Raw genomic sequence first — 57186 nt, forward strand, 5'->3', positions numbered from 1 at the left:
GAATTGCTCCACACCCGATCAGCCGAAACCGACCAGGCACGGGGTCAATAAAATTGGCATTGACAATGTGCACGCTGTTGAGTTCTCAAGGACCAGACGCACTCCCCACTCCACACCACCAGGATGCTTCGCCAGAGAGGCTGGTTCGTTGCCCGGGGAAGATCGGAGCCAGACTGCATCTCCCAGGTCGTTGACCCGGTCAGTGTCTCGGCCGTTCCGTTCTCCACCTCAGCGGCAACGAGTGATTACTCTACGCACGGGTGAACGGGAGCGCCAAGCCAGCTCGACGCCCGGGCGTGTCGCGCCTGCTCCCCTGCTGTTCCGGGCGGCGGAAGCCGTACGCGATCGCGGCCGCTGACCGTCCCTGGGAACGACAGAAGGCTCCCCACCGGGCACGGCCAGCCCGCCGCTGGCGCGTCGGTCTGGAACCGGCCGTCGTGGGCCCAGATGCGTACTCGCACCGCGCCTCCCGTCAGAGCCGTCGCTCACCTGACCGACGAGTCGGTCAGCCGTCAGTCGGCCGCTGCCAACTGCCCGCAGGCACCGTCGATCTCCTTGCCGCGGGTGTCGCGGAGGGTGGTCGGGATGCCGGCGGCGTTGAGTCGGCGGACGAACTCGTCCTGCACGTGCACCTCGGACGAGGTCCACACGGACCCGGGCGTCGGGTTGAGCGGGATCGGGTTGACGTGCACCCAGCCCTTGCCGCGCTTGTTGAGCTTCTCCGCCAACAGATCCGCACGCCAGGCGTGGTCGTTCATGTCCTTGATGAGCGCGTACTCGATCGAGACGCGGCGACCGGTCTTGACGTAGTAGTTGTGGGCGGCGTCGATCGCCTCGTCGACCTTCCACTTCGAGTTCACCGGGATGAGCTCGTCGCGGAGTTCGTCGTCCGGCGCGTGCAACGACAGCGCGAAGGTCACCGGGATGTCCTCGTCGGCGAGCTTCAGGATCGCGGGCACCAGGCCGACCGTCGAGATCGTGATGCCGCGGGCGCTCATGCCGAGGCCGTTCGGCTGGGGCGCGGTCATGATCCGCACCGCGTCCATCACGCGCTTGTAGTTCGCGAGCGGCTCCCCCATGCCCATGAAGACGATGTTCGTGACGCGCTCGGCATCGACCCGGTCCTTGCCGCCCTTGCGAGGATCGCCGCCGAGTTCCCCGGCAGCGATCGCCTCGTTCGCCCGGACGATCTGCTCGATGATCTCGGCCGTCGACATGTTGCGCGTCAGGCCTGCCTGGCCGGTCGCGCAGAACGGGCAGTTCATCCCGCAGCCGGCCTGGGACGAGACGCAGAGCGTGATGCGCCCCGGGTACCGCATGAGCACCGACTCCACGAGGGCGCCGTCGTGCAGCTTCCAGAGGAACTTGATCGTGTCGCCCTTGTCCGTCTCGAGACGACGGGTCTCGGTCAGCAGGGGCGGCAGCATCCCGGCGACGAGTTCGTCGCGCTGGGCCGCCGGCAGATCGGTCATCTTGGCCGGGTCGGACGTGTAGTGCGTGAAGTAGTGGGTGGCGAGCTGCTTGGCGCGGAACCCGGGCAGACCGAGTTCCTTGACCTTGGCTTCGCGCTCCTCGACCGTCAGGTCGGCCAGGTGCACGGGCGGCTTGCCCCGCTTCGGCGACGCGAACTGCAGCAGTGGTCGGCCGTCGGTCCCCGTGGCCTGCTGCCAGCCCTCGGTGCGCGGCCGCACCTGCGGGCGGACGGAGCGTGCTGCGCTCTGCTCCTCGAACGGGGTGCGGGTGTCGGTGGCCATCACTCCAGCTTACGGGAGGCCCGCAACCCTTCGCGAGTCAGCCCAGCGATCCTGCGTGGTCGGGCTGGTCAGACCGACTGCACGACGGTCCCGGCCTCCGTGAGCACACGCACGGGGAACACGTGGCCGGTCGGAGCCGTCGGCCTGCACGGCGACGACCCCGCTGCTCAGGAACCGGCAGGCAGGAGCCGGGCGAAGTGGTGCGGCATCGAGTACATCGGGACGATGTCCACGACCTCGCCCGGGTGCGGTGCCTGGAGCACGAGTCCCTGCCCGAGGTACAGGCCGACGTGGTCCTCGTCGTCGAAGACCACCAGGTCCCCAGGCGCCGCCTCGGACTCCGGGACGGTCTCCGCGGCGGCGTCCTGCGTGGGGACGTAGTGGGCGAGCTCGATCCCGACCGCCTGGTACGCCACCATCGTCAGGCCGGAGCAGTCGATGCCCGCGTGGTCCGCTCCGCCCTCGAGGTACGGGTCGCCGAGGTACTGCAGTGCCGTCTGCAGCACCGTGGCGCGGTCGCCGCCTGCCGAGAGCGCCGCGGACAGTGCCGACTGCGCCTGGGCCTCGGTCACGCCGAAGCGGAGGACCAGGGTCGGGTACGACACGACCGATGTCGTCGTCACGCCGTCGGACGACGTGATCGGGACCTCGACGTCGTGGGCGACGGTGTAGGTCTGCAGCTCGAGGGAGGTCGTCGTGGGCACCGCAGCCGGTGCGGCCGTGGCGGCCTCGGCCGGGATCGAGAGGGACAGGGTCGAGGTGACCGCCAGTGCCGGGGCGATCAGCAGTGCGGCGCGTCTGGCGGTGGCGGCACGTCGCACGTGCCGCGGGTCGGCCGCGCGCTCGGCGCGGAGCGCGGCGGTCCGGGAGACGAGCGTGCCGGTCACGGGGTCGGCGACCGGGCGGGCGGTCCGCGCCGGGGAGAGCGTCACGACGCGGGCCGGGCGCTCGTGCGCCACGTAGGTGCTGCGGGCGACGGATGGTCCGGCGGCGGCGCGGCGGCCGCGTGCCCGGGTCACGGGGGCGACGGGTGTGGGGACGGTGCCGGCGCCCGATCGACGGTCGTCGTCAGCGGGCAGTGCGTGGCGTCCCATGGTTCCTTCCGTGTCTGGACCGCCCGTCTCGGGCGGCGACCCGGAGAGACAACGTATTGGTCACGAACCTGACCACGGCTGGGGAACCTCGGCGAGTTCCTGCGGTCCGTCACAGACACGCGGCCTCCCGGTCGTCGGCGAGCGCGTCGAGCCGTGCGGCGAGCGCGAGCACGGACGGATCGGGTGCCGTGGCCGACGCGGCGGCGAGCGCTCCCGGCACCGGTGCGCCGGCGCGCACCGCGACCGGCAGGACACCCGCCCAGACACGGTGGTCCTCACCGTCGTCGGGTGCCTCACCGACGCCGGCGGCACGGACCTTGACGCTCGCCGTGTCGAGCGGGAGTTGCAGGACCTGGGTCTGGCGGACCTCCTTGGCGGTCATCTCGCGTACCTCGGCGCGCCGGTCGGGCATGAGGTGGTCCGCGACCTGGCGGAGGGCCTCGGCACGCTGCTCGGTCGGCACCACCGTCGCGCGGCCGACGACCATCGCGCTGCGGTAGTTCGCGGAGCTGTCGAAGGTCGAGCGGGCGAAGACGATGCCGTCCAGGTGGGTGACCGTGGCGGAGACGGGGACGCCCTCCGCGCCGGCGTCGAGGAAGAGCCCGCCGCCCGTCGACCCGTGCAACAGCAGGACCGGTCCGGCACCGAGGTCGCCGACGCCGTACAGGTACGGCAGGACGATCGGGAAGCCGTCACGGACGAGGGCGACGTGGGCGACGAAGCCCTCGGCGAGGACCTGGCGGAGCGCCTCCGGATCGGTCTGCTGGCGCTCGCGGAGACGGCGGACGGTGAGGGAGGGCAGTGCGTCGGGAGCGGACATGTCTCGACGCTAGGGTCGGGACTGGACCAGCACGTAGACCAGATCGGGGCGCTCCAGGTGGACCAGTCGAGCAAGGTGGCCGCCGTCGTCGCGCGGGTGCGGGCCCTGGTGCACGACGGGACCCTCGGCGCCGGTGACCCGCTGCCGTCGACGCGGTCCCTGGCCGCCGAGCTCGGGGTCGCGCGCGGCACGGTCGTGGCGGCCTACGAGCAGCTCGACGGCGAGGGGTACCTCCGGACGCGGCAGGGCGCGGCGGCCCGGGTCGTGGCCGGAGCGGGTGGTGCGCCCGGGGTGAGCCGCGGGCAGCGGGGGCCGGCGCCGGATGTCGCACCTGCCGAGGCGCCGGAGCGACTCGGCGTCGACTGCCGACCGGGGATCCCGGCCGTCGCCGCGATCAGCGACCGGGACTGGCGAGCGGCCTGGCGGGCCGCGGCCGACGCGCCGCTCCGCAACGCGCTGTCCGAGCCCGCGGGGCTGCCAGCCCTGCGCGAGCAGCTGGTCGTGCAGCTCGGTCTCGCGCGCGGGTTCTCCCCGTCGGTGTCGCAGGTCCTCGTCGCTGCCGGGACCTCGGAGGCGTTGTCCCTCGTCGCCGAGGCACTGGGCACCCTGCTCGGCCGCGCGCCCCGGATCGCCGTCGAGGACCCCGGGTACCGTTCCGGCCACCGCGCCCTGACGAGTGCCGGCGCGGACCTGGTGGCCGTCCCCGTCGGACCGGACGGCGTCGACCTCGCCGCCCTCGCCGCGGAGGACGTCGACGCGGTCGTCGTCTCCCCCACGCACCAGTACCCGCTCGGCTCCGTGATGCCGGTCGGGCACCGGCGAGCGCTGCTCGCGCACGCCTCGGCGGTCGGCATGGTCGTGGTCGAGGACGACTACGACTCCGAGTTCCGCCACCGGGGCAGTCCCGTCCCGGCCCTCGCCGCGCTCGACGCCGACGGCGTCGTGGTGCACCTCGGCGGCTTCTCGAAGACCCTCGACCCGCGGCTCCGGTGTGCCTACGTCGTCGTGCCCGCCGGTCCGGTCGGCGAGGCGGTCCGATCGGCCCGGACGGCCCGCGGTGCGGTCGTCGCCGAGCCGGTGCAGGTCGCGCTCGCGCACCTGCTCCGCACCGGGGCGTTCCGCCGCCACCTCGGTCGGGTGCGGCGGGACTACACGCACCGACGGGAACGGATCGCGGTCCGGCTCGCCGACACGGGCATCCCCGGCCTGGAGGCCCGTGCCCTCACCGGCGGTCTGCACGCGGTCCTGACGTGGCCGGGTACACCGACCGGCGCTGCCGTGGTCGCCCGCGCGGCGGCGGACGGTGTCCTGTTGGCCGACCTGGCCGACTACGAGCTCGAGCGGGGACGGTCGGGCAACGGGGCCGTGCTCGGGTACGGGGCCGTGACGCTGCCCGAACTCGACCGGGCGCTCGACGTCGTGCTCGCCGCGGTCCGGGCGGAGTCGTCCGCTCCGGGCTGAGGACGGTCTCGCCGGAGCCCGGCCGTGGTCGGCCGTGCTCCGGAGCTCATCGCGACGGGGTCAGCGCTGTCGGGCCCGGTCCGCCGGGGTGCGGTCGCTGCGCCAGACGTCCTCGAGCGACGGCACCGGCACGTCCGCCGGGACCGCCCACCCGCGGCGAGCGGCCTTGCGGGCGGAACGGTAGGTGGTCACGTGGAGCGGCTCCACGTCCTGGTTCGATTCGTACTTCGTCATGGCGTGCTCCCTGTTCACGGCGCCCGCGCTCCGGTGCCGTCCTCCCCGGGACGATCATGGACCGCGGGACACGAGACGAACTCTCTTCTGCTCGGACGGTACGCGGCACCGGGCCGGGGTGCGCCGCCCGGCCCGAGGGCCCGCGCCATCCGGACGAGGGCATGCAAGGGAGTGCGCGACAGCCGCCCGGTCAGGACCGGGGTCAGCTGTCGGGCAGCGCTTCCTTCGGGAGCTTCCGCAGCTTCGTGCGTCGACGACGGCGGTCCGGGATCATCGAACGCATCTCCTCGAGCTTGCCGAAGCACAGCAGCCGGTCACCGGGCTCGAGCACCACGCCACTGCGGGGGTTCGGGATGACCGACGTCCCGCGGTGCAGCGTGAGGACCGTGATGTCGCGGTCCCACAGCCCGGAGTCCTTGATCGTCTTGCCGACCAGGTCCGCGTTCGTGTGCACGAGCAGCTCGGCGACGCCGTACCCCGTCGAGACGCTGAGGCGCTGCCGCACGTCGATCTCGGGGAACGCGACCTGGTTCGCGATGAAGTCGATGATCGCACCGGCGACGTCGAGGCCGGTGGCACGCTCGATGCCCTCCAGGCCCGGGGAGGAGTTGACCTCCATCACGAGCGGTCCCTCGTTGCCCTCGAGCATGTCGACGCCGGCGACCCGGAGCCCCATGATCTGGGCGGAGCGGACGGCGGCCTCCTCGTACTCCGGTGTCAGCGTGACCTGCTCGACGGTGCCGCCGCGGTGCACGTTCGAGCGGAACTCGTCGCCGGACGCGGACCGGCGCATCGCCGCGACCACCCGGTCCCCCACCACGAGTGCGCGGATGTCCTTGCCGCGGCTCTCCGAGATGAAGCTCTGGATGAGCACGTTCTGCTTCGTCGAGTGGAGGGTCTCGACGATGGACTCGGCGACCTTCGCCTCGGGCGCCAGGATCACCCCGATCCCCTGCGTGCCCTCGAGCAGCTTGATGACGACCGGGGCGCCACCGACCCGCTCGATCGCGCCGCGGACGTCCGCCCGGCTGTTGACGAACGTCGTCGCCGGCATGCCGATGTCGTGTCGAGACAGGATCTGGTTCGCACGGAGCTTGTCGCGCGAGTTCGTGATGCCGTTCGCCGTGTTCGGCGTGTAGACGTCCATCTGCTCGAACTGTCGGACGACCGCGGTGCCGTAGTACGTGATGGAGTTGCCGATGCGCGGCAGGACGGCGTCGTAGTCGGACAGCAGCTTGCCGCGGTACTGCAGGTCCGGCTGCTCACCGGTGAGGTCGATCGCGAACCGGAGGGTGTTCAGCACCTTGACGGTGTGACCGCGTTCGGCGGCAGCGGTGCGGAGACGCTGCGTCGAGTACGCGTGCGGAGCGCGCGACAGGATGGCGAGTTTCATCACTGCCAAGATAGGGGCATGGCCGACCCCGCGAAGCGCCCCGACGGCGGGAAGTCCGCGTCCCGTGTGCCGATCGTCGCCGGGTGGCGGGAGTGGGCGGCGCTGCCGGACATCGGCATCCCCTGGATCAAGGTCAAGCTCGACACCGGTGCCCGGAGTTCGGCGCTGCACGCCTTCGACGTCGAGGAGCTCCCCGGCGGCCGTGTCCGGTTCTCGGTGCACCCGTGGCAGGACTCCGACGTCGACCCGCAGACGGTCGAGTGCGCGATCCACGACCGCCGCGTGATCCGCAGCTCGAGCGGTCACACGCAGGAGCGGATCGTGGTGCTGATGTCGATCGAGCTCGCCGGGCGCACGGTCCTGGCCGAGGTCACGCTGAGCAACCGCGACCAGATGGGCTTCCGGATGCTCGTCGGGCGCGAGGCGCTGCGGCAGGGGTTCGTCGTCGACCCGGCCCGCTCGTTCATGGCGGGGCGTGCCCCCAAGGCCGTACGTCGGCGGAACCGCGGCCGGAGCTGAACGGGCCCTGAACTCCTGGGAACCCCATCACCGCTGGGAACAGCCGTCTCCCCGGCAGGCCACACTCGGGCGTGAACCCGAGTCCGTGACCAGAACGCAGAGAGGACGACGCCATGACCGACGTCTCCAGCCAGCCACCCGCCGAGGGTGACGACCGCCGGGTGCTCACCAACCGGCAGGGCCACCCCGTCTACGACAACCAGAACCAGCGCACGGTCGGGGCCCGCGGCCCGGCGACGCTCGAGAACTACCAGTTCCTCGAGAAGATCAGCCACTTCGACCGCGAGCGGATCCCGGAGCGGGTCGTGCACGCCCGCGGCGCGGTCGCCTTCGGGTACTTCGAGGCCACCGGCACCTGGGGTGACGAGCCGATCGCGCAGTACACCCGCGCGAAGCTCTTCCAGGAGGCCGGCAAGCGTACCGACGTCGCCATCCGGTTCTCGACCGTGATCGGCGGGCGCGACTCGTCAGAAGCCGCTCGTGACCCCCGCGGCTTCGCGGTGAAGTTCTACACCGAGGACGGCAACTGGGACCTCGTCGGCAACAACCTCGGTGTCTTCTTCATCCGCGACGCCATCAAGTTCCCGGACGTCATCCACTCCCTCAAGCCGGACCCCGTCACGTTCCGTCAGGAGCCGGCGCGCATCTTCGACTTCATGTCGCAGACGCCCGAGGCGATGCACATGCTCGTCAACCTGTTCAGCCCGCGCGGCATCCCCGCGAACTACCGGACGCAGCAGGGCTTCGGCGTGAACACCTACAAGTGGGTGAACGGCGACGGCGACACCAAGCTCGTCAAGTACCACTGGATCCCGTCGGTCGGCGTCAGCTCGATGACCGAGGCCGACGCCGCGGTGGTGCAGGGCACCGACCTCGGCCACGCGTCGAAGGACCTGTACGAGGCCATCGAACGGGGCGAGTACCCGGAGTGGGAGCTCCGCGTGCAGCTCATGGACGACCACGACCACCCGGAGCTCGACTTCGACCCGCTCGACGACACCAAGGTGTGGCCCGAGAACGAGTTCCCGCCGAAGGTCGTGGGCAAGATGGTGCTCGACCGGAACGTCACGAATCACTTCGCCGAGAACGAGCAGCTCTCGTTCGGCACCGGCGTGCTGGTCGACGGCCTCGACTTCTCCGACGACAAGATGCTCGTCGGCCGCACGTTCTCGTACTCCGACACGCAGCGGTACCGCGTCGGCCCGAACTACCTGCAGCTGCCGGTGAACGCGCCGAAGAACGGGAACGTCGCCACGAACCAGCGCGACGGGCAGATGGCGTACCACCAGGACCACGGTGGCGAGAACCCGCACGTCAACTACGAGCCCTCGATCACCGGCGGGCTGCGCGAGGCCGAGTACCCGACGCACGACGACCAGGGTCCGGAGATCGTCGGCCGACTCACCCGCAAGCGCATCCCGCGGACGAACGACTACACGCAGGCCGGTCAGCGGTACCTGCTGCTCGAGGACTGGGAGCGCGACGACCTGGTCGCCAACTTCGTCGACCTCATCTCGCAGGCGGCCCGACCGGTGCAGGAGCGCATGCTCTGGCACTTCTACATGGTCGAGGACGACCTCGGCCGCCGCGTCGGCGAGGGCCTCGGCATCACGCTGGACGAGGTGAAGGACCTGCCGCCGCTGCAGTCCCAGACCCTCGACGAGGCCGAGCTCGCGCGCCTGGCGAACCTCGGGCACAACGGCTCGCGCGACGTGGAGGGCCTCATGATGACGCACTGCGTGCCCGACGAGCGCGCCGTGCGCGTCTGAGACGCGACCTGCCGCAGACGGGAGGCCCGGTGCCAGCTGGCACCGGGCCTCCCGTCTGCACGACCAGGCCGGCCCCGTCCGGCAGGATGGACGCATGCCACACGCACCATCAGAGGGCATCGACGAGTTGCTCGCAGCATCACGCGGACTGCTGGGAGTCGTCGCCCGGTCACTCGCACCCGCACTCGAGCACGTCACCGTCCCGCAGTTCCGCCTCATCGTCCTCGTGACGACCCTCGGTCCCACCCGATCGGGCGACCTCGCCGAGCGCCTCGCGGTCGGCGCGTCGACGCTCACACGGATCGTCGACCGTCTCGTCGAGGACGGGTGGGTCGAGCGGCTGCCGAGCACCGAGAGCCGCCGCGAGGTCCTCGTCGGGGCGACCGGCCAGGGGCGCGCCCTGGTCGCGGACGTGATGGAGCGGCGCCGGGTCGAGATCGTCGGGCTCCTCGACGCGATCCCGGAGGCCGAGCGGGCGAGCGTCGTCGCAGGGGCGGCCGCGCTCCGGCGGGCGATGCACGAGCCGCTGGTGGAGGAGATCTCCGCGTTCGGTGGCTGACGCCCCCTGTGGTCCCGGTTCCGGCCGGGCGCGTCGATGGTCGGCGGCGTAGCGTGCGTCCATGAGTACCGCTCAGGGACGACGGTCTTCGCAACAGCAGCAACGCGCCGAGCAGCTGGCCGAGGTGTCGCCGCGCTTCCGCGAACAACTCGACGATCGACGACATGACCGCGTGGCGGCGGACTGGGCCGGAGGGCTGCCCGCCCAGTACGGCACGGCTCCGCGACTCCGGCTCGGGCGAGACCGGTGGCTCAACCTGCTCTGGCTCGTACCGCTCGCGGCTGCGGCGCTGGTCATCGCGGTCTCGGTGGCACGCGGGATCGTCGACCTGCCCGCCGTCCGCGACTTCATGCGCACGTACCCCGGCGAATCGAGGCTGCCTGCCGGGACCCCGGAGGGGTTCCCCGCGTGGCTGCAGTGGCAGCACTGGTTGAACGCCCTGTTCATGTTCCCGATCATGCGAGCAGGGTTGAGCATCCTCGCGGACCATCCGCGCCTGTACTGGACACGGCACTCCACCCCTGGCCGCGAGTGGCTGCGCTTCCAGCGGCCCGTGCCGGACGACCCCACCTACACGGCCAAGGGTGACTCGATCACGTTGCCGGACCAGATCGGCCTCCCGGGGCGACGCCACTCGATCGGGCTCGCGCGGTGGTGGCACTTCGGCGTCGACGTGCTGTGGCTGCTCAACGGCATCGTCTTCGTCGTGCTGCTCGCGGTGACCGGCCAGTGGGCCCGGATCGTCCCGACCAGTTGGGACGTGTTCCCCAACGCGCTCACCACGGCGATCCGGTACCTCTCGCTCTCCTGGCCGGTGGAGGACGGGTGGGTCAACTACAATGCACTGCAACTGCTCTCGTACTTCGTCACCGTCTTCATCGCGGCTCCGCTCGCGCTGGTGACCGGCCTGGGGATGTCGCCGGCCCTGTCGACCCGGTTCCCGCGGATCAGCCGCGTGTTCAGCCCCCAGTTCGCCCGGTCGCTGCACTTCCTCGTGCTCTGCTGGTACGTGGCCTTCGTCATCGCCCACGTCAGCCTGGTGCTCATGACGGGGGCCCTCCGGAACCTGAACCACATGTACGCGGGCAACGACACCCAGGAGTGGACCGGGTTCTGGGTCTTCCTCGCCAGCACCGTCGTGCTGGCCGCCGTATGGGTCGGAGGCTCGCCCTTCACGTACCGGTTCCCCAGAGCTGTCCGGCGGTTCGGGCTGGTGCTGTTCGGGCCGGTCCAACGGTGGTTCGAACACGTCGACGCGAAGCCGGGCCGGTACACCGAGGACGACATCTCGCCGTTCTTCTGGCCGAACGGCCGCACGCCAGACAGCGAGCAGTACCGCGCCCTGCAGGCCGACGGCTTCCGGGACTACCGGCTCGCCGTCGGCGGTCTCGTCGACGAACCCGCATCGCTCTCCCTCGACGACCTGCACCGGTTGGGGCACCGCGAACAGATCACGCAGCACTTCTGCATCCAGGGCTGGTCGGGTGTGGCCAAGTGGGGCGGCGTCCCGATGTCGGCGATCCTCGACCTGGTCCGACCGGACCCGAAGGCGCGGTGGGTGGTGTTCTACTCCTTCGCCGAGGGCGCGGACGGCGGCCTGTACTACGACGCGCAGGACATCGACCAGATGCGCTCGGACCTCGTCATGCTCGCGTACGACATGAACGGGGAACCGTTGAACTTCGCGCACGGGGCGCCTCTCCGCCTGCGGAACGAGCTGCAGCTCGGCTTCAAGATGGTGAAGTGGTTGCAGGGCATCGAGTTCGTCGAGCGGTTCGAGGACGTCGGCAGCGGCCTCGGCGGGTACAACAACGACCACGAATTCTTCGGCTACCGGCAGCCGATCTGACCGCCGATGCGACCACCCTCCGTCCCGACCAACGCTGCGGCAGCCGTCATGGCGACCGGCATCGTCGGGACGTCGTGCGCGGTGGCGGGACTGCGTGCGGTCGGCGTGGTCGCGTTCGCCCTGGCGGTGCTGCTCCTCGTCGGCGTGGTCCTCCTCCTCGCACTGCGCAGCGTGACGGCGCCGGCGTGGTTCACCGGCACCTTCACGGATCCGGGAGCCGCCTTCGGTTGGTGGACCCTGGTGGCGGCTCTCGGTGTCTGCGGGACCCTCGGTGCCACGCTGGGGATCGGCACCGCGCCCGTCGTGGCACTCGTCCTCGGCGGACCGCTCTGGCTCCTCCTGACCTACGGCCTCCTCCCCTGGCTGCTCCTGCACACCCGGGCCCGCCCGCTCACCGACCACGCCGACGGCGCCTGGTTCCTCTGGGTGGTGGGGACCGAGTCGCTCGCCATCACGTTCGCGACGCTCGGCGCCCCGGCCGCGGCACTCGCGCTCTGGGGCGTCGGTCTCGTGCTCTACCTGCTGCTCGCGGCCGTCGTGCTCGTGCGGATGGTGGCGTCCCGCGGCGGTCCGGTGGTCGTTGCTCCGACCGCGTGGGTAGTCTCCGGGGCGACGGCGATCACCACCCTCGCGGGAGCCCGCTTGCTCGAGCACGGTCCGGCGACGGCAGCCCCCTTCATCGGCGGCGCGTCGTTCGTGCTCTGGGCGTGGGGGACGTGGTGCCTGCCGTTCCTGGTCGGGATCGGCATCCGGCAGGTCGTCGTCCTCGGCGAACCGGTCCGCTACTCCACCGCGCTGTGGAGCATCGTCTTCCCCCTGGGCATGTACTCCACGGCGTCCACCGTGTTCGGACGGGTCGCAGACGTCGACCTCCTCGTCACCGCGGGCGACTTGGTGCGCTGGGTCGCCGTCGTCGCTTGGTTCCTCGTCGCGACCATCGCTGTCGTCACCGCGGCGAGCGCTGTGCTCCGTGGTCGCGGGCCGAGCCCCGTCGGCGCGGACGCGGACTGACGGCGACACGGGCTCGGCAGGCGGCCCGCTTCGTACGGGCCGTTCGGCATGCTCCCTACCGCTCGGTGCCACCCCGGTGGGAGCGGCTCCGCCGACGGGCAGCGAAGAGCAGTGCGCCGCCGAGCAGCGACGCTGCAGCGATGAGGAGCGACGGCGCCGGGTCGTGACCGGTGAAGGCGAGCTGCCCGGGACCGGTCCCTGACGCGCCGGACTGGTCGAGCCTGCCTGGGCCGCCGGCGTCCGCTCCGGGTGCCGGCACCGGGAACAGCCCCGAGGCAGGGCCACCGCCCGCACCCGGGATCCCGTTGCCGGGCTCACCACCGCCGTTGCCCCCGCCCGGGGGCGGCGGGGTCACCGCCGTGTTGACGACGGTGCAGACGACCTGATCCCCGTCCTGCACGGACACGACGTCGTCGGTCACCTCGGCTCCGGAGCACGTCCAGTCGCCGGCGGTGTACCCGTCCGGGCCACCCGACTCTGCCAGCAGGTAGTCGCCCGTACCGACCGGCTGCCCCGTGACGGCGGCACTCCCACTCGGCCCGCTGATCGACGTCGGCCCCGTGGCGGTCAACGTCCAGTCGGCGGGTACTGCGTCACCGCCGACGACCTGCTTGACGAGCGTCAGCGTGCCGTCACCACCGCCCCCGGGCGGAGGTACCACCGCCGTGTTGACGATGGTGCAGACCACTCGGTCCCCGTCCTGCACGGACACGACGTCGTCGGACACCTCGGCTCCGGAGCACGTCCAGTCGCCGGCGGTGTAGCCGTCCGGACCGTCCGACTCCGACAGGGTGTAGTCGCCCGCCGGGACGGTCTGGTCCGTGACGGCTGCGCTCCCGCTCGGTCCGCTGATCGTCGTCGCCCCCGTCGCCGTCAACGTCCAGTCCGACGGTGCGGCGTCGCCGCCGGCGACCTGCTTGGTGAGCGTCAGGGTCCCGGTGACGGCGTCGGTGCTCGCGCAGGACACCGTGGTCGCGAACGGGAAGCCGTGGATCTCGAGCGGCACCGGCCTCGGGGCTGCCGGGACCCCGTGGACGAAGGACGCGGCGATGACGTTGCCCTCGATGTTCTGCGTGACGTCCCACCGCACGTTCGCCCGGGGAGCGTAGATCGTCCCCTCCAGGGCGTCGGCTCCGGTCACGTGCACGTCGGTGGCCTCCGGGAAGTTCCAGAGGACGTACGGGGCGTTGTTGCTGGTGAGGTTCGCGAGGTTCGGGATCGTGCCGTCGAAGGTCCCACCGGTCACGTTGACGACGAGCGGCGAGTCCGGCGACGGAAGCCCCCGGAAGGTGAGGAGGCTCAGTGCGTCGAGGTCACTGGCCGGGAGGGTGAGGACCGTCGTCGAACCGCTCCGGAGTTCGACCTCGGCCGCGGTGCCGGGGGCGACGGGGGACGTCACCGGCCTCCCGGCTGCGTCCGTCAGCGCGGTCGTGGCCGGGCACGTGCCGATGTCGGCGGACAACGAGCGGTACCGCGCGAAGGACTCGTCGAAGTCGAGCACGGACGGGTCTGCCGTGCGGGAGACGTCGGTGGCGGGTTGGCGGGTCGTGCCCTCGATGCGTGGGACCGTCTCCGCCGTCGTGTCCTCTGGTGCGATGCGGTAGTCGATCGCGGCGCCGTTCTGGTCACGGTCGAACGCGTCGTACGTGCTCGTGTCACCGATGTGCGTCAGACCCTGTCCGAGGACCCGGAGGATCGCGCCGGTCCCGGTCGGGAACGTGATCCCGCCGCCCACGTACAGGGACGTGGGCCGGGTCTCCCCGGGCAGGGTGAGGGTGTCGGGCGGGACCGGTCCGGCGGCGATGTTGTAGCTGGTGTCGAAGGCGAGGTCCCCGCCGGCAGCGAGCGTCCCCTCCGTTTCGTCGGCGGCGAGTCGGACGTCACCCTGCACGAAGACGAGGAACCCCTGGTTGGCCGGGTGCCCGCTGACCGGGACGGTCACCGGGTTGACCGGCGCCACACCGGGGGCGGCTTGTGCCGGGGTCGTCCCCGCCGCAGTCAGCCCAGCTGCGGCGAGCAGCACAGCGGCGAACAGTCGCGGGGACCTCCCGGATGCCCGGTCTGTCCGCGGGTGCTCGGTCACCCGCCCGTCGAGGCGGCCGTACGGTGCCCCGTCCTGCGTCTGTTGCCCGTCGTGGCGTGCTCGCCGCCCGTCCATCCACATGGTGTCCCGCTCCCCGTCGATGCCGTCCGGACCCCGTTCCGGGCTCCGCTCGTCGGTCGCTCACCACCGCGGTCGGACGAGGTCAGCACCGACCTCGACCGGCCGCACCCCAGGTGAGGGTCCCTCCGGTATTGCAGAAGGTAGACGGTGCAGCGGGAGATGTCCGGGCTCCGCCAGCCGGAGTCGCCCGCCGTCACGGAGGAATGACCGACGGCCGCCCGCGCTTGTGGCGTCCATGACCACCACCTCCACCCGCCGCGGCTGGCTGAGCGTCCTGTCGGTCGCCCTCGGCTCGTTCGTCCTCGTGCTCTCGGAGTTCCTGCCGATCGGCCTGCTGCCGTCCATCGCGCGCGACCTGCACGTCGACATCGGGACCGCCGGGCTGATGGTGGTGTTCACGGGTCTCACCGGCGCCGTGGCCGCTCCCGTCGTGACGGTCGCCACCTCGCGCCTCGACCGCCGGACGGTGCTGCTCGCCCTGACCGTCCTGCTGGTCGTGGCGGACGCCCTCGCAGCGATCGCGCCCACCTTCGGTGTGCTCCTCGTCGCCCGGATGCTCCTCGGTGTCGGCATCGGCGGCTTCTGGGCCATCGGCGCGGGCATCGCCGGGAGGCTCGTGGCACCGTCCGCGGTGATCCGTGCGACCTCCTTCATCACCGCGGGGGTCTCCGTCGCCACGGTGGTGAGCCTGCCGCTCGGCGCCTTCGTGTCATCGCTGGCCAGCTGGCGGCTCGCGTTCGTGATCGGTGGCGCGCTGGGGCTGGTGGCGCTGGTGCTCCAGGTGATGATGCTGCCGAGCATCCCGTCGTCGCAGCGGGTCCGGTTCTCGACACTCGCGGGCCTGCTCCGGGTCCAGCGTGCCCGCGTCGGCCTCATCGCGGCCGCGTTCCTCTTCGTCGCGCAGTTCGCTGCCTACACCTACGTCGCCCCGTACCTGGAGGAGCTCGTCCGGGTCGGTCCGGACACCGTCACCCTGGCGCTGCTCGTGTTCGGGATCGCTGGCATCGCCGGGAACTTCGTCGCCGGCTTCACGCTGAGCCGGAACGTCATCGGCACCATCGGTGTCGCGAAGATCGTGCTCGCCGCGGCCGTGGTCCTGCTGCCCTTCGCCGCACACTCGGTCGTCGGGGTGTTCGCGCTGCTCCTGGTCTGGGGATTCGTCTGGGGTGCGCTGCCACTCGGGACGCAGACGTGGATGTCGACCGCCTCGCCGGCGGGCGCGGAGAGCGGGCTGGCGTTGTTCGTCACGACGATCCAGCTCGCGATCGCCGCGGGGTCGGTGCTCGGCGGCGCGGCGGTGACCTCGTTCGGCCTCTCGGCGGACTTCTGGTTCTCCGGAGCGGTCGCCGTGGTGGGCGCGGTCGTGCTGCTGACCCTGGGCCTGCGCCGGTCGAGCGCGGTCCCGCAGGCCGAGGCGCCGACGCACCCCACGCCGGTCGTGGCACCAGCGGACTGACGGGTCAGCCGACGGGAGCGCCGCCGTCATCGGACACGGCGAGCCGTCGCAGTCCGTGCCGACGGATCATGAACACGACCGTCACCGCGAGGAGCACCAGCGGCACCACCAGGACCAACGGCACGTGGTCGTACGGCCTGCCGGACACCGCAGCCGCCAGCAGGAGCAACGGTCCGTTCGACAGGTACGCCCCGGCGAGCGCCGTCACGACCCAGCCGCCGACGACCAGGCGGGTGAGCCGCTGGTCCCGGGCCGCCAGCTCGTTCGACGCGTAGCGCGGTCCGGGGCGGCGCAACGCTCGTCGGGCGAGGACCAGTACGAACGCCAGGACCACGCCGAAGAGCACGAACGCGGCGACGAAGCCGCCAGGGCCGAAGCTCCAGCCGAGCGCGAGGGCGAGACCGCCGCCGACCGAGAGCGGGATGCACACCAGGATGATCCCGGCGTGCACGAACCGGCGTGCCGGGGCCCGCACCAGCAGCCCGAAGGCCGTCAGGACCGTCGCGATCGGCACCCCGGTGAAGACGAGCCCGAGGACCAGTTCGCCAGCGGCCTCCGGAAGCCGCAGGACGCTCGAGAACGCCATGCTGAGGAGCGCGGCGACGACCACGATGTCGGCCGCGAGGACGACGAGCGCGAACACCTGCTCACCGCGGCCGGACGACGTCGGCTGCTCCCCCGGTCCGGCCGGTGCCGCCGATGCGTCCGCGTCCCGTGCCGGTTCCGTCATGCGCTCCCCCTGGTCGATCGTTCCCCTCCGATCAGTCTGCATCCGCGCGCCCTGCTTGTCCGGGAGGCCCGCCCCAGCTCCGCCTGTCCGCCGCTTGACATGCCCGGCAACCGTGCATATGGTCGTGGAATCGATTCCATGGAATCGATTCCACGACTGACTCGCCCAACGGAGTGCTCAACGATGAACGCCGTCACCATCAAGGACGTCGCCGCTCGCGCCGGCGTCTCGGCAGCGACGGCATCGCGTGTCCTCTCGGGCAACGCCGCGACGAGCGAAGACTCGCGTCGGGCCGTCGAGCAGGCCGCGAAGGACCTCGACTTCCGCCCGAACCTGCAGGCCCGCGCGCTGCGCTCGACCCGGTCGGACACGATCGGTCTGCTCGTCTCGGACGTCCGCAACCCGTTCTTCGCCGACCTCGCCCACACGATCGAGCAGGCCGCGCTGGCCGAGGGCTACGTCACACTGCTCGGCAACGCGAACGAGCGGGCCGACCAGCAGAACCGGTACCTCGACACGCTCATCGCCCGCCGGGTCGACGGCGTGATCGTCGCACCGCAGGGCAACGACACCGGGACCGTCCAGCAGCTCGTCGACCGCGAGATCCCCACGGTGTTCGTCGACCGCGTGATCCCGGGCATCGACGTCCCGAGCGTCACCACCGACAGCAGCACCGGCATCCGGCAGACCGTCGAACACCTCGCCGCACTCGGGCACACCCGCATCGGGTACATCGCAGGCCCGCAGAGCGTCTCCACCGGCCGTGAGCGCTTCACGGCGTACCAGGACGCGATCACCGCCGCGGGCCTCAGCGAGGACCCCGACCTCGTCGTGTTCGGTGACTTCCAGGCAGCGTCCGGCTCGACCGGCGTCACGACCCTGCTCTGCCTCGACGACCCGCCCACGGCGATCTTCGCCGCCGACAGCCTGATGGCCGTCGGCGCGATCGCGATCCTCAACCGGCTCGGTCTCCGTGTCGGCGAGGACATCGCCCTGGTCGCCTTCGACGACATCGAGTGGTTCTCGCTCCTCGAGCCCGCCCTCTCCGTCGTCGCACACAGCGTCGAGGACATGGGCCGTGTGGCGGTCGACCTGCTCCGCGACGTCATCGACGGCGGCACCCCGCAGTCCGTGCGCCTGCCGAGCGAGCTCATCGTCCGCGCCTCCTCGGCCACCCCCATCCGTCCCCGTCGACCGGCCGCACCGTCGCGCCCCACCGACCAGCAGCACGCCGACCAGCAGCACCCGGAGCACTGACATGGAACAGACACCGATGCCGCAGACCCCCCTGCAGCAGCACCCACTCCTCACCCTCGACCGGGTGAGCAAGTCGTTCGGCCCCGTCCAGGTGATCACCGACGTCACCGTCGACGTCCACGCCGGGAAGGTGCAGGTCCTCCTCGGCGAGAACGGCGCCGGGAAGTCGACGCTCATCAAGATGATGTCCGGCATCCACCAGCCCGACGGCGGACGGATCCTCGTCGACGGAGCCGAGGTGAGCCTCCCGACCGTCTCGGCCGCGGAGCGGCTCGGCATCGCGACCATCCACCAGGAGCTCAACCTGGTCGGGTCGCTCAGCGTCGCCGAGAACGTGATGATGGGCCGGATCCCGACCCGCTTCGGCATGGTCGACCGGAAGACGCTCCGCCGCCAGGCGGAGGCGGCGCTCGCCACCATCGGGCTCGACGTCGACGTCGACACCCCGGTCGGCGACCTCGGCATCGCCCGGCAGCAACTCGTCGAGATCGCGAAGGCGCTCAGCGTCGACGCGCGGATCCTCATCCTCGACGAACCGACCGCGGCCCTCACCCGCCACGAGACGGAGGCGCTCTTCCGGGTCGTCGCGGACCTGCGTGCCCGGGGCGTCGGCATGCTCTTCATCAGCCACCACCTCGACGAGATCGCCGAGATCGGTGACACGGTCGCGGTGCTCCGCGACGGTCACTTCGTGGCCGAGGTTCCGGCGTCGACGCCCGAGGACGAGCTCGTCCGGCTCATGGTCGGGCGGAGCATCGAGGAGCAGTACCCGACGGGCGCCGCCGTGGTCGACCGTGCCGACCCCGTGCTGCGGGTCGAGCACCTCACCGCCGCCGGGCGCTTCACGGACGTGTCCTTCGACGTGCACGCCGGCGAGATCCTCGGCATCTCCGGCCTCGTCGGCGCCGGACGTACCGAGTTGGTCCGGGCGATCGCCGGCGCCGACGGCTACGACAGCGGCACCGTGACCGTCCGCGGCCGCGCCCTCGGCAAGGGCAGCGTCGCCGGCGCGATCAAGGCCGGCATCGGACACGTGCCGGAGGACCGCAAGGGCCAGGGCCTCGTGCTCGGCGCGTCGGTCAACGACAACCTCGGCTACGCCACGCTCGCATCCAGCGCCCGGGGCGGTCTCGTCGACTTCGCCGGGCAGAAGCAGCGCGCCGAGCAGGTCGCTGCCCGCCTGCGGATCCGGATGCACGACATCGACCAGCCGATCGGCTCCCTGTCCGGCGGCAACCAGCAGAAGGCCGTCTTCGGTCGGTGGATCCTCGCCGGCTCGAGCGTCCTGCTGCTGGACGAGCCGACCCGCGGTGTCGACGTCGGCGCGAAGGTCGAGATCTACGAGCTCGTCAACGCCATCACCGAGGCCGGTGGTGCCGTGGTCATGGTGTCGAGCGAACTCCCCGAGGTCCTCGGCATGAGCGACCGCATCCTCGTGATGCGCGACGGCCGGATCGCCGGTGAGCTCGACGGCGCCGACGCGACCGAGGACGCCGTCATGACCCTCGCCGCCCGCGACGTCAGCAATCCCCAGAACGGGCAGGCCGACGCCGCCTGACCCGGCACCCCACTCCGCACGGCGCACCCCCACCGGACCTCCCGCCGCCGTCCCCTCCCCCGCGTACAGCGCAGTACCTCCCAGAAAGCACCCGCATGTCATCGACCACTGTGAAGGCCCCGTCGCGGTCCTCCTCGTTCACGAAGTTCCTCGCGAACAACGGCGCCCTCGTCGGCCTCGTCGTGCTCTGCATCGCGCTCTTCATCGCGACGCCCGACTTCCTCACCGGCCGGAACCTCCTCAACATCGGCATCCAGGTGTCGACCGTGGCCGTGCTCGCGTTCGGCGTGACGTTCGTCATCGTCGCCGGCGGCATCGACCTGTCCGTCGGGTCGGTCGCCGCCCTGTCCGCCATGGTCTCCGGCTGGTTCTTCGCCACCGCGGGGCTGCCCGGCTGGCTCGCCCTCGTCGGCGGGCTCGTCGCGGGACTCGCCACCGGCGTCGTGAACGGCCTCGCGAGCGCCTACGGCAAGCTGCCGTCATTCATCGCGACCCTCGCCATGCTCAGCGTCGCCCGCGGCCTGACCCTCGTGCTCTCCGACGGCAAGCCGGTCCCGACCTCCCCCCAGGTGTCGTTCCTCGGCAGTGACATCGGCCCGGTGCCGGTGCCGATCATCGTCCTGGTGCTCGCCGCCCTCGTCGCCTCGTTCATCCTCAACCGCACCGTCATCGGCCGCAGCATGTACGCGGTCGGCGGCAACGCCGAGGCCGCACGCCTGTCGGGCCTGCCGGTCAAGCGCATCGTCGTCGTCGTCTTCGCCCTGTCCGGCCTGTTCGCCGCACTCGCCGGCCTCCTGCTCGCAGGCCGCCTCGACTCGGCGCAGCCGCAGGCCGCCAGCGGGTACGAACTCGACGCGATCGCCTCGGTCGTCATCGGTGGCGCCTCGCTCGCCGGTGGTGTCGGTCGCATCTCCGGCACGTTCATCGGTGCACTCGTCCTCGTCGTCATCCGCAACGGCCTGAACCTGCTCAACGTCAGCTCGTTCTGGCAGCAGGTCGTCATCGGCCTGGTGATCGCGGTCGCCGTCGGCTTCGACGTCCTGCGCCGCAAGACGCGCAGCAGCTGACCTCCCACTCCTCCCCCCTCCCCCACACCACCAGCACTAAGGAACCAACGATGAAGTTCTCCTCCTTCCAGAAGGTCGCCACCGTCGGCGTCGTCGCCGGCCTGGTCGTCCTCGGCACCGCCGGGTGCAACCGCACGAGCACCAGCGGCGCGGCCGGCGGCGGCAGCGACACCAAGGTGACGCTCGCCCTGTCCACGCTCAACAACCCGTTCTTCGTCGAGGTCCGCGACGGAGCCAAGGCCGAGGCGAAGAAGCAGGGCGTCACGCTCGACGTCGTGGACGCCCAGAACGACTCCGCGCAGCAGGCGAACCAGCTGCAGACCGCCTCGAGCGGCAGCACCGACGCCGTCATCGTCAACCCGGTCGACTCCGACGCCGCCGGCCCGAGCGTGACCGCGCTCAACAAGGCCGACATCCCCGTCATCGCCGTGGACCGCACCGTCAACGGCGCCGACGTCGACTCCTTCATCGCGAGCGACAACGTCGCCGGTGGCAAGCAGGCCGCCGATGACCTGGCGAAGGCCATCGGCGAGAAGGGCGAGATCCTCGTCCTGCAGGGCCAGGCCGGCACCTCCGCCAGCCGTGACCGCGGCAAGGGCTTCGCCGAGGGCATCAAGGCGTACCCCGGAATCACGGTCGTCGGCAAGCAGACCGCGAACTTCGACCGCGCCACCGCCCTCGACGTCACGACGAACCTGCTGCAGGCACACCCCGACGTCGTCGGTGTCTTCGCCGAGAACGACGAGATGGCCCTCGGCGCGATCAAGGCGCTCGGTGGGAAGGCGGGCAAGGACGTCAAGGTCGCCGGGTTCGACGGCGAGGCCGACGGTCTCAGCGCGATCGAGGACGGCACGCTCAGCAGCACCGTCGCCCAGCAGCCGGCGAAGCTCGGTGCCCTCGCGGTCGACCAGGCGATCAAGGCCGCCTCGGGCAAGGCCGAGAAGACCGTCCAGGTCCCGGTCGTCTCGGTGACCAAGAGCAACGTCGGAGACTTCACCAAGTGAGCCGCACCACCGGAACCGTGGTCGTCGTGGGTTCGCTCAACGTCGACCAGGTCGTGACCGTCGAGCGGCACCCGTCGCCCGGCGAGACCCTCGTCGCGACCTCCATGTCCCTGCTGCCCGGCGGCAAGGGCGCCAACCAGGCTGTCGCCGCCGCCCGTCGCGGCGCGACCACCGCGATGGTGGGGAGCGTCGGACGGGACGGCTCGGTGCAGGTCGCCACGAGCCTCCTGGCCGACAGCGGGGTCGACGTCACGCACGTCCGTGCCGTCGACGCCCCCACCGGTCTCGCGACCGTCACCGTCGACCGGAGCGGCGAGAACACGATCGTCGTCGTCCCGGGCGCCAACAGCGCCACCGACCGGGAGGCCCTCCTCGCCTCCGCCTCGGTCGTCGCGTCCGCCGCGGTGGTCGTCCTGCAGGGCGAGATCCCGGCGGACGGCATCGCCGCCGCCGCGGAACTCGCGTCCGGACGGGTGCTGCTCAACCTGGCGCCCGTCGTGCCGGTCGACCGGGAGGTCGTGCTCGCGGCCGACCCGCTCGTGGTGAACGAGCACGAGGCAGCGCTCGTCCTCGCGCAGCTCGACCCCGGTGCGGAGGTCCCGGCGGACGAGCCCGCACTGGTCGCCGCGCTGCGGGGGCTCGGTGTGCGGAGCGTCGTCGTGACGCTCGGTGCACGGGGTGCGCTCGTGGCGGACGGGACGGACGACCTCGTCGCTGTCCCGTCCCCCCGGGTGACCGCGGTCGACTCGTCGGGTGCCGGTGACGCATTCGTCGGTGCCCTCGCCGCCGGGCTCGCGGCCGGGGACTCCCTGCTCGACGCCGCACGGCAGGCCGTCCGGGTCGGGGCGTTCGCCGTCCAGGGGGCCGGGACGCAGCCGTCCTACCCGACGCTGGACGACGTGCTGCCCTCGGTCGATCTGCCGCACGAGTCGGCTGCTCAGGCTGATCCGGCTGCTCCGGCCGCTCCGGCCGGGGGTGCATCGTGAAGAAGGGCGGCATCCTCAACGCCGAGCTGAACGCCGGTCTCAGCCGGCTCGGCCACGGCGACCTGGTCGTCGTCGCGGACTGCGGCCTGCCGATCCCACCCGGCGTGCCGGTCGTCGACCTCGCGCTCGTGCACGGGGTCCCCCGGTTCGTGGACGTCCTCGACGCCCTGCTCGGGGACGCCGTCTTCCAGGAGTGCATCGCCGCGATCGAGGCTGCCGGTACGGAGGCCGACGGGTGGCTCGCCGACCGGTTCCCGGAGCGACGTGCGGTGTCGCACGAGGAGCTCAAGGCGCTGTCGGCGGACGCGCGTCTGTTCGTCCGGACCGGCGAAGCCACGGCGTTCGCGAACGCCGTGCTCGTCTGCGGCGTGCCGTTCTGACCGGGGTCCCGGCCGGGTCATCCCCTCGGCCGGGACTGCCGCCGCTTCCGCGCTGTCCCGAGGGGCTTCGCCCTGGCGGCCCGACGGCGCTCGACCAGGGCCCGGTCAGGCGCGAGGTCAGCCGTCGCCCTGCTCGGGCAACTCTCGTCGGTAGAACACGAGTGCCCCACGGCCATCGACCTCCACCAGGCCGTTCGCCTCGAGGACACGCCGCGAGGCCGTGTTCGTCGCGTCCGTGTCCGCCACCGGTGCCCGCGCGCCGCAGACGGCTGCACGGCGCAGTGCCAGTCCGACGGCATCCGTCGCCAGACCGGCGCCCGAGCCGACGGGACCAGGCCCTACCCGAACTCGACAGTCCCCCTGACATCGGGTGGTCAGGAGAAGCCGAATCCGCCGACAGCGAGACCGTCCGACGTGCGCCGGACCCGTCACGCCACGTCGTGGGCCGCCCCGCTCCACGACGCACGCCGCAGCGGCATCGCCGGCCCGTGCCCGCCGGCCGACAGGTACGACGCAGGGTAGGTGGCGTGCGGCCAACGAGCAGGGAGGACGTCGAGGTGCATCGCGGCGAGCACCGCTTCGATACGTCGACCGGCGGCCTCCATGCGCAGTGCGGTCTCGTGCATGGCACAGACGTGCAACGTGAGCAGCTCCCCCCACGTCGGGGTCGGCGCGTTCGCGGCCAGGACGAGGAGGTCCGGGGCCGGGATCTCCCAGTCATCGGCGATGCCGCAGACGAGGAGGTCCCGTTCCAGCGTGAGGAACCGGACGGCGTCGAGGAGCGGTTCGAGTTGCGGCAGGAGGGCAGCTGCCTCGGCCAGGGAGCGCTCTTCGACGACGTCGCGGAGCTGATCGAGCTGGTCGGCCACGCTGGTCAGTGCGGCGCGTTCTCGCCACAGTGCGGCGGAGAGTCTGTGGATCATGGCGGAGCCTCTGGTGGGGAGCAGTGTGAGCATGCGATCGCGCGTGCCGCCGACGGGTGTGGACGACGACCGCGGTGACTCATGACCGAGTCGAGCACGAGGTGAACGTGGACCGTCCGTGGTCTGAACGGCGAGAGTACAGCACGGTCGTCAGCACCCCCGCGCTCCACATCTGGGGCTTGACAACGGACTCCTCATGATCCTGCGCACACCACGCTCTCGGTGGAACGCTTCGTCTCCCCCCGTCCACTACCGAGCCACACCTGCTTTGGGTACATACAGGTTCCGGCAGCCCGACCTACCGTTCACTCGTCACCCGCACCGGGCATCACGGACGACGAACGGATGCGGGCGGACACCGAGCGGGAGCACTTCCAGCACACCCGGGAGTGCGTGCTCCCGCTCGTCCCTTCCGACCACCCCACACTCGAAGGCCCATCACATGCGCACCATCACCCGGATCAGCGCCGCGACCACTGCCGTCCTCCTGGCAGCCGGCGCGGCCGTCCTCACCGCCTCCTCCGCGAGTGCCGCCGAGAGCTCGACCACCGCGACCGCAGCCGTCAACGGCGGCACCCTGTCCATCTCCGCACCGGGGACCGTGGCGTTCCCGGCCGTCGACCCCGGCACGACGAGCCAGGCCGCCGTGGCCGCCGTCACCGTCAGCGACACCCGCGCGGGCGTCCTCGGCTGGACCGCCTCGGTCAGCGTCTCCGAGTTCGTCTCCACCGCGGACTCGAGCCGCAAGGTCGCTGCGGACGAGTTCACCTACACGCCCTCGGCCGCTTCGAAGACCGGCACCGCCACCGTCACGACGAGCGCCCCGGTCACCGGATCCGCGCAGGGCGCCGCTGTGCAGACCGCCACCGACGTCACCGGGAACAACAGCGCGTCCTGGTCCGCGGCCCTCGAACTCGCCGTACCGTCCGATGCCCTCGCAGCCGACGACTACCGCGCCACGGTGACGCACTCGGTCCTCTGACCCCCTGACCGGGCAGTTTCGGGACTGCCCAGGCCGGGGTGGAGGATTCGGGTTCCTCCGCCCCGGCCATCCCTTGCTCTCCTCGCGTTCCTCGCGCTCCTCGAAAGGTCCCCTCGTGCGTTCCGCCATCGTCCTCACAACAGCAGCGGTGATCGCCTGCACGCTCGGTGCCGTCACCCCGGCATCCGCCAGCACGGACCAGGACGGCGGGGTCGGTGTCCGTCTCGTCCCGGACGGGAGCAGGACGACCTCTGCGCAGGACCGCGCCTACCTGATCGCGAACCCGGACGTCGGCGGCACGGTCCGCCGTACCGTCGAGGTCAGCAACACCTCCCGGGATGTCCAGGTGGTGACGCTCTACCCCGGTGCCGCCACCATCCGTGACGGCGCCTTCGTCGGTGAGGCCGCCGAGGCGACGAACGACCTCGCTCGATGGACCTCGCTCGCGAAGACCGAGATCGTCCTGTCGCCGGACGAGACGGAGAGGGTCGACGCCGAGATCGCCGTTCCCCGTTCCGCCGCGAGCGGGGAACGCTACGGCGCCATCTGGGCTGCAGTCCAGGCGACATCACCCTCCGGCTCGGTGGACACCGTCAACCGAGCCGGCATCCGCATGTACGTCAACGTCGGCAACGGCTCAGCACGGCCCGCCTTCGAGATCGAGGACCTCGCCGCCGCCGACCACGACGGTGCGACCGGGGTGATCGCCACGGTCCGGAACACCGGCAGCGTGGCCGTCGACCTCACCGGGCAGCTCCGCCTCGTCAAGGGCGGCCTCACCGCCGGTCCGTTCAACACCTCCTCCGCCACGACCATCGCCCCGGGTGACACGAGCACGGTTGTGTTCACCGTCGACCCCGACCTGCCAGGCGGGGGATGGCATGCGACCGCGGCCCTCTCCAGCGGCACGTCATCGCGGACGGCTTCGGCGACGGTCGTCCTCCCGGTCCGCGCCGTCGCTGCCCCCGCTCCGAGTCCGATCGCCGTCGCTGCCGCCGCCGCAGGGGTCACGGCGGCCCTCGCGCTCCTGGTCACCCTCCTCGTGCGGCGCCGACGGACGGGCGGCACTCCTGGCCAGGGTGCTCGTGCGTCGGTGGTGGCGGACGCACGTCCACACACCTGATCCGCGACCCGGAGCACACCGTTGCGTCGAACGGGGCCCGCCTCCTCAGGTGAGGGTGCGGCGATCACCACCGTCGTCACCGACTCCGTCGTCCTCGTCCACCTCTTCGATCGCGTACTCGTCCTCGAACGCCGGCGACGGATCGGCGTCGAGGAGGGCGGTCGTCACCTGCTCGAGCACATGACTGAGGACGTCGTTGTCCTCCTTGGGCAGGTGGTCGATGACCTCGACGACGACCCGGTGGTAGCGGGCGTACGCGTCGTCGATCTTCTGCGCTGCCTGCACCGTCGGCTCCAGGACCTGCGCCCGACGATCCGTGGGGTGCGGCTCCCTGACGAAGTCCCCCTTCGCGACGAGCCCGTCGACGATCTTCGTGACCGAGGCGTTCGAGACGTTGAGCATGACGGCCAGGTCCTTCGGTCCCATCAGACGCCCATCACGATGCGCCTGCAGCATGTACCGGACCGCGTGGAACTCGTTCTTCGACAGACCGGATTCCTTGCGCGCCTGTTCGAGTTGCTGTTCCTCAGCGTGCTGCAGGCGCAGCAGGGCCTCGACCGCGTTCTTCGCCGCACGCGACCGCGGCTCCCGCGCGTAGAGGTGCATGTGCTCCCGGCGGACGACGGTCAGCGGCACGATGGGACCTCCATTGAGTGGGACGAGCGGCTCGAGCTAGACCGCGGGTGCCGCGAAGAAGTCGGCGTACGACGGTCCCGTGCTCGCGCTGAGCAGCGACGGGTCTTCGGCGCGGCGAGAAGCGTACGTCTCGATCGTCGTCGGATCCGTGAGTCCGAAACGCCGGTGCATACCGGCCAGGTCTGACGTTCGGGGCATCCCCTGGTACGTGCTGTGCATGTTCCTCGCCACCTTCTCCTGCTCGGTGTCCGGTCGTCGATGCCCGGACACCCATATCTTTCACAAAGAGAACGATTCGCGCAACTGAACATTTGTGGGAGTGTACGTTTCGCGTGTCGAACGATGTGTTCGCATCGTCCCGCTCGGCGGCGCCTGTCCTCCGCGGTGACACCGGTCGACGGCACAACCACGAAGACGCGACGGCGCCGCAGGGAGGAGGTGAACGCCTCGATCCTCGGGAACGAGGCTGTGATCGGAGCGCTTCATCTCTCTCGCGTCGCCCCGATCACGCGGAAAGAGCCCCGACAGAACTACGGTCCTGTCGGGGCTCTTCGGTTCGGTTCGGTCGGGCTGACAGGATTTGAACCTGCGACCCCTTGACCCCCAGTCAAGTGCGCTACCAAGCTGCGCCACAGCCCGTGAGTCCGTACGGACCCAGACCCCGCGTCCACGAAGGACGCTGCAGGCCCTGCTCCCCACCCGACCGAGCGCGGAGCAGCCCATCCAGCATAGCGGAAGCGCGAGCCCCACCGCGCCACGGACCGCAGCCCGCGCGCGTCAGCCCTGGGGGTGCAGCGCCGACGTGCCCTCGCGGCGAGCGCCGACACCCTGGGCAGCGTGACCAGGTCGGACGACCCGCCGCTCCCGGGCCAGCCACGGCAGCGCGAACCCGGCGAGCAACGCCCCGAGCCCGTCCGCCGCCAGGTCCCCGATGGTGTCGTCGTACCCGACGTAGATCGTGTCATCGACGAAGTTGTGCCCGAGCCACTCGCCGATCTCCCACACCGATCCGATCGCCATCCCCGCGGCGAGCGCCACGAGGGCGGAGAGCAACACCCCGGCGCGCGGGGCCGAGGCGATGACCCCGGCGTCCGAGGCGATGACGTACAGCAGTCCGGCGAGCAGCCCGACCAGGATGACGTGGACGACCTTGTCCCACAGGAACACGGTCGTGTACCAGTCGAGCATGCTGCTCCACGCGGCGACCAGGCTCAGCAGGACGACGGCCGCGTCGAACGTCGGGCGGAGTCCGAGCATGCGCGGGACGACGGCGCCGAGGAGTGCGAGCGCCATCACGGCGAACGCCACCGCGCCCCACCCGACGGCGGCGACGGGCACGCTGACGAGCGTCACGATCCGGAGCACGTCGGCGGCCCAGACGGCGCCGTGCGGTCGGCGGAGGAACGTCAGCCCGAGGGTGGCGATCACGCGCTCGTTCCGAACGACAGGACGGCGTGCACGGCGAGGTGGTCCGAGGGCCACACTCCCCCGGGCCGTCTGGTGGACACGGCGACGCGGGACACGACGGCGTCCTCGGTCGCGAGCACACCGTCGATGCGCGGCCGGTCGGCGCGGGGCTCCCGGTAGGCGGCGTACGTCCCGACTTCCGACGTCTCCGGACGGGAGGCCCGCCCCCAGGTGTCGGGGACGCCTGCGTCCGCCAGCGCGCGCCACGGCGCCGACCCGGCGGCGGCGTTGAAGTCGGCCATCACGACGGCCGGCAGCCCGGATTCGGCCACGATCCTGCCGAGGAGCTGCGCGGACCGGAGCCGCGCCCACGGTGACACGACGTCGAGGTGCGTCGCGAGGGCGAGGAAGCGTCCTCCGGTGGCGTGGTCGTCGAGGACCACTCCGACCACGTGGCGGGGGAAGGCGGTGGCCCAGGCACGACTACCGGGGCGGAGCGGTCGGCGGGAGAGCGCCCACGAGCGGCGTTCGACAACGGTGCAGCGCTCGGTGTCGACGAGGACCCCGACGGCCTCGCCGTCGCCGTGGCGGTCCCGCCCGAGGAGGACCGCTTCCCACCGTTCGCCGATGCCGGTGGCGAGGTCCACCGCCTGCGGGCGCAGGGCCTCCTGGACGGCGAGCACGGTCGGCTGCTCGGAGGCGACGAGCGCGACGACGGCGTCCCGACGGTGCTCCCAGGCGTCCGGGTGCCCGGCGGGCCGGGGTACCTGACGACGCAGGTTCAGGGTCATGCAGTGCAGATCGGGAGGCGACACCGGCCCGATGGTCGGTCGGTCGTCGGCCTGTCGGAGCATGCTCCCGTTCTACCGACCGTACGGACCCGGTTCCCAGGCTGGTGGTCGTCCGGCTCCTATGGTGGCTCGATGCGTTCCCGACCCGTTCGTTCCCTGCTCGCGCTCGCGGTGACCGGCCTCGTCCTTGGCGTCACCGCGTGTTCGGGTGCCGCGCCGGAGCCGCAGCCGACCTTGGCCCGCGCAGCGTCCGATGCCGTGACGGTGGTCGCGCAGGACTCAGGAGCGGAACGGTCGATCCGGACGAGTCGAGCGCTGTTCCGGTCGGCTCCCGGGGCGGTCGTGGCGCCCGCGGACGACGCCGACGCGGTGCGACGGGCCGCGAGCGCCGCGGTCCGCGCACACGTGCCCGCGCTCCTCGTGAGGACGGGACCGGAGGCCGTCGACGCCGAGCTCGAACGACTCGACGCGTCCTGGTACCAGGCGGTCGGCGACGTCTCGCTCGACACGGACGTCGCGGAGCGGGACGCGCCGGAGGCGGGCCAGCGTGCGGAGGCGGCAGGGACCTCCCGGCAGACGGTGCTCGTGGCGGACCGGTCAGCGGACGCCGCTGCGGTGGCGATCGCCCGCGCTGCCGGTGCTCAGCTGGTGGAGATGCCCTCGGGCGTGTCGGACCCTGCCGCGTCGGGTGACGTCGTGCGTGCGCTGCACGCAGCGGAGGGTCGGCCGACGCTGCTGCTCGGTGCCGCCTTCGCCGGCCTCGGTGACCCCGAGTGGGTCGTGCGGGCCGCGCAGACCGGGTACCGGATCGGTGACGGCGGCCAACGGCCCTTCGACGGGCACCGCTACACGGCCCTGTACGGCGCTCCGGGAGCGCCTGTGCTCGGAGTGCTCGGCGAACAGGACCCGGCGGCGAGCGTCGAGCGCGCGAAGACGCTCGCGCAGGAGTACCGCGGCATCTCGGACGTACCCGTCACGCCCGCGTTCGAGGTGATCGCCACCGTCGCGGCCGGTGAGGCCGGGGACGACGGGGACTACTCGCGGGAGCTGCCGGTGTCCGCGCTCGAGCCGTACGTCGACGCGGCACACGAGGCCGGCATGCCGACGATCATCGACCTGCAGCCCGGCCGGAGTGACTTCCTGTCGCAGGCGAAGCGGTACGAGTCCCTGCTGCGGCGACCCGACGTCTGGTTGGCGCTCGACCCGGAGTGGCGACTCGGGCCGGACCAGGTGCCGCTCGAGCAGATCGGCACCGTCAGCGCTGGCGAGGTGAACGAGGTGTCGGAGTGGTTGGCGGGACTCGTCCGGCGCGAGGGACTGCCGCCGAAGGCGCTCGTCCTGCACCAGTTCCGGCTGTCGATGATCTCGGACCGGGGCTCGCTGGCGTCGCACCCGGAGCTCGACCTGCTCGTGCACGTCGACGGGCAGGGGGCGCAGCCGGACAAGCAGGCGACGTGGAAGGCGCTGCACGAGGGCGGTCCGGAGGGGCTGCACTGGGGGTGGAAGAACTTCCACGACGAGGACTCGCCGATGCTGACGCCGGAGCAGACGATGTCCGAGGTGCAGCCGACCCCGTCGCTGGTCACCTACCAGTGACTGGTCGCGGGTCCTCCACAGTCTGGCGCGCCCGGCTCAGCGGCGACGCGGAGCGTTGCGCGGGCGCGCCGACCGAGCCTGCCAGGGAGGGGCCGGGTTCGTCGGTCGCTCCTGACAGCATGGGGGCATGAGTTCAGCTGCTGCTTCCTCCGTCCCGCCGGCTGCGGGGGTCGCGCCGACCGCGGGTCCGACCGCCCCCGCGGATGCGGCACCGTCGGCCGGTCCGGCACCATCGGCTGCGATCGCTGCCGAGGCACAGGAGGCCCTGCAGGCGTTGACCGGTCGGGTCGACGCCGTCTTCCACCCGGGACAACTCGAGGCGATCTCCGCGCTCGTCGAGCACCGGCAGCGTGCCCTCGTCGTGCAGCGCACCGGATGGGGCAAGTCGGCGGTCTACTTCCTCGCGACCCTGCTGCTCCGGCGCCGGGGCGGCGGGCCGACCGTGCTCGTGTCGCCGCTGCTCGCGCTCATGCGGGACCAGGTCGCCGCGGCTGCGCGGGCCGGGGTGCGAGCGGTGTCCATCAACTCGGCGAACGCGCACGAGTGGACCGAGACGCAGGGCGCCCTCGCCCGCGACGAGGTCGACGTGCTCCTCGTCTCCCCCGAGCGGCTCAACAACCCGAAGTTCCGCGACGAACAGCTGCCCGCGCTCATCGGGCGGATGGGGATGCTCGTCGTCGATGAAGCGCACTGCATCTCCGATTGGGGGCACGACTTCCGGCCGGACTACCGGCGCCTGGCCGAGCTCATCCGCTCCCTGCCGCACGGCGTCCCGGTGCTCGCGACGACGGCGACCGCGAACGAGCGCGTGGTCGAGGACGTCGCCGAGCAACTCACCGCCGGCCCGGACGCTCCGGTGTTCACCATCCGCGGGTCACTCGCCCGGGCCTCCCTGCGGCTCGGCGTGCTCACGCTCCCCGATGCCCGTGCCCGGCTCGGCTGGTTGCTCGCGCACCTCGGCGACCTGCCCGGCAGCGGCATCATCTACACGCTCACGGTCTCCGCAGCCGAGGACATCGCCCGCCTGCTGCGCGAGTCCGGGTACGCGGTCCGCGCCTACACGGGCCGCACCGACAACGAGGAACGCGAACAGCTCGAAGGGCAGCTGAAGGGCAACGAGCTGAAGGCACTGGTCGCGACGAGTGCGCTCGGCATGGGGTTCGACAAGCCCGACCTCGGCTTCGTCGTGCACATCGGCGCGCCCTCCTCCCCCGTCGCGTACTACCAGCAGATCGGTCGAGCCGGCCGCGCGACGGACAACGCCGACGTGCTGCTGCTGCCCGGACGTGAGGACCAGGAGATCTGGCAGTACTTCGCGAGCGCGTCCATGCCGACCGAGTCGCGCGCCTCGGCCGTGCTCGGCGCGCTCTCCCCCGACAGCGCCATGTCGACCGTCGCCCTCGAAGGGCTCGTCGACATCAAGCGTTCGACGCTCGAGCTCCTGCTCAAGGTGCTCGACGTCGACGGTGCCGTCCGTCGTGTCGGCGGGGGCTGGGTCACGACCGGCCGCCCGTGGGAGTACGACGCCGCCCGCTACGAGCGTGTCGCCGCTGCCCGTGCCGCCGAAGCCGCGTCGATGCTGGCGTACGAGTCGACCAGCGCGTGCCGGATGCAGCTGCTCCAGCAGGACCTCGACGACCCCACGGCCGAGCCGTGCGGCCGCTGCGACAACTGCGCCGGTGCCTGGTACCCGACGGACGTCTCCGACGCCGACCGCTCCGGCGCCGCGACCGCGCTCGACCAGGTCGGCGTCGAGATCGCCCCGCGTGCGCAGTGGCCCTCGGGCATGGCGTCGCTCGGGGTCGCGGTGAAGGGGAAGATCCCGGCCGGCGAACTGGTCGCGCCGGGCCGTGCGGTCGCCCGTCTCACCGACCTCGGGTGGGGCGGGCCGCTCCGTGCGCTGTTCTCTCCGGGAACGCCCGACGGGCCGGTCTCGCGGGAACTCGTCGACGGCTGTGTCCGCGCGCTGAAGGACTGGCCGTGGGAGGTCCGACCGACCGGCGTGGTGGCCCTGTCGTCGCGCTCCCGCCCGCAGCTCGTCGGCTCGCTCGCGCAGGCGCTGTCCTCGATCGGGCGGCTGCAGCACCTCGGGACCCTCGACCGCGACGGCGGCGTCCCGCGCGGTGACGGTGCGACGAACAGCGCCTACCGACTGTCCGGCGTCTGGGACACCTTCGTGGTCGGTCCCGAGCTGGCAGCCGCACTGCAGGCGCACGAGGGGCCGGTGCTGCTCGTCGACGACCTGGTCGACAGCCGGTGGACGATCACCGTCGCGGGGCGCGAACTCCGCCGAGCCGGTGCGTCGGCCGTGCTGCCGTTCGCGCTCGCCACGGTGGCCTGATCCACCGACGCGGGATCACGATGCGTTGGCGACGAGTGGGACGAGACGATCGCGGTCAGCGCTCCCGAGTGTCCCCCCGCGTCGGCTTCGGGAAAGTGGTCCGCATGTGATCGCTGGTCAGGACGTCCCCGACGCCGACCATGAGCACCGAGAACACGATCTGCTCGATGACCATCCAGAACGGGTAGAGGCCCGGGATCGCAGCGATCACCAACGTCACGATCGGGAAGATGCGACTGAAGAGCCGCAGCCGCTGGTACGCCCAGTAGTACCCGAGCTGCGCCCGCCACGCGAACACGGAGAGCGTCAGGGTGATGAGCAGCACGACCGTCGCGCGGAACCAGACCGCCCACGGAACGTCCTGCCCGGCGCGGGTCAGGACCACGGCGACGACGATCGCGGTCAATCCGACGACGGTCTCGGCGATGAGCAGCCACCGGATCCACCGGAACGACCGCACGGTGTCGGCATGGGCGAGCATGTCCTCGCGGATGACGTAGCTGCCCTGACGTCCGCCAGCCAACCGGTCGAGCCGGAGACGGGTCCACGCACGGTCCGCTCGGACGGAGAGGGCGGGAAGATGCTGCGTCACCGTCCCATCGTGCCGTATCCAGTCCGGCTTCCGGCCGCGGCTCTCCCGGGTTTCCCGGGTATCCCGGTGGGTAACGCTGCCCCGGTAGGCAGCACAGGTCCGGCAGGGAGCACGACTCCGGCTGAGAACACGAACGGCCACCAACGCGGTGACGTCGATGGCCGTTCATGACCGGTGCCGCGGGGAGCGCTCCGGCTCCCCGTTGCGGGGTCAGCGCTTCCGGCGCTCGCGGACGCGCATGTTGACCACGATCGGCGTGCCGTCGAAGCCCCAGACCTCGCGGAGACGACGCGTGATGAAGCGGCGGTACTGCGGGTCGAGGAACGCCGACGTGAACAGCACGAAGGTCGGCGGCTGGCTCGACGCCTGCGTGGCGAACAGGATGCGGGGCTGCTTGCCGCCGCGGACCGGGTGCGGGTGCTCCTGCACGAGTTCGGCGACGAAGGCGTTGACCTTGCCCGTCGGGATGCGGGTGTCCCACGACTCGAGTGCGGTCTCGAGGGCGGGCACGAGCTTCTCGAGGTGACGACCGGTGCGGGCCGAGATGTTCACACGAGGAGCCCAGGCGACGTGCGCCAGGTCCTGCTCGATCTCGCGCTCGAGGTAGCGGCGTCGCTCGTCGTCGAGCAGGTCCCATTTGTTGTAGGCGAGGACGAGGGCGCGTCCGGACTCGAGCACGAGGTCGATGATGCGGAGGTCCTGCACCGAGACCGGCTCCGTGACGTCGAGGACGACGACGGCGACCTCGGCCTTCTCCAGCGCGGCCGTCGTGCGGAGCGAAGCGTAGAAGTCGGCGCCCTGCTGCATGTGCACGCGCTTGCGGATACCCGCGGTGTCGACGAAGCGCCAGGTCTTGCCTCCGAGCTCGATCTGCTCGTCGACCGGGTCACGGGTCGTCCCCGCGAGCTCGTTGACGACGACGCGCTCCTCGCCGGCGGCCTTGTTGAGCAGCGAGCTCTTGCCGACGTTCGGGCGTCCGAGGATCGCCACGCGACGCGGCCCACCGATCTCCTGCTTCGCGACCGCGGACACGTCCGGCAGCGTCGCGATGATGAGGTCGAGCAGGTCTGCGACACCGCGACCGTGCAGGGCCGACACCGGGTGCGGCTCGCCCAGCCCGAGGTTCCACAGCGCGTGGGCCTCGAGGTCGCGGCGCTCGTCGTCGGACTTGTTGGCGACGACGATCACGGGGCGGTCGGTGCCGCGCAGCATCTTGACGACGTGCTCGTCGGTCGCGGTGATGCCGACTGTGACGTCCACGACGAAGAGGACCGCGTCGGCGAGGTCGATCGCGACCTCGGCCTGAGCGGCGACCGAGGCGTTGATGCCCTTCGCGTCGGGCTCCCACCCGCCGGTGTCGACGATGGTGAAGCGCTTGTCGTTCCACTCGGCCTTGTAGCTGACCCGGTCTCGCGTGACGCCCGGCGTGTCCTGCACGACGGCTTCACGGCGGCCGAGGATGCGGTTCACGAGCTGCGACTTGCCGACGTTCGGCCGTCCGACGATCGCGAGCACCGGGAGGGCCGGCAGGTACGCGACCCCGTCGACACCGAGCTTGCCGGCTTCGAGGAGCGCGATGTCCTCGTCGTCGAGCTCGTAGTCCTCGAGCCCGGCTCGGAGCGCGCTCGCACGCTGGTCCGCTTCGGCCTCGTCGATGTCAGCGAGCCGCTCGCCGAGGGAGTCGTCGTACTCGGGGAAGTCGTCGTCGCTTCGGTCGTCCAGCTGCGCCATGGTGGTTTCCTTGCCGGCGGCCGGGCGGCCGCGTGTTCGTGGTCCAGTTGCGGCCGTGTGGCCGCCTTGTCGTCAGTTCGTGGCCGAGCGGGCCAGATCGACCACCGCCTGCACGGTCTGGTCGAAGTCGAGGTCGGTGGAGTCGAGGGTGGTGACGCCGTCGGCGGCGTTCATGAAGTCGACGACCTTCGCATCGGCAGCATCCCGACGGGCGAGGGCGGCCGAGGTCTCTTCGGCCGACTGGGTCGTGACCTCTGCCGACCGACGTGCCATCCTAACGGATTCGTCGGCGGTCAACAGGATGCGGACTTCGGCGTCCGGCGCGACGACCGTCGTGATGTCGCGCCCCTCGGTGATGATCCCCTGCCCATCGGCCATCCGCATGACCTGGCGGAACAGCGAGACGAGCTTCGCGCGGACGTCGGGCAGCTTCGCGATGTGCGCGACCGCGGCCGTGACCTCGGGCGTGCGGATGGCGTCGGTGACGTCGACACCACCGACGCGCACGTAGTAGTCGTCGGGATCGGTTCCGATCTCGTAGTCGAAGTGGTCCCAGCTCGCGAGCACCGCTGTCGGGTCGTCGAGGTCGATGCCCTGCTGCAGTGCGTGCCAGGCGAGCGCACGGTAGGCCGCGCCGGTGTCCTGGTACCCGAAGCCGAGCGCCCGGGCCGCAGCACGGGACACGCTCGACTTGCCGCTGCCGGCGGGACCGTCCACGGCGATGACGACCTTCGCGACGAACGCGCCGGCCGGGAGCCCGGCGGGCATCGGGTCACGCGTCGAGCCCAGTTCACCGGCGCCCTGACCGTCCGGACCGCCGGTGACGTCCCCACCGCCGAGCGGGCCGGGCTGGTCGGCGGGGGTCGGCAGACCGGCGTCGGGCCCGTCCGGGCCTCCGGTCACGCCGGACTCGAGTGCGGTGTCGTGGTCGTTCAGGCCCATGCTGCTGCGATCCTCCATCCGCGACCCTCGAGTTCCTCGACGAGTCGCTGTTCGTGCTCGGGGACGACCGACACCTCGGCGATGCCGATCTGCGCCCGTGGCGAGTGCTCGAGGTGCAGGTCCTCGAGGTTGATGCCGAGCTCCCCGATGGTGGTGAGGAGTGCGGCGAACTGCCCGGGCCGGTCATCGATGAGGACGACGACCCGGGCGAAGCGGGTGGTGGAGCCGTGCTTGCCGGGCAGCCGCTCGACCCCGCGGTTGCCAGATGCGATGATCTCGGCCAGGCTCCGGGGCGATCCGGGGGCCGTCGGGTCGGCGAGGGCGCCGATCACCCGGTCGAGTTCGTCCCGCAGGTCCGTCAGCACCGGTCGGATGTGGGCGGCGTTCGCCCCGATGATCTGTACCCAGAGACCGGGGTCGCTCGCAGCGATGCGGGTGACGTCACGCACCCCGCCGCCAGCGAGCCCGAGGGCCTCCCCGGGAGCGTCACGGAGCCGAGACGCCATCAGCGTCGACACCAGCTGCGGCACGTGCGAGACGACGGCGACCGCCTGGTCGTGCGACTCGGGGTCCATCGGGACGACGGTCGCACCGAGGTCGAGCGCCAGGTCCTCCACCGCGGCAGCTCGGTGGTAGGTGATGTCGTCGTGTCCGGCGATCACCCACGGTCGACCGATGAACAGGTCGGCCCGGGCGGCGGTGGGGCCGCTACGCTCTCGACCGGCCATCGGGTGCGAGCCGATGTACCGCGAGACGTCGGCGCCGACGGCACGGAGCCGTTCGAGCGGCCCCGACTTGACGCTGGCGACGTCGGTGACGACAGCGTCCGGGAAGGCGGCCAGTTCGCGTTCGACGACGGCGGCCGTGACGTCCGGCGGCACCGCGACGACGATGAGCTCCGGCGCGTCACCCGGCGACGGACGACGCCCGGCGCCGTAGTCGACGGCGAGCGCCAGCGCGGCCGGGGACACGTCGTCGAGGACGACGTCCACCCCCTTGTCACGCAGGGCGAGCCCGATCGAGGCGCCGAGCAGCCCGGTGCCGACGATCCGGACCGGCCCGCGGAGGCGCCGGTCCGTCTCCGACGGCGAGCGGTCGACGGAGACCGGTGCGTCGGGGGTGTTCGTGCTGGCGTCGGTCACGCGGCAAGCCTAGCGAGGGGTGCTGCTCGGCAGCGGGACTGCGCCGGGCCTGTGGAGAACTCCCCACACGCTCCCGGCGCCGTCCGTGGCCTCGTCAGTCCGTGCTCTCCGCGTCCTCGTCGCCCGTGCGGGTCCCCGCCGTCCGCGCGATGCCGAGCAGCTTGCCGAGCTCGACCGTGGTCAGCTCGCGCACCTGACCGGGCGCGAGGCTGCCGAGCTGCAGCGGCCCGAAGGACCGTCGGACGAGCTCGAGGACCGGGTGCCCGACCGCTTCGAGCATGCGGCGGACGATCCGGTTGCGACCGGAGTGCAGCGTGATCTCGACCAGGGACTCCCCGCGCGAGGACTCGAGCAGACGCGCCTTGTCGGCGGCGATCGGCCCGTCCTCCAGGTCGATGCCGTCGAGCAGCAGCTGCAGGGTGGACGGCGTCATCGTGCCGTCCACCTTCGCGACGTACGTCTTCGTCACACCGAAGGACGGGTGGGCCAGCACGTGGGCGAGGGCGCCGTCGTTCGTCAGGATGAGCAAGCCGGCGGTGTCGTAGTCGAGGCGGCCGACGTTGAACAGTCGTTCCTCGAACCGGTCGACGAACCGGGAGAGGTCCGGACGGTCGTGCTCGTCCTGCATGCTCGAGACCACGCCGGTCGGCTTGTTGAGGACGACGTAGCGGCGGGAGGTGTCGGTCTGCACCGGCACACCGTCGACGGCGACCTCGTCGGTGTCCGGGTCGACGCGACGACCGAGCATGTCGGCGACCTCGCCGTTGACGGTGACACGTCCCTCGGCGATCAGGTTCTCCGCGACACGTCGGCTGGCGACACCCGCAGCGGCGATGACCTTCTGCAGGCGCTCACCGCCCTCCTGGAGGTCCGGCTCACCCGAGTCGGTCGTCGTCCCGTCCGCCGGGTCCCAGTCCGGGATGATCGGGCGTTCGGGCGTGCCCTCGGCGGGACGACCCGCGTCGTCCCGCTCCCCGGCGGGCAGGGGCGTCGTGCGCTTGCGTGCGGGGTCGTTGCGCGGGCTGGTCGTGCCACCGACGTAGCGGCGGCCGTTGTGCCAGACGCTGCTCGGGGCACCGTCCGGGCTCCGACGGTCGTCACGGCGCGGGTCGCCACCACGCTCGGCACCCCGGTCGTCCGGGCGACGGGTCGCCCCGCGGTCGTCACGGCCTCGGTAGCCACCGCGCTGGTCGTCGCGGCCGCCACCGCGGGAGTCACGTCCCTGGTAGCCGCCACGCTCAGCGCCACCGCGAGAGTCACGTCCCTGGTAGCCGCCACGCTCGGCGCCGCGGTCGTCGCGCGGCCGGTCACCGCCGCGGTACCCGCCGCGCTGGTCGTCACGACCACCGGCGCCGGGCCGACGGTCGGAGTCGTCGCGGCGCACGAAGCGGCCGCGGTCGTCGTCCCGGCTCACGAAGCCATCACGGTCGTCCGATCGACGGTCGAAGCTGCGCGCGTCGCGGTCCGGACGTCCGCGGAACCCACCGGAAGACCGGTCGTCACCGCCGCGGTACCCACCGGAACGGTCGTCACGGCCTCGGAAGCCACCCGTCGGACGGTCGCCACCACGGTCGTCACGCCCCCGGAAGCCACCGGAGGACCGGTCGTCCCGCCCACGGAACCCACCGGTCGGACGATCCCCGCCCCGGTCGTCCCGCCCACGGAACCCACCGGTCCCGCGGGCGTCGTTCCCGCGGTACCCGCTCCGGTCGCCGGCACCACGCTCGTCGCGCCCGCGGTACCCACCGCGGTCCGAGGACCCGCGGTCGTCGCGGCCTCGGAAGCCACCCGGCGGACGGTCGCCACCGGCACGGTCGTCGCGCCCGCGGTACGCGCCCGTCGGACGGTCGCCGCCGCCCGATCGGTCGTCACGCCCGCGGTACCCACCGGCACCCCGGTCGTCGCCGCCGCGGTACCCACCACGGTCGTCGCCAGCACGCTCGTCGCGCCCGCGGTACCCACCGCGGTCACCGGCACCGGCACCACGGTCGTCGCGCCCGCGGTACCCACCGCGGTCACCGGCACCCGCACCACGGTCGTCGCGCCCACGGTCGTCGCGCCCACGGTCGTCGCGCCCGCGGTACCCACCGGAGCCGGCCCCGTCACGTCCGCGAGGTGCGTCGTCACGGCGACCCGCGCCTCCCGGCCGGTCACCGCCCGCGCGTCCGGAGCCGCCGCGGCGGTCGCCGTCTCGTCGTGGTCTGTCGTTCTGGTCAAACCCGGCCATCGGGGATCCCTTCGGTCTGCCCGAAGCCGTCCGCGCCGTCCTCGAGGAGGGGCGAGATGAGCGGAAGCTCGTCGAGCGAGTTGATGCCGAGCTGCTGGAGCAGCAACTCGGAGGTGACGTAGTTGATGGCGCCGGTCTCGGAGTCGGTGAACGACTCCTCGATGAGGCCGCGCGCGACGAGGGTCCGGACCACGCCGTCGACGTTGACGGCCCGGATCGCGGCGATCTGGGAGCGGGTGATCGGCTGCTTGTAGGCGACCACGGCCAGGGTCTCGAGGGCTGCCTGGGACAGCCGTGCGGGACGCTCGGCCTCGACGAACTGCTCGACGACCGCGTCGAGTTCGGCGCGGACGTAGAAGCGCCAGCCGCCGCCGACCTCGCGGAGTTCGAAGCCGCGACGGACGGTCCCGTCGACACCGTCGAAGTCGGCGACCAGACGGTCGACCGCCTGTCGGACGACGGCCACCGGTTCCCCGACGGCGGCGGCGAGCGCGACGAGGGACTGCGGTTGGTCCGCGATCATGAGGATGGCTTCGAGCTGTCGGTCGACGGGGGCGTCGACCGGAGCAGTGCCCACATCGCCGGACGCAGCGTCCGCGTCCTCGACATCGGCGCCGACCTCAGCACGACCCGCTGTCGTTGCCCGGAGCGCGAGTTCGAGCGCTCGGGCGTCCTCGATCTCGTCGGAACCACCCGGCTCGGCGGACCCACCGGCGCGGGCGCGAGCACCGCGAGCATGCACGTCATCCGTCATAGTCGGCTCCCAGGTTCGCGAGGCTCTCGTCCGTCCAGTCGAGCGCGGTCCACCGGAGGATCAGTTCCCCGAGTGGTTCGAGTTGCTCGAACGAGATGGAGGCGTTCCGGTACAGCTCCAGGATCGCGAGGAAACGAGCCACCACGATACCCGCCTGGTCGACGCCCGCGATCAACTCGCGGAAGGTCACCTCCGGGGCTCCCTCGTCCGCGCGGGTGCGGAGGACCGACACGACGATGGCGGCCTGCTCCCGGATGCTCACCGCGGGGGCGTGCAGGTGGTCGAGCCCGACGGTCGGGATCTCCCGCGGAGCGAACGCCAGTGCTGCCAGCGCCGCGAAGTCCTGCACGGACAACGTCCACACCAGTTCCGGCGTCCGGGCCCGGAACCGTTCCTCGAGCCGGACACTGCGGACGTGCCGTCGGGACTCCGCGCCCCAGCGTTCGCCGAACCAGTCCGCGGCCTGCTTGAAGGCCCGGTACTGCAGGAGTCGTGCGAAGAGCAGGTCGCGGGCCTCGAGGAGTGCCACGTCCTCGGCGTCCACGAGTTCGCCCTGCGGCAGCAGTCCGACGATCTTCAGGTCGAGCAGGGTGGCGGCGACGACGAGGAACTCGCTCGCCTCGTCGAGTTCGTCGCTCGACTCGGCCTGGCGCACGTACGCGATGAACTCCCCCGTGACCGCACTGAGGGCGACCTCGGTGATGTCGAGCTCGTGCTTCGTGATGAGCGAGAGCAGCAGGTCGAACGGGCCGTCGAAGTTGCTGAGGCGCACCCGGAACCCGGGTGCCGTCGTGGTGCCGACGGGCGCGTCGCGCGCGTCGTCGACGGGTCCGGGCGTGCCGGACGGGAGGCTCGTGGCCGGGTCCTCAGGCGACGGCGCCACGCTGGACGAGCTCTCGGGCCAGCTGCCGGTAGGCGTGCGCCGCGGCGTGCTCGGGAGCCGTCTGCGTGATCGGCCGTGCGGACACGGTGGCGTCCGGGAACTTCACGGTGCGCCCGATGACGGTGTCGAGGACACGGTCGCCGAACGTCTCCACAACCCGCTCCATCACTTCCCGCGAGTGCAGGGTCCGCGAGTCGTACATCGTCGGCAGGATGCCGTCGAGCGTGAGCGCGGGGTTCAGGCGGTCCCGCACCTTGTCGATCGTCTCGATGAGCAGGGCGACACCGCGGAGCGCGAAGAACTCGCACTCGAGCGGGATGAGCACGCCGTGCGCCGCCGTCAGGGCGTTCACGGTGAGGAGGCCGAGCGAGGGCTGGCAGTCGATGAGGATGACGTCGTAGTCGTTCGACACCTTCCGCAGGACGCTGGCGAGGATCTGCTCCCGGGCGACCTCGTTGACCAGGTGCACCTCGGCCGCGGACAGGTCGATGTTCGCCGGGATGACGTCCAGCAGGGGCACGTTGGTCGGCTGGATGACCTGGTTCGGGTCCTTCACGGCGCCCATGAGCAGGTCGTAGACGGTGGGGATGTCGTGCGTCCGCACCCCGAGACCGGCGGAGAGGGCGCCCTGCGGATCGAAGTCGACCGCCAGGACCCGGCGACCGTACTCGGCGAGCGCCGCGCCGAGGTTGATGGCGGTGGTGGTCTTGCCGACCCCGCCCTTCTGGTTGCACAGCGAGATGATGCGCGCGGGACCGTGGCCGTCCAGCTCGTCCGGCACGGGGAACGCCCGCACGGGCCGACCGGTCGGACCCGTGACGATGTCGCCGGTACCGGAGGCTGTCGTCGGGATGCTGCTCACCCGGCCATCGTACCGGCGTGGCCGCGGGTGGCCGGGCCGCACCGCCGGGCGGGGCGAGCGGCGGTGGTTGCGCGGGCGGGGCCTCCCGGGCGACACACCGGGGTGGACGGCCGCGCGGTCGCGCGTGTCAGGCGGCGCGCAGCGCGACGCGCATGCTGTCGACCCGCTCGGCGATCACCGGATCGGTGGCCCACCGCTGCTGCAGGCGGCCGACCAGTTCACCGATCTGCTCCCGGTCGAGTCCGGCGACGAGCCGGAGGCCGACCGTGAGTTCGGGCCCGGCGAAGCGCGACAGCGGGTCCCCCGGCGACAGTTCGACCCGGACCACGGCGGGCTCGGTCTCGATCGTGCCCGCGAAGGCCCGCGCGACCTCCGGGTCCTCCGAGCACGGCGTCCACGGCAGGTCCTGGCCGAGTGCCCACACCGCGGGTCGGCGCAGGACGAACTCGGTCGTGGCCGTCGGGTCGAGCACGACCAGCTGCGTGTCCTCGCTCGCCGCGGCCATCGCGACCCGGCGGGACTCGACCGGGATGGGGCGGGCGTCCGCGTCCCAGGCGCGCATCGCCTCGACCGAGGTGAACGCCGGCATCACCGCGCGACCGTCCGGCCCTGCGACCGTGACGATCGAGAGCTCCTGGGTCTTGTCGACGATCCGACCGTCCGGGGTCTCGCCGACGTCACCTGCCTCGGCGACGAGCGGGATGAGCAGTCGTGCCGTCCGGAGTGCCGCGACGACCGCCGCGTGGGACCCGCCGTCGGCGACGGCGGTGATCGCCGCGACGAGGGCCGGGTCGGCCAGCCCGTCGTCCTCGGTGAACGTCGTGTCGTGCGCGTCGAAGGTACGGCCGGCCCACGGGTTGCCCGCCGAGTCAGCGGCGTGCGCGTGGTCGTGCACTGCCTGCTCGTCGGCGTCCGGACCCGCGCCGCGGCCGTTCGAGATGCCCGCCACGGAACGACTACTCTGACGCGATGTCGAGCGCGGCCGGCAGCGTGAACGCGCCGGAGTAGAGCGCCTTGCCGATGATCGCGCCCTCGAGACCGTGCGGCACGAGTTCGCGGAGCGCACGCAGGTCGTCGAGCGTCGAGATGCCGCCGGACGCAACGACGGGCTGGTCGGTCCGGTCGCACACCTGGCGCAGGAGGTCGACGTTGGGCCCCTGCAGCGTGCCGTCCTTCGTCACGTCGGTGACCACGTACCGCGCGCACCCGGCGTCCTCGAGCCGGTCGAGCACCTCCCAGAGGTCGCCCGCGTCCTCGGTCCATCCCCGGCTGGCGAGGGTGGTGCCGCGGACGTCGAGCCCCACGGCGATCTGCTCGCCGTACTGCCCGATGACGCGTGCGGCCCAGTCGGGGTTCTCCAGCGCGGCCGTGCCGAGGTTCACCCGGGCGGCGCCGGTGGCGAGGGCGGCCTCGAGCGAGGCGTCGTCGCGGATGCCGCCGGAGAGCTCGACCGAGACACCCTCGACTTCGCGGATGGCGTGCGCGATCACCCGTCGGTTGTCGCCACGACCGAAGGCCGCGTCGAGGTCGACGAGGTGGATCCACTCCGCGCCCTGGTCGCGCCAGGTGCGTGCCGCGACGACGGGGTCGCCGTACCCGGTCTCACTGCCGGCTTCGCCCTGGGTGAGGCGCACCGCCTGACCGTCGACGACGTCGACGGCCGGCAGCAGGACGAGGGGTTGGGTGGTGGAGAGCTCGGTCATGGTCCCGTCGGGATCGGGGGTCACAGCGACGAGACCCAGTTGCGGAGGAGGCGGATGCCCGGCTCACCGGACTTCTCCGGGTGGAACTGCGTGGCACTCAGCGGGCCGTTCTCGACGGCGGCGACGAAGCGTTCCCCGTGCTCGGCCCAGGTGAGCTTCGGCGCGCGGAACGGCCCGTACGCCTCGAGCGGGAAGTCGGTGACGCCGTAGGAGTGCACGAAGTAGAACCGTTCGTCACGGAGACCGTCGAACAGGACCGAGTCCTCCGGGGCCTCGACCGTGTTCCACCCCATGTGCGGCAGCACCTCGGCCTCGATCGGTTCGACGACGCCGGGCCACTGGCCGAGGCCCTCGACGTCGGCACCGCGCTCGACGCCGCGCTCGAACAGGACCTGCATGCCGACGCAGATGCCGAGGACCGGGCGACCACCGGCGAGACGGTGGTCGACGATCTCACCGCCGCGCACCCCTTCGAGCTGGTCGACGACCGCGGCGAACGCCCCGACGCCCGGGACGAGGAGTCCGTCGGCCTTGAGCGCGGCCTGCTTGTCGTTCGAGAGCGTCACGTCGGCGCCGGCCCGCTCGAGGGCCTTCGCGGCGGAGTGGACGTTGCCGGAGCCGTAGTCGAGGACGACGACGTTCGGCCGGGTGGTGCTCACAGCTTGCCCTTCGTGGACGGGATGCCGTCGACGCGCGGGTCGAGTTCGACGGCGCGGCGCATCGCTCGGGCGAAGGCCTTGAACTCGGCCTCCGCGATGTGGTGGGGGTCGCGCCCGTCGAGGACGCGCACGTGGACGGTGATGCCGGCGTTCATCGTGATCGCCTCGAACACGTGGCGGACGAGCGACCCGGTGAAGTGGCCACCGATGCGGTGGAACTCGAAGCCCGCGGGCTCCCCCGTGTGCACGAGGAACGGGCGACCGGACACGTCGACGACGGCCTGCGCGAGGGCTTCGTCGAGGGGGACGAGGGCGTCGCCGTAGCGGCCGATCCCCGCGCGGTCCCCGAGCGCCTGCCGGAGCGCCTGGCCGAGCACGATGCCCGTGTCCTCGACCGTGTGGTGCACGTCGATGTCGGTGTCGCCCGAGCTCTGCACGCGCAGGTCGATCAGGGAGTGCTTGCTGAACGCCGTCAGCATGTGGTCGAAGAACGGCACGCTCGTCGAGATCTCGGACCTGCCGGTGCCGTCGAGGTCGAGCGACAGGGAGACGGTCGATTCGCTCGTCGAGCGGGTGATCTCGGCGGTGCGCGCGGTCATGCTGCAACCCTAACGGGCGGCTGCTCGGCGGCGACCCGCCGCATGGCGTCGAGGAAGGCGGTGGTCTCCTCCGCCGTCCCGGCGCTGACGCGGAGGTGGTTCGGGATGCCGAGGTCGCGCACGATCACGTCCTGCTCCAGCAGCGACTCGAACGCTGCCCGCGGGTCGGCGACGCCGCCGAACAGGACGAAGTTCGACCACGTCTCGTGCGGCTGGTACCCCATGGCACCCAGCTCCGCCACCATGCGGTCGCGCTGCCCACGGATGTCGTCGACCATGCGGAGCATCTCCGGGGCGTGCCGGAGCGCGGCGACCGCTGCCGCCTGTGTCAGGGCGGACAGGTGGTACGGCAGCCGGACCAGGCGGAGGGCGTCGATCACGGCCGGATCGGCGGCGAGGTAGCCGACACGGGCGCCGGCGAAGGCGAACGCCTTGCTCATGGTCCGCGACACCACGAGGCGCTCCCGACCCGGCAGGAGGGTCAGGGCTGTGGGCTGCCCGGGCGGCATGAACTCGGCGTAGGCCTCGTCGACCATCACGATCCCGTCGGTGGCGTCGTACACGGCCTCGATCGTCGCGAGTTCGAGCGGGGTCCCCGTCGGGTTGTTCGGGCCGCACAGGAACACGAGGTCGGGCTGGTGGGCATCCACCGCGGCGGCGGCGGTCTCGGGTGAGATCCGGAACTCGGCGTCGCGGTCGGCGGGGATCCACCGGGTCCCGGTCCCCGACGCGATGATCGAGTGCATCGAGTAGGTGGGCGGGAAGCCCAGCACGCTGCGCCCCGGGCCCCCGAACGCCTGGAGCAGCTGCTGGATGACCTCGTTGGAGCCGTTCGCCGCCCAGATCGACTCCGCGCTCAGGCCGTGCCCGAGGTACCCGGCGAGGGACTGCCGCAGCTGGGTGAACTCGCGGTCGGGGTACCGGTTGACCGTGCCCAGGGCCTCACGGATCGAGGCGACGATGTCCTCGGCCACGTCCTCCGGCACGGGATGCGTGTTCTCGTTGACGTTGAGCTGCACGCGCACGTGCTTCTGCGGAGCGCCGTACGGGCTCTGCCCGCGCAGGTCGTCGCGGATGGGGAGGTCTTCGAGCGTGGTTGCCACCGATCCATCGTAGGCCGCTCCGGCTCTGCGACGACCGCCCGTCCGGACGGTCACCGGAGCACGACGGCCCTCGGATCAGCGGTCGTACTGAGCCGGGATCGAGATCTCCTGCCCGGCTTGCACGCCCGAGCCGTCGAGCGCGTTGAGGTTCACGACGTCCTGGACGAAGTCACGGGGGTCGGAGTCCGGAGCGGTCTGCTCGGCCAGCTGCCAGAGGGTCTCACCGGACTGGATCGTGACGGTGTCGAAGTGCACGTCGGCCGCACGGTCCCCGGCCGACGCCTGACCGCCGTTCAGCATGGCGAGCCCGACGCAGAGCAGCACCGGAAGGGCGGCGAGGGTCGTGAAGACGACCCGGCCGCGGCGGGTGAGACGGAGGCGCGTGCGCGCGACGGGGGCTGCGGTGTGCTGCGAGTCCGCGATGGCGTTGGTGCTCATGTCGTTGCCTTCCTGCTTGCCGTCGGTGCCGGTCGCCCGGGAATGGGTCAACCGAAGCCGTGTACCGAACATACGTTCGACTCAGTGGATACACAAGTCCCCTGAGGGGATCGGTGTGGGTTTTTCGTGCGACACGCTCGAACAGGTGTTTGTCCGACATGTCACGGTCGGATACTGTTTCGAGCGACTGGAGCAAGTCTCCACGGGACCACCGACATTCCCGCGGGCACCGTTCCACTTCCGACGAAGGGCGAGACGTGACGGACGAACTGCGCGGACAGAAACCGTTGACCGCGAAGCAGCAGTCGATCCTCGACGCCATCCGCGCGTCGATCGCCAGCCGGGGTTACCCGCCGAGCATGCGCGAGATCGGCGACGCCGCCGGGCTGTCGTCCCTCTCGAGCGTCTCCCACCAGCTCGGGCAGCTGGAGCTCGGCGGCTGGATCCGCCGTGACCCGAACCGCCCCCGCGCCCTCGAAGTCCTGGTCGACGAGCCCACCCCCGACTCCGACGGCCCGGACGTCGACGCCACGACGCTCGTGCCCCTGGTCGGCCGCATCGCCGCCGGTGTCCCGATCACCGCCGAGCAGCACGTCGACGAGATCATCCCGCTCCCCCGACAGCTCGTCGGGACCGGCGACCTCTTCATGCTCAAGGTCGTCGGCGAGTCCATGATCGACGCCGCGATCTGTGACGGCGACTGGGTCGTCGTCCGGTCGCAGCAGACCGCCGAGAACGGTGACGTCGTCGCGGCGATGCTCGACGAGGAAGCCACCGTCAAGGTCTTCCGGCAGCGCGACGGTCACACCTGGCTGCTGCCCCGCAACACCGCGTTCGAACCGATCCTCGGCGACGCGGCGACGGTCCTCGGCAAGGTCGTGGCGGTCCTCCGCTCCATCTGAGCCCCGGTCGGCCCCCGGGACGGGACGGGGCGGACGGACGGGAGGCGCGGTGCCAGCCGGCACCGCGCCTCCCGTGGGTCAGACCGGTCGTCAGGCCGAGGCGACGGGCGCGACCACGTACGGGTCGAGTTCTGCGACCTCGCGCTGGAAGACCCGCACCCGCAAGCGCGTGCCCTCCGGCACGTAGTCGAGCGACTCGACCGCGCCGGAGTCGTGCAGCTGCGAGACGAGGTCGCCGCGCGAGAACGGCAGCACGACGGTCAGTTCGACGTCGGGCTCGGGCAGGCGGGACTCGATCGCCGCGAGCAGGTCGGGGATCCCTTCGCCCGTCCGGGCCGACACGAACACCGCGTCGGGCGCGAGCCCGACGAGCACCATGCGCTGCGTGTCGTCGACCAAGTCGGCCTTGTTGAACACGACGAGCTCGGGGATGTCGCGGGCGCCGACGTCGCCGATCACCTCGCGGACGGTGGCGAGCTGCGCTGCCGGGTCCGGGTGCGACCCGTCGACCACGTGCACGATGACGTCCGCGTTCCCGACCTCTTCGAGGGTGGAACGGAACGCCTCGACCAGCTGGTGCGGCAGGTTGCGCACGAAGCCGACGGTGTCGGTGAAGGTGAACTCCCGGCCCTTCGACGTCTCGGTGCGACGCACCGTCGAGTCGAGCGTGGCGAACAGCTGGTTCTGCACCAGGACACCGGCACTCGTGAGACGGTTGAGCAGCGAGGACTTCCCCGCGTTCGTGTAGCCGGCGATCGCGACGCTCGGGACGTCGTTGCGGTCGCGGTCCGCTCGCTTGGCCTCGCGCGCCGGTGTGAACGACGCGATCTGGCGGCGCAACTTGGCCATCCGGGTGTGGATGCGGCGACGGTCGAGTTCGATCTTCGTCTCACCAGGACCACGGGAGCCCATACCGGCACCGCCGGAGACCTGGCCACCCGCCTGGCGGGACATCGACTCACCCCAACCGCGCAGACGCGGGAGGAGGTACTCGAGCTGCGCGAGCTCGACCTGGGCCTTGCCCTCGCGCGTGGTGGCGTGCTGGCTGAAGATGTCGAGGATGACCGCGGTCCGGTCGATGACCTTCACCTTGACGACGTCCTCGAGCGCACGGCGCTGCGAGGGTGCCAGTTCGGTGTCGGCGATGACCGTGTCGGCACCGGTGGCCTTGACGACCATCGCGAGCTCCTGGGCCTTGCCCTTGCCGAGGTACGTCGCCGGGTCGGGGTTCGGCCGGCGCTGCAGGAGCCCGTCGAGGACCACGGCACCCGCGGTCTCGGCGAGGGCCGACAGCTCGCGGAGGGAGTTCTCGGCGTCGGAGGCGTCGCCCTGCGCGTACACGCCGATGAGGACGACGCGCTCGAGCCGGAGTTGCCGGTACTCGACCTCGGTGACGTCCTCGAGTTCGGTGGAGAGACCGCCGACGCGCCGCAACGCCGCACGGTCCTCACGGTCGTACTGTTCGCCGTCACCGTCCCAACCCTGCTCGTCCACCGAGCGGGTCTGGATCGCCTGTGCCGGCGCGAAGATGGAGGATGCCGCACGCTTGTCGGCGTTGCGCAGCACCCGTTCGACGACACCGTCTGCGCTGTCGTCGTGGATGGTCTGTTCGTCCTGCTGATGGGATTCCGTCATGCTGTGCACAGGCTACCTCCGGAGCCCTCTGGACACACGGGGTTCCCGGTACGGTTCTTCCATGGCGAACGACCACTACTTCTCGGCCACCCCGGAGAGCCAGGCGCGTCCGCGGCAGATCCGTGTCACGCTCGCCGGTCGGACGCTCGAGCTCACCACCGCCGCCGGTGTCTTCAGCCCCGACGGCATCGACCGCGGCACGAGTGTGCTGCTCCACAACGTCCCCGCCCCCGCCGTCGACGGCGACCTCCTCGACGTCGGGTGCGGATGGGGTCCGCTGGCGATCACGATGGCGCTCCGTTCCCCCGACGCGCACGTGTGGGGCGTCGACGTCAACGAGCGGGTCCTCGACCTCGCCCGGACCAACGCCGCCGCCGCCGGGGCCGGCAACGTGACGGTCGGACTCCCCGCCGACGTCCCCGCCGACAAGTCGTTCCGGACCATCTGGTCGAACCCGCCGATCCGTGTCGGCAAGGACGAACTGCACGACATCCTCCGCACCTGGATCCCGCGGCTCGAGGTCGGCGGCGACGCCTGGCTCGTCGTGTCGAAGGACCTGGGCGGTGACTCCCTGCAGCGGTGGCTGCAGCAGACCCTGGCCGACGGCTTCACGGTCACCCGCGCCACGACGGACAAGGGGTTCCGCGTCATCCGGGTGCACCGGACCGCCTGACGCGGGCGGCCCTGCGCCGGCAGACCCGGGTTCAGACCGTGAGGTCGCCCGAGAACACGAGCTCCGCCGGGCCGGCGAGCGACACGTGCTCGCCGTCCTCCGTCGCCGTCATCCGCACCGTCAGGACCCCACCGGGGACGCGCACACGCCAGGTGTCCGGTGCCGCGGATCCTGCCCAGTAGCGGGTCGCGAGAGCAGCGGCGACCGCCCCCGTGCCGCACGACAGGGTCTCGCCGCTGCCGCGCTCGTGCACACGCATGGTGATCTCGCCGACGCCGTCGGTGACGAGCGGGTCACCGGGCAGCACGAACTCCACGTTCGCTCCCGAGGCCGGCGCCGGGTCGAGGACGGGCACGTAGGTGAGGTCGATCCCGGCGAGCTCTTCCTCGCTGGCGACGGCCACGACGACGTGGGGGTTGCCGACGTCGATGCCGAGACCGGGTCGGGCCCGGTCGAGGTCCTTCGCCCGCACGAGGACGTCGTCCGATCCGCCGCCGTCGATGCCGAGCCGCCAGCGGCCGAGGTCCGCGGCGAACCCGGTCGAGGAACGCTGGATGTCGACGACGCCCTTCCGGCTGCCGACGGTCAGGGTCCGCCCGGGAGCGAGGTCGACGAGCCCCGCCTCGGTCAGGTACCGCGCGAACACGCGGATGCCGTTGCCACACATCTCGGCGACCGAGCCGTCGGCGTTGTGGTAGTCCATGAACCAGGTCGCGTCCGGGTCCTCGGCGAGGATCGCCTGCCCCTCGGGGATGGCGTCGGAGCGCACCGCGCGGATGACCCCGTCGGCCCCGACGCCGAAGCGGCGGTCCGCGATGGCTCGGATGCGGTCGGGGGTGAGGTCGACCGTGGCGTCGGGGTCGGCGAACAGGACGAAGTCGTTGCCGGTCCCGTGGCCCTTGGTGAAGTGCAGCTCGGTCACGGGACGATCCTACGGGCCAGTCCCGACAGCTCCGCGGCCCCGGCACCCGTGACGTCGAGCGCGGTGACGCGGGTCGTGTCCGTGTCGGCGTACCGCTTGAACCAGGACACCTGCCGGCGCGCGTACTTCCGCGTCGCGATGCTGGTCGCCTCGACGGCGTCGTCGATGGTCGCCCCGCCGCGGAGGACCTCGAGCGCCTGGGAGTAGCCGATGGCGGCCCGCGCGGTCCGCCCCTGTTCCAGTCCCCGCTCCCGCAGGCCCGCGACCTCGTCCACGAGCCCGGTGGCGAACATCCGCTCGGCTCGGGTCCGCAGGGCGGCGACGAGCTGCTCCCGGTCACGGCGCAGGTGCAGCACGTGCGCCGACCGCCACGGTCGCGGGGCTGCCGGGAGGCTCGGGGTGACGCGGTCGGACCGGCTCGCGATCTCGACGGCGCGGATCAGGCGGCGCGGGTTCCGGGCGTCGATCGCGGCGGCTGCCGCCGGGTCGAGTCGGCGGAGCCGTTCGAGGAGGACGTTCGGACCGAGCTCCAGGTGCTCCCGCTCGAGCTGCTCCCGGAGCACCGGGTCCGTGCCGGGGAAGTCGAGGTCGAAGAGCACCGCGGAGACGTACAGCCCGCTGCCACCGACGAGTACCGCGACCCCGCCGTCCGCGGTGATCGCCGCGATCACCGCGCGTGCGTCGCGCTGGTACGCCGCCACACTGGCCTCGTCCGTGACGTCGAGCACGTCGAGCTGGTGGTGCGGGACACCGCGGCGGTCGGACTCAGGCACCTTCGCGGTCCCGATGTCCATGCCGCGGTAGAGCTGCATGGCGTCGGCGTTGACGATCTCCGCCCGACGGCCCTGGGCACGATGCCGTTCGGCGAGTGCGAGGGCGAGCTCCGACTTGCCGGTGCCGGTCGCGCCGACCACGGCGACGAGCTCCGCGGCACCGGCCGCCTCGACCGGTGCGCCCTGCCCGTCCCCGACGCTCGGGTCGACGTCGGCAGCGGCGCCTGGGTCAGCGGCCGACACGGAGTGCGGGGAGGCCGAGCGAGACCGGACGCGGTCCGCCGCCCGGCACCGTCGGGATGGGCACCCCGCACGACTCCGCCTGCGCCCGGTCCCAGGCGTCACCCGCACGGGTCCGGCGGATGCGCAGGGGTGCGTCCGAGTCGGCGACGAGGAAGTGCGGTGCCGTCCGGGTCACCTCGACCGAGACGACGTCGCCTGGTCGCGGCACGTCGGACCCGCTCGGCACCGAGAAGTGCACGAGCCGGGAGTCCTCCGCACGCCCCGAGAGCCGGTGCGTGCTGTCGTCCTTCTTGCCCTCCCCGGTGGCCACGAGGACCTCCAGGGTGCGACCGAGCTGAGCGGCGTTCTCCTCCGTGGTGATGCGTTCCTGCAGCGCGATGAGCCGCTCGTACCGCTCCTGCACGACGTGCTTGGGCAGCTGCTCGGCCATCGTCGCCGCCGGGGTGCCGGGGCGGATGGAGTACTGGAACGTGAAGGCCGTCGCGAACCGGGCCTGCTCGACGACGCGCATGGTGTCCTCGAAGTCCTCGTCCGTCTCGCCGGGGAACCCGACGATGACGTCGGTCGAGATGGCGGCGTGCGGGATCGCAGCCCGGACGCGGTCGAGGATGCCGAGGAAACGCTCGCTCCGGTAGCTGCGCCGCATCGCCTTGAGGACCCGGTCGGATCCGGACTGCAGCGGCATGTGCAGCTGCGGCATGACGTTGGGGGTCTCCGCCATCGCCGCGATGACGTCGTCGGTGAAGGCCGCCGGGTGCGGGCTGGTGAAGCGGACGCGTTCGAGGCCCGCGATCTGCCCGGTCGCGCGGAGGAGCTTCCCGAACGCCTGTCGGTCCCCGAACTCCACCCCGTACGAGTTGACGTTCTGCCCGAGCAGCGTGACCTCGATGGCGCCGTCGTCGACGAGGGCCTGGATTTCAGCGAGGACGTCCCCCGGGCGACGGTCCTTCTCCTTGCCGCGGAGGGACGGCACGATGCAGAACGTGCAGGTGTTGTTGCAACCGACGGAGATCGACACCCAGCCGCTGGAGGTCGACTCGCGCTTGGTCGGCAGGGTCGACGGGAAGACGTCGAGCGACTCGAGGATCTCGAGCTGCGCCTCGTCGTTGTGGCGGGCCCGCTCGAGCAGGGTCGGCAACGACCCCATGTTGTGCGTGCCGAAGACGACGTCAACCCAGGGCGCCTTCTCGAGGATGACGTTCTTGTCCTTCTGCGCCAGGCACCCGCCGACGGCGATCTGCATGCCCGGCCGCTCACGCTTGATCGACGCCAGACGGCCGAGGTTGCCGTACAACCGGTTGTCGGCGTTCTCACGCACGGCACAGGTGTTGATGACCACGACGTCGGCCTGCTCGCCCTCGGCAGCGACGTACCCGGCGGCGCGGAGGGAGCCGCTGAGGCGCTCGGAGTCGTGCACGTTCATCTGGCACCCGTAGGTGCGGACTTCGTAGGTACGCGGGCGCGAGGCGACGGTGTCCATGATCGTCCCAGTGTAGAACCGGGCGTGCACGGGACCGGGCAGGAGCCCGTGCGTCCGGAGCACGTGCGTCCGGAGCACGTGCTCCGGTGCGGACTACTCGAACCGGACGGTCCCGCCACCGGTCGGCGGGCGGCGCGGACCGTCGAGGGCCCGCTCGACGGCGATGCGCACGACGCCGCCGTTGTAGCCCTTGCGCATCAGGAAGCCGGACAGCCGGCGCTCGGCGGTCGCACGGTCGAGGCCGCGCATCTGGCCGGCCCGCTTGGTGGCGAGCTCGATCGCCCGGACGAACTCGTCGTCCTCGTCGTCGGCAGCCGCTTCGAGGGCGGCGTCGATCGCGACCTGGTCGATGCCGCGGCGGCGGAGATCGGCGACGATCGCCTGGCGTCCGAGGCCCTTCCGCGCGTGCAGCCGGTCGACGAGGTCGGTGGCGAGCGCGACGTCGTCGAGGAGACCGACACGGGTCAACCGCTCGATCTCGTGCTCGATCACATCGGCATCGAGGTCGTCGTGCGCGGACAGCATCGTGCGCAGCTCCGAGGTGCTCACCCCGCGTCGCCCGAGGGCCCGCATGCTGATGCGCTCGGCGTCCGCACGCTGCTCGTCGAGTGGCCGAGGGGCATCCGCCGGATCGAGCTCGTCGCCGGCGATCGAGAAGACGGAGGCCGACTTCGCCTCGGCCTCGTCACCGTCGTAGCCTCGCTGCTCGGCGCGGGAACTCGCACCGGAGCCGTCCCCGACGACCGGAGACAGCCAGGCCGTCTGTGCACCTCGGACGGGTAACGGGACCGGCGTGTCGGCGTCGAACGACGTGGGCTCCGGAGCACCCCCGGCGTCGGCATCGGTGCCCCCGTCAGCCTCCCCGCTGCGGCCGGTCCCTGCGCCAGTGCCACGGGTGTCCGTGGGACCCGTACCCGCATCGGACTCCGTGGTGCGGGATCGACGACGTGACCTCGCACCGAACAGGTCGGTGACCGGTGCGAGGTCGTCGTCGTCGTGGTCGGTCGTCACGCGCCCTTGCGCTCCGCGAGCTTCGGAGCGATCGAGTCGACCGGCGCTTCTTCCTTCGCCCCGCCGACGCCGAGCTTGGCGAGGATCTTGCCCTCGATCTCAGCGGCGATCTCGGGGTTCTGGATGAGGAACGACCGCGAGTTCTCCTTGCCCTGTCCGAGCTGGTCGCCGTCGTAGGTGTACCAGGCACCGGACTTCTTCACGATCCCGTGGTCGACACCGAAGTCGAGCAGCGAGCCCTCTCGCGAGATGCCCACCCCGTAGAGGATGTCGAACTCGGCCTGCTTGAAGGGCGGCGCCATCTTGTTCTTGACGACCTTGACGCGCGTGCGGTTACCGACGGCGTCGGTCCCGCTCTTCAGCGTCTCGATGCGACGGATGTCGAGGCGGACTGACGCGTAGAACTTGAGCGCCTTACCACCGGACGTCGTCTCGGGCGACCCGAAGAACACGCCGATCTTCTCGCGCAGCTGGTTGATGAAGATCATCGTGGTCTGCGTCTGGTTGAGACCACCGGCGAGCTTGCGGAGCGCCTGCGACATGAGGCGCGCCTGCAGACCGACGTGGGAGTCACCCATCTCGCCCTCGATCTCGGCGCGTGGCACGAGCGCCGCGACGGAGTCGATGACGATGAGGTCGATGGACCCCGAGCGCACGAGCATGTCAGCGATCTCGAGGGCCTGTTCGGCGGTGTCCGGCTGGGACACCAGGAGGGCGTCGATGTCGACACCGAGCTTCTTGGCGTACTCCGGGTCGAGCGCGTGCTCGGCGTCGATGAACGCCGCGATGCCGCCGTTGCGCTGCGCGTTCGCGATGGCGTGGATCGTCAGCGTCGTCTTGCCGGAGGACTCCGGACCGTAGATCTCGATGATGCGGCCACGCGGGAGCCCACCGATCCCGAGCGCGACGTCCAGCGCGACGGAACCGGTCGGGATGACGGCGACCGGAGCACGTTCGTCCGTGCCGAGGCGCATCACGGCACCCTTGCCGAACTGACGGTCGATCTGAGCGAGTGCGGTCTCGAGGGCCTTCTCGCGGTCTACTGGTGATGGCACGGGGTGCTCCTTCGTACTGGTGGCGGCCGCCTGTAGGCTGTCGCGTCCGGACCGGCCGATGGTGCAAGGCCACTCGTTCTGCGACAAGGCTTCGGACGTGTTCCGATGTCCATGAACCTACGGCCGCCCACCGACATCGCTGCCGACGAGCGCGTCGGTTGTGGATGGAGCACCCGGTCAACGTCGCTGTGCAGGAACGTAGCACCGACCGAACAGGTGTTCGAGCGACACGCCGAACGCATGTTCGGCACGGGAGCGTGTACCCGGAACCGCTCGGTCGGTCAGTCGCGCGGTTCCTGCAGCCCCTTGCCGTGCCGTCGTTCGAGCGGGACGTCCTGCGAGTCGCAGAGCGCGTCCCACACCGCGCGGGCGTCGACGCCCGCCGCCAGGGCGTCCGCCGCCGACCGACCGCCGAGCTGCTCGAGCACGACGTCACGGGCGACGACCGCACCGTAGGCGTCCCCGAACACCTGGTCGACGGCCCGCCAGAACTCACTCACCCGCATCAGGCCACCCTAACAACGGCGAACGCCCCCGCCGGCGGACCGGTGAGGGCGTTCGTACGGTGCTGCTCAGCGCACCGCGAGGTCGTTGTCGAACTCGGCGACGAGTTCATCGGGAAGCGTGTCCGGGACACGGGTGAGGCCTTCGACCACGGCGAGGCGGTCACCCACTTCGCGCATGATCGTCGAGATCGGAGTGTCGAGTGCATCCGCCACCGACGCGAGGATCTCCGAGCTGGCTTCTTTCTGACCGCGCTCGACCTCACTGAGGTACCCGAGGGCAACGCTGGCCTTGGACGCGACCTGACGGAGGGTCCGGCCCTTCTGCAAGCGGAAGTCCCGCAGCACATCGCCGATTTCCTGACGAACGAGAACCATGAGAACTCCTCCTTCCTGTCATCTCCGCGCCCGCTCGGTCCGGATGACCGAGCTCGGGTCCGACAACGCTGACGTTGCCGGTTGCAGCATGTTAGCCAGTACGGCTGCCGTCCTGCTGGAGATTGCGTGAGATGTAACCTGGCGGTCACGCCGCCTATTCCACGCTCCGGAGCCTGGATCGCAGTCGTGCCAGGAGTTCGGAGACGACCGCCGCTCGGATTGCTCCGCGGTCCCCGTCCAGGTGGAGTTCGACCGCCTCGCTGCCGGTCCCCGTCGCGATCCCGATGAACACGGTGCCGACGGGCTGGCCGTCCTGCGGGTCAGGGCCGGCGACCCCCGTCGTGCTGATCCCCCACGTGGCCGGGACGCCGTCGACGGTCAGCGCCATCCGGACACCGGCTGCCATCTGCCGGGCCACCTCCGGGTCGACGGCTCCACGTGTGGCGAGCAGGTCGGCGTCGACGCCGAGGACCGTCGCCTTCACCGGGGTCGCGTAGGCCACGACACCACCACGGACCACGGCACTCGCACCGGGCACCCCGACGAGTTCGGCGACGACGAGCCCCCCGGTCAGGGACTCCGCGACGGCGACCGTCTCACCGCGCGCGGTCAGCTCGCCCACGACGGCAGCCGCGGCTCCGACGGGCGCGGTCACGCAGTGGTCCGGTTGTGCTTCCACGCCTGCACGAGGTAGTCGATGCCGCTCGCCACCGTCGCGACGACGGCCGCGGTCATGGTGATGCCGTTCACCCAGTGGGCGAGGTCACCGACCAGGTGCCACCACGGGAACAACGCGAGGGTGATCGCGACGGCCTGCAACACGGTCTTGACCTTGCCGCCGCGGCTGGCCGGGATCACCCGGTCCGACAGCACGGCGAACCGGAAGACGGTGATCCCGATCTCGCGGACCATGATGAGCACGGTCACGTACCAGGGCAGTTCACCGAGGATCGACAGGGCAACGAGTGCGCCGCCGATGAGGACCTTGTCGGCGATCGGGTCGACGAGCTTCCCGAAGTCCGTGACCAGGTTCTGGCGCCGGGCGATGATGCCGTCCGCACTGTCGGTGACGATCGCCACGACGAACAGCACGGCCGCCCAGAGGCGCACCG

General features: G+C 71.5%; 56 protein-coding genes and 1 tRNA gene (1 of these 57 only partly in view). 19 read left to right on the forward strand and 38 right to left on the reverse strand.

Annotation, left to right across the window (positions count from 1 at the left end; translation table 11 throughout):
- Positions 1 to 512: 512 nt before the first annotated feature.
- The 3 genes from rlmN to DEI83_RS15690 form a co-directional block, all read right to left on the reverse strand.
- Complete coding sequence (rlmN, locus tag DEI83_RS07100; RefSeq protein ID WP_111081097.1) at positions 513 to 1754, reverse strand: 23S rRNA (adenine(2503)-C(2))-methyltransferase RlmN; 1242 nt, start codon at positions 1752 to 1754, stop codon at positions 513 to 515.
- A gap of 167 nt (positions 1755 to 1921) precedes the next feature.
- Positions 1922 to 2848, reverse strand: coding sequence for a C40 family peptidase (locus tag DEI83_RS07105; RefSeq protein WP_111081098.1), 927 nt, complete (start codon positions 2846 to 2848; stop codon positions 1922 to 1924).
- Between the two features lie 109 nt (positions 2849 to 2957).
- A complete protein-coding gene (locus DEI83_RS15690; protein WP_146243264.1) occupies positions 2958 to 3668 on the reverse strand; it encodes a pyridoxamine 5'-phosphate oxidase family protein in 711 nt (236 codons plus the stop codon).
- Between the two features lie 57 nt (positions 3669 to 3725).
- On the opposite strand from DEI83_RS15690, the gene DEI83_RS07110 reads away from it, so the two are divergent.
- Complete coding sequence (locus DEI83_RS07110) at positions 3726 to 5129, forward strand: PLP-dependent aminotransferase family protein (RefSeq protein WP_181431117.1); 1404 nt, start codon at positions 3726 to 3728, stop codon at positions 5127 to 5129.
- Between the two features lie 60 nt (positions 5130 to 5189).
- Here the strand turns inward: DEI83_RS07110 and DEI83_RS15890 are convergent, their stop codons facing one another.
- Both DEI83_RS15890 and rimK read right to left on the reverse strand, forming a co-directional pair.
- Entirely contained in the window at positions 5190 to 5363 is a 174-nt protein-coding gene (locus tag DEI83_RS15890) for a hypothetical protein (RefSeq protein ID WP_181431118.1), read from the reverse strand.
- 202 nt (positions 5364 to 5565) lie between these two features.
- A complete protein-coding gene (gene rimK, locus DEI83_RS07115; protein ID WP_111081100.1) occupies positions 5566 to 6756 on the reverse strand; it encodes a 30S ribosomal protein S6--L-glutamate ligase in 1191 nt (396 codons plus the stop codon).
- Positions 6757 to 6774: 18 nt separating this feature from the next.
- On the opposite strand from rimK, the gene DEI83_RS07120 reads away from it, so the two are divergent.
- From DEI83_RS07120 to DEI83_RS07140, 5 genes are all read left to right on the forward strand, one after another.
- Positions 6775 to 7275, forward strand: a complete 501-nt coding sequence (locus DEI83_RS07120) for a RimK/LysX family protein (RefSeq protein WP_111081101.1) — start codon at positions 6775 to 6777, stop codon at positions 7273 to 7275.
- Between the two features lie 113 nt (positions 7276 to 7388).
- Positions 7389 to 9044, forward strand: coding sequence for a catalase (locus tag DEI83_RS07125; RefSeq protein ID WP_111081102.1), 1656 nt, complete (start codon positions 7389 to 7391; stop codon positions 9042 to 9044).
- A 94-nt stretch (positions 9045 to 9138) separates the two neighbouring features.
- Complete coding sequence (locus tag DEI83_RS07130) at positions 9139 to 9603, forward strand: MarR family winged helix-turn-helix transcriptional regulator (protein WP_111081103.1); 465 nt, start codon at positions 9139 to 9141, stop codon at positions 9601 to 9603.
- 61 nt (positions 9604 to 9664) lie between these two features.
- Positions 9665 to 11452, forward strand: coding sequence for a molybdopterin-dependent oxidoreductase (locus tag DEI83_RS07135; protein ID WP_111081104.1), 1788 nt, complete (start codon positions 9665 to 9667; stop codon positions 11450 to 11452).
- A 6-nt stretch (positions 11453 to 11458) separates the two neighbouring features.
- Complete coding sequence (locus tag DEI83_RS07140; protein WP_111081105.1) at positions 11459 to 12463, forward strand: hypothetical protein; 1005 nt, start codon at positions 11459 to 11461, stop codon at positions 12461 to 12463.
- Between the two features lie 55 nt (positions 12464 to 12518).
- Here DEI83_RS07140 and DEI83_RS07145 read toward each other — a convergent pair whose 3' ends face one another.
- A complete protein-coding gene (locus tag DEI83_RS07145; protein ID WP_181431120.1) occupies positions 12519 to 14405 on the reverse strand; it encodes a collagen-binding domain-containing protein in 1887 nt (628 codons plus the stop codon).
- A 457-nt stretch (positions 14406 to 14862) separates the two neighbouring features.
- Here DEI83_RS07145 and DEI83_RS07150 point away from each other — a divergent pair, with 457 nt between their 5' ends.
- Positions 14863 to 16083 carry an MFS transporter gene (locus tag DEI83_RS07150; RefSeq protein WP_111081294.1) on the forward strand — a complete coding sequence of 407 codons (1221 nt, stop codon included), beginning with the start codon at positions 14863 to 14865 and terminating at the stop codon, positions 16081 to 16083.
- Between the two features lie 4 nt (positions 16084 to 16087).
- Here the strand turns inward: DEI83_RS07150 and DEI83_RS07155 are convergent, their stop codons facing one another.
- A complete protein-coding gene (locus tag DEI83_RS07155; protein ID WP_111081107.1) occupies positions 16088 to 16813 on the reverse strand; it encodes a hypothetical protein in 726 nt (241 codons plus the stop codon).
- A 183-nt stretch (positions 16814 to 16996) separates the two neighbouring features.
- Between DEI83_RS07155 and DEI83_RS07160 the strand changes: the two genes are divergently transcribed.
- The 6 genes from DEI83_RS07160 (at position 16997) to rbsD (ending at position 23065) form a co-directional block, all read left to right on the forward strand.
- Positions 16997 to 18070, forward strand: coding sequence for a LacI family DNA-binding transcriptional regulator (locus DEI83_RS07160; protein ID WP_111081108.1), 1074 nt, complete (start codon positions 16997 to 16999; stop codon positions 18068 to 18070).
- A gap of 1 nt (position 18071) precedes the next feature.
- Entirely contained in the window at positions 18072 to 19628 is a 1557-nt protein-coding gene (locus tag DEI83_RS07165) for a sugar ABC transporter ATP-binding protein (protein ID WP_111081109.1), read from the forward strand.
- A gap of 95 nt (positions 19629 to 19723) precedes the next feature.
- Positions 19724 to 20695 (forward strand): ABC transporter permease, encoded by a 972-nt coding sequence (locus DEI83_RS07170; RefSeq protein ID WP_110890591.1) that lies wholly within the window; start codon positions 19724 to 19726, stop codon positions 20693 to 20695.
- A gap of 50 nt (positions 20696 to 20745) precedes the next feature.
- The gene (locus DEI83_RS07175; RefSeq protein WP_111081110.1) at positions 20746 to 21699 is read left to right on the forward strand and encodes a substrate-binding domain-containing protein; all 954 of its coding nucleotides are present in this window, start codon (positions 20746 to 20748) and stop codon (positions 21697 to 21699) included.
- Positions 21696 to 22685: a ribokinase gene (locus DEI83_RS07180; RefSeq protein ID WP_220036759.1), complete on the forward strand. Its 990-nt coding sequence runs from the start codon at positions 21696 to 21698 to the stop codon at positions 22683 to 22685. Before DEI83_RS07175 ends, DEI83_RS07180 begins: the two co-directional genes overlap by 4 nt.
- Positions 22682 to 23065, forward strand: a complete 384-nt coding sequence (gene rbsD, locus DEI83_RS07185) for a D-ribose pyranase (RefSeq protein ID WP_111081111.1) — start codon at positions 22682 to 22684, stop codon at positions 23063 to 23065. Before DEI83_RS07180 ends, rbsD begins: the two co-directional genes overlap by 4 nt.
- A 117-nt stretch (positions 23066 to 23182) precedes the next feature.
- Here the strand turns inward: rbsD and DEI83_RS16205 are convergent, their stop codons facing one another.
- Both DEI83_RS16205 and DEI83_RS07190 read right to left on the reverse strand, forming a co-directional pair.
- Positions 23183 to 23311 (reverse strand): hypothetical protein, encoded by a 129-nt coding sequence (locus DEI83_RS16205; protein WP_258371091.1) that lies wholly within the window; start codon positions 23309 to 23311, stop codon positions 23183 to 23185.
- A gap of 182 nt (positions 23312 to 23493) precedes the next feature.
- Positions 23494 to 23988, reverse strand: coding sequence for a hypothetical protein (locus DEI83_RS07190; protein ID WP_146243266.1), 495 nt, complete (start codon positions 23986 to 23988; stop codon positions 23494 to 23496).
- Positions 23989 to 24430: 442 nt separating this feature from the next.
- Between DEI83_RS07190 and DEI83_RS07195 the strand changes: the two genes are divergently transcribed.
- On the forward strand, positions 24431 to 24970 hold the full coding sequence (locus DEI83_RS07195) for a hypothetical protein (RefSeq protein ID WP_111081113.1): 540 nt from the start codon (positions 24431 to 24433) through the stop codon (positions 24968 to 24970).
- Positions 24971 to 25085: 115 nt separating this feature from the next.
- Positions 25086 to 26093 carry a peptidase gene (locus DEI83_RS07200; RefSeq protein ID WP_111081114.1) on the forward strand — a complete coding sequence of 336 codons (1008 nt, stop codon included), beginning with the start codon at positions 25086 to 25088 and terminating at the stop codon, positions 26091 to 26093.
- Between the two features lie 45 nt (positions 26094 to 26138).
- On the opposite strand, the gene DEI83_RS07205 is transcribed toward DEI83_RS07200, so the two are convergent.
- The 4 genes from DEI83_RS07205 to DEI83_RS07220 all read right to left on the reverse strand — a co-directional run bounded on the left by DEI83_RS07205 (position 26139) and on the right by DEI83_RS07220 (position 28990).
- A complete protein-coding gene (locus DEI83_RS07205; protein ID WP_111081115.1) occupies positions 26139 to 26729 on the reverse strand; it encodes a MarR family winged helix-turn-helix transcriptional regulator in 591 nt (196 codons plus the stop codon).
- Between the two features lie 565 nt (positions 26730 to 27294).
- Positions 27295 to 27368 (reverse strand) — tRNA-Pro (locus tag DEI83_RS07210).
- Between the two features lie 138 nt (positions 27369 to 27506).
- Positions 27507 to 28157, reverse strand: a complete 651-nt coding sequence (locus tag DEI83_RS07215) for a hypothetical protein (RefSeq protein WP_111081116.1) — start codon at positions 28155 to 28157, stop codon at positions 27507 to 27509.
- Positions 28154 to 28990, reverse strand: a complete 837-nt coding sequence (locus tag DEI83_RS07220) for an endonuclease/exonuclease/phosphatase family protein (protein ID WP_111081117.1) — start codon at positions 28988 to 28990, stop codon at positions 28154 to 28156. The genes DEI83_RS07215 and DEI83_RS07220 overlap by 4 nt, the downstream gene beginning before the upstream one ends.
- Positions 28991 to 29059: 69 nt before the next feature.
- On the opposite strand from DEI83_RS07220, the gene DEI83_RS07225 reads away from it, so the two are divergent.
- Entirely contained in the window at positions 29060 to 30523 is a 1464-nt protein-coding gene (locus tag DEI83_RS07225) for a hypothetical protein (RefSeq protein ID WP_111081118.1), read from the forward strand.
- A gap of 127 nt (positions 30524 to 30650) precedes the next feature.
- The gene (locus tag DEI83_RS07230; protein ID WP_258371092.1) at positions 30651 to 32864 is read left to right on the forward strand and encodes an ATP-dependent DNA helicase RecQ; all 2214 of its coding nucleotides are present in this window, start codon (positions 30651 to 30653) and stop codon (positions 32862 to 32864) included.
- Positions 32865 to 32919: 55 nt separating this feature from the next.
- On the opposite strand, the gene DEI83_RS07235 is transcribed toward DEI83_RS07230, so the two are convergent.
- The 15 genes from DEI83_RS07235 to DEI83_RS07300 form a co-directional block, all read right to left on the reverse strand.
- Complete coding sequence (locus DEI83_RS07235) at positions 32920 to 33456, reverse strand: hypothetical protein (protein WP_111081119.1); 537 nt, start codon at positions 33454 to 33456, stop codon at positions 32920 to 32922.
- 210 nt (positions 33457 to 33666) lie between these two features.
- Positions 33667 to 35187 carry a ribosome biogenesis GTPase Der gene (der, locus tag DEI83_RS07240; protein WP_111081120.1) on the reverse strand — a complete coding sequence of 507 codons (1521 nt, stop codon included), beginning with the start codon at positions 35185 to 35187 and terminating at the stop codon, positions 33667 to 33669.
- A 72-nt stretch (positions 35188 to 35259) separates the two neighbouring features.
- Positions 35260 to 35955: a (d)CMP kinase gene (gene cmk / locus DEI83_RS07245; RefSeq protein ID WP_111081300.1), complete on the reverse strand. Its 696-nt coding sequence runs from the start codon at positions 35953 to 35955 to the stop codon at positions 35260 to 35262.
- Between the two features lie 164 nt (positions 35956 to 36119).
- Positions 36120 to 37271 (reverse strand): prephenate dehydrogenase, encoded by a 1152-nt coding sequence (locus DEI83_RS07250; protein WP_111081121.1) that lies wholly within the window; start codon positions 37269 to 37271, stop codon positions 36120 to 36122.
- A 94-nt stretch (positions 37272 to 37365) separates the two neighbouring features.
- The gene (locus DEI83_RS16210) at positions 37366 to 38118 is read right to left on the reverse strand and encodes a pseudouridine synthase (protein WP_258371110.1); all 753 of its coding nucleotides are present in this window, start codon (positions 38116 to 38118) and stop codon (positions 37366 to 37368) included.
- 563 nt (positions 38119 to 38681) lie between these two features.
- The gene (locus DEI83_RS16215; RefSeq protein ID WP_258371093.1) at positions 38682 to 39488 is read right to left on the reverse strand and encodes a hypothetical protein; all 807 of its coding nucleotides are present in this window, start codon (positions 39486 to 39488) and stop codon (positions 38682 to 38684) included.
- A complete protein-coding gene (gene scpB / locus DEI83_RS07260; protein ID WP_111081123.1) occupies positions 39485 to 40252 on the reverse strand; it encodes an SMC-Scp complex subunit ScpB in 768 nt (255 codons plus the stop codon). The genes DEI83_RS16215 and scpB overlap by 4 nt, the downstream gene beginning before the upstream one ends.
- Positions 40242 to 41135, reverse strand: a complete 894-nt coding sequence (locus DEI83_RS07265) for a segregation and condensation protein A (RefSeq protein ID WP_375334654.1) — start codon at positions 41133 to 41135, stop codon at positions 40242 to 40244. Before DEI83_RS07265 ends, scpB begins: the two co-directional genes overlap by 11 nt.
- Positions 41119 to 41997, reverse strand: coding sequence for a ParA family protein (locus tag DEI83_RS07270; protein WP_111081124.1), 879 nt, complete (start codon positions 41995 to 41997; stop codon positions 41119 to 41121). Before DEI83_RS07270 ends, DEI83_RS07265 begins: the two co-directional genes overlap by 17 nt.
- 127 nt (positions 41998 to 42124) lie before the next feature.
- A complete protein-coding gene (locus DEI83_RS07275; RefSeq protein ID WP_111081125.1) occupies positions 42125 to 42946 on the reverse strand; it encodes an SseB family protein in 822 nt (273 codons plus the stop codon).
- A 7-nt stretch (positions 42947 to 42953) separates the two neighbouring features.
- Positions 42954 to 43700 carry a bifunctional 1-(5-phosphoribosyl)-5-((5-phosphoribosylamino)methylideneamino)imidazole-4-carboxamide isomerase/phosphoribosylanthranilate isomerase PriA gene (priA, locus tag DEI83_RS07280; RefSeq protein ID WP_111081126.1) on the reverse strand — a complete coding sequence of 249 codons (747 nt, stop codon included), beginning with the start codon at positions 43698 to 43700 and terminating at the stop codon, positions 42954 to 42956.
- 20 nt (positions 43701 to 43720) lie between these two features.
- On the reverse strand, positions 43721 to 44359 hold the full coding sequence (gene hisH / locus DEI83_RS07285) for an imidazole glycerol phosphate synthase subunit HisH (RefSeq protein WP_111081127.1): 639 nt from the start codon (positions 44357 to 44359) through the stop codon (positions 43721 to 43723).
- Complete coding sequence (gene hisB / locus DEI83_RS07290; protein ID WP_111081128.1) at positions 44356 to 44958, reverse strand: imidazoleglycerol-phosphate dehydratase HisB; 603 nt, start codon at positions 44956 to 44958, stop codon at positions 44356 to 44358. Before hisB ends, hisH begins: the two co-directional genes overlap by 4 nt.
- Positions 44955 to 46061, reverse strand: coding sequence for a histidinol-phosphate transaminase (locus tag DEI83_RS07295; RefSeq protein WP_111081129.1), 1107 nt, complete (start codon positions 46059 to 46061; stop codon positions 44955 to 44957). Before DEI83_RS07295 ends, hisB begins: the two co-directional genes overlap by 4 nt.
- 75 nt (positions 46062 to 46136) lie before the next feature.
- Positions 46137 to 46499 carry a LysM peptidoglycan-binding domain-containing protein gene (locus DEI83_RS07300; RefSeq protein ID WP_111081304.1) on the reverse strand — a complete coding sequence of 121 codons (363 nt, stop codon included), beginning with the start codon at positions 46497 to 46499 and terminating at the stop codon, positions 46137 to 46139.
- A 257-nt stretch (positions 46500 to 46756) separates the two neighbouring features.
- Here DEI83_RS07300 and lexA point away from each other — a divergent pair, with 257 nt between their 5' ends.
- On the forward strand, positions 46757 to 47401 hold the full coding sequence (gene lexA / locus DEI83_RS07305) for a transcriptional repressor LexA (protein WP_111081130.1): 645 nt from the start codon (positions 46757 to 46759) through the stop codon (positions 47399 to 47401).
- A 90-nt stretch (positions 47402 to 47491) separates the two neighbouring features.
- Here lexA and hflX read toward each other — a convergent pair whose 3' ends face one another.
- Positions 47492 to 49036 carry a GTPase HflX gene (hflX, locus tag DEI83_RS07310; protein ID WP_111081131.1) on the reverse strand — a complete coding sequence of 515 codons (1545 nt, stop codon included), beginning with the start codon at positions 49034 to 49036 and terminating at the stop codon, positions 47492 to 47494.
- Between the two features lie 61 nt (positions 49037 to 49097).
- On the opposite strand from hflX, the gene DEI83_RS07315 reads away from it, so the two are divergent.
- Positions 49098 to 49709: a class I SAM-dependent methyltransferase gene (locus DEI83_RS07315; RefSeq protein ID WP_111081132.1), complete on the forward strand. Its 612-nt coding sequence runs from the start codon at positions 49098 to 49100 to the stop codon at positions 49707 to 49709.
- A gap of 31 nt (positions 49710 to 49740) precedes the next feature.
- Here DEI83_RS07315 and dapF read toward each other — a convergent pair whose 3' ends face one another.
- The 9 genes from dapF to pgsA all read right to left on the reverse strand — a co-directional run.
- The gene (gene dapF / locus DEI83_RS07320; protein ID WP_111081133.1) at positions 49741 to 50631 is read right to left on the reverse strand and encodes a diaminopimelate epimerase; all 891 of its coding nucleotides are present in this window, start codon (positions 50629 to 50631) and stop codon (positions 49741 to 49743) included.
- Positions 50628 to 51647: a tRNA (adenosine(37)-N6)-dimethylallyltransferase MiaA gene (miaA, locus tag DEI83_RS07325; RefSeq protein ID WP_111081134.1), complete on the reverse strand. Its 1020-nt coding sequence runs from the start codon at positions 51645 to 51647 to the stop codon at positions 50628 to 50630. Before miaA ends, dapF begins: the two co-directional genes overlap by 4 nt.
- Positions 51634 to 53127, reverse strand: coding sequence for a tRNA (N6-isopentenyl adenosine(37)-C2)-methylthiotransferase MiaB (miaB, locus tag DEI83_RS07330; protein WP_111081306.1), 1494 nt, complete (start codon positions 53125 to 53127; stop codon positions 51634 to 51636). Before miaB ends, miaA begins: the two co-directional genes overlap by 14 nt.
- A 93-nt stretch (positions 53128 to 53220) precedes the next feature.
- The gene (locus DEI83_RS07335) at positions 53221 to 54138 is read right to left on the reverse strand and encodes a regulatory protein RecX (protein ID WP_111081135.1); all 918 of its coding nucleotides are present in this window, start codon (positions 54136 to 54138) and stop codon (positions 53221 to 53223) included.
- Positions 54135 to 55193, reverse strand: coding sequence for a recombinase RecA (gene recA / locus DEI83_RS07340; protein ID WP_111081136.1), 1059 nt, complete (start codon positions 55191 to 55193; stop codon positions 54135 to 54137). Before recA ends, DEI83_RS07335 begins: the two co-directional genes overlap by 4 nt.
- Positions 55194 to 55474: 281 nt before the next feature.
- A complete protein-coding gene (locus tag DEI83_RS07345; protein ID WP_111081137.1) occupies positions 55475 to 55699 on the reverse strand; it encodes a DUF3046 domain-containing protein in 225 nt (74 codons plus the stop codon).
- Between the two features lie 66 nt (positions 55700 to 55765).
- On the reverse strand, positions 55766 to 56074 hold the full coding sequence (locus tag DEI83_RS07350; RefSeq protein WP_110823882.1) for a helix-turn-helix domain-containing protein: 309 nt from the start codon (positions 56072 to 56074) through the stop codon (positions 55766 to 55768).
- 154 nt (positions 56075 to 56228) lie between these two features.
- Positions 56229 to 56729: a CinA family protein gene (locus DEI83_RS07355; protein ID WP_111081138.1), complete on the reverse strand. Its 501-nt coding sequence runs from the start codon at positions 56727 to 56729 to the stop codon at positions 56229 to 56231.
- Positions 56726 to 57186, reverse strand: the 3' portion of a protein-coding gene (gene pgsA / locus DEI83_RS07360) for a CDP-diacylglycerol--glycerol-3-phosphate 3-phosphatidyltransferase (RefSeq protein ID WP_111081139.1). It continues 172 nt past the right edge of the window; only the last 461 of its 633 coding nucleotides appear in the window; the start codon falls outside the window, past its right edge — the gene reads right to left on this strand; its stop codon occupies positions 56726 to 56728. The genes DEI83_RS07355 and pgsA overlap by 4 nt, the downstream gene beginning before the upstream one ends.

This window comes from Curtobacterium sp. MCBD17_021 (assembly GCF_003234525.1).
In the GTDB taxonomy this organism is placed as follows: domain Bacteria; phylum Actinomycetota; class Actinomycetes; order Actinomycetales; family Microbacteriaceae; genus Curtobacterium.

Coding starts and splice junctions, on each gene's coding strand:
- der (WP_111081120.1), bottom strand. CDS start 35,187: ATGGCGCAGCTGGACGACCGAAGCGACGACGACTTCCCCGAGTACGAC.
- DEI83_RS07350 (WP_110823882.1), bottom strand. CDS start 56,074: ATGGTTCTCGTTCGTCAGGAAATCGGCGATGTGCTGCGGGACTTCCGC.
- DEI83_RS07195 (WP_111081113.1), top strand. CDS start 24,431: ATGCGCACCATCACCCGGATCAGCGCCGCGACCACTGCCGTCCTCCTG.
- miaB (WP_111081306.1), bottom strand. CDS start 53,127: ATGGACACCGTCGCCTCGCGCCCGCGTACCTACGAAGTCCGCACCTAC.
- DEI83_RS15890 (WP_181431118.1), bottom strand. CDS start 5,363: ATGACGAAGTACGAATCGAACCAGGACGTGGAGCCGCTCCACGTGACC.
- hisB (WP_111081128.1), bottom strand. CDS start 44,958: ATGACCGCGCGCACCGCCGAGATCACCCGCTCGACGAGCGAATCGACC.
- DEI83_RS15690 (WP_146243264.1), bottom strand. CDS start 3,668: ATGTCCGCTCCCGACGCACTGCCCTCCCTCACCGTCCGCCGTCTCCGC.
- hflX (WP_111081131.1), bottom strand. CDS start 49,036: ATGACGGAATCCCATCAGCAGGACGAACAGACCATCCACGACGACAGC.
- DEI83_RS07315 (WP_111081132.1), top strand. CDS start 49,098: ATGGCGAACGACCACTACTTCTCGGCCACCCCGGAGAGCCAGGCGCGT.
- rlmN (WP_111081097.1), bottom strand. CDS start 1,754: ATGGCCACCGACACCCGCACCCCGTTCGAGGAGCAGAGCGCAGCACGC.
- DEI83_RS07175 (WP_111081110.1), top strand. CDS start 20,746: ATGAAGTTCTCCTCCTTCCAGAAGGTCGCCACCGTCGGCGTCGTCGCC.
- cmk (WP_111081300.1), bottom strand. CDS start 35,955: ATGCCCGCCGGGCTCCCGGCCGGCGCGTTCGTCGCGAAGGTCGTCATC.
- DEI83_RS07220 (WP_111081117.1), bottom strand. CDS start 28,990: ATGCTCCGACAGGCCGACGACCGACCGACCATCGGGCCGGTGTCGCCT.
- DEI83_RS07230 (WP_258371092.1), top strand. CDS start 30,651: ATGAGTTCAGCTGCTGCTTCCTCCGTCCCGCCGGCTGCGGGGGTCGCG.
- DEI83_RS07135 (WP_111081104.1), top strand. CDS start 9,665: ATGAGTACCGCTCAGGGACGACGGTCTTCGCAACAGCAGCAACGCGCC.
- priA (WP_111081126.1), bottom strand. CDS start 43,700: ATGACCGAGCTCTCCACCACCCAACCCCTCGTCCTGCTGCCGGCCGTC.
- DEI83_RS07190 (WP_146243266.1), bottom strand. CDS start 23,988: ATGATCCACAGACTCTCCGCCGCACTGTGGCGAGAACGCGCCGCACTG.
- DEI83_RS07345 (WP_111081137.1), bottom strand. CDS start 55,699: ATGCGGGTGAGTGAGTTCTGGCGGGCCGTCGACCAGGTGTTCGGGGAC.
- scpB (WP_111081123.1), bottom strand. CDS start 40,252: ATGACGGATGACGTGCATGCTCGCGGTGCTCGCGCCCGCGCCGGTGGG.
- DEI83_RS07225 (WP_111081118.1), top strand. CDS start 29,060: ATGCGTTCCCGACCCGTTCGTTCCCTGCTCGCGCTCGCGGTGACCGGC.
- DEI83_RS07300 (WP_111081304.1), bottom strand. CDS start 46,499: ATGAGCACCAACGCCATCGCGGACTCGCAGCACACCGCAGCCCCCGTC.
- DEI83_RS07150 (WP_111081294.1), top strand. CDS start 14,863: ATGACCACCACCTCCACCCGCCGCGGCTGGCTGAGCGTCCTGTCGGTC.
- DEI83_RS07155 (WP_111081107.1), bottom strand. CDS start 16,813: ATGACGGAACCGGCACGGGACGCGGACGCATCGGCGGCACCGGCCGGA.
- DEI83_RS07140 (WP_111081105.1), top strand. CDS start 11,459: ATGCGACCACCCTCCGTCCCGACCAACGCTGCGGCAGCCGTCATGGCG.
- DEI83_RS07130 (WP_111081103.1), top strand. CDS start 9,139: ATGCCACACGCACCATCAGAGGGCATCGACGAGTTGCTCGCAGCATCA.
- DEI83_RS07170 (WP_110890591.1), top strand. CDS start 19,724: ATGTCATCGACCACTGTGAAGGCCCCGTCGCGGTCCTCCTCGTTCACG.
- rimK (WP_111081100.1), bottom strand. CDS start 6,756: ATGAAACTCGCCATCCTGTCGCGCGCTCCGCACGCGTACTCGACGCAG.
- DEI83_RS07160 (WP_111081108.1), top strand. CDS start 16,997: ATGAACGCCGTCACCATCAAGGACGTCGCCGCTCGCGCCGGCGTCTCG.
- DEI83_RS07120 (WP_111081101.1), top strand. CDS start 6,775: ATGGCCGACCCCGCGAAGCGCCCCGACGGCGGGAAGTCCGCGTCCCGT.
- DEI83_RS07165 (WP_111081109.1), top strand. CDS start 18,072: ATGGAACAGACACCGATGCCGCAGACCCCCCTGCAGCAGCACCCACTC.
- DEI83_RS07105 (WP_111081098.1), bottom strand. CDS start 2,848: ATGGGACGCCACGCACTGCCCGCTGACGACGACCGTCGATCGGGCGCC.
- DEI83_RS07125 (WP_111081102.1), top strand. CDS start 7,389: ATGACCGACGTCTCCAGCCAGCCACCCGCCGAGGGTGACGACCGCCGG.